This is a genomic window from Gemmatimonadota bacterium (assembly GCA_039715185.1).
Classification (GTDB): domain Bacteria; phylum Gemmatimonadota; class Gemmatimonadetes; order Longimicrobiales; family RSA9; genus DATHRK01.
In genome coordinates this window covers 1-47,269 of the sequence record JBDLIA010000016.1, presented here as the reverse complement: position 1 = coordinate 47,269, position 47,269 = coordinate 1, and the positions used below count along the sequence as shown (strand labels likewise).

At 67.5% G+C, this 47,269-nt stretch carries 49 protein-coding genes; 30 read left to right on the top strand and 19 right to left on the bottom strand.

The genetic code is table 11. From position 1 onward, the window contains the following. Positions 1-418 precede the first annotated feature (418 nt). The 3 genes from ABFS34_04950 to ABFS34_04940 all read left to right on the top strand — a co-directional run bounded on the left by ABFS34_04950 (position 419) and on the right by ABFS34_04940 (position 3,106). On the top strand, positions 419-1,339 hold the full coding sequence (locus tag ABFS34_04950; GenBank protein ID MEN8374776.1) for an alpha/beta hydrolase-fold protein: 921 nt from the start codon (positions 419-421) through the stop codon (positions 1,337-1,339). Positions 1,340-1,363: 24 nt separating this feature from the next. Beyond that, the gene (locus tag ABFS34_04945; protein ID MEN8374775.1) at positions 1,364-2,800 is read left to right on the top strand and encodes an amidohydrolase family protein; all 1,437 of its coding nucleotides are present in this window, start codon (positions 1,364-1,366) and stop codon (positions 2,798-2,800) included. An 84-nt stretch (positions 2,801-2,884) separates the two neighbouring features. After that, the gene (locus ABFS34_04940) at positions 2,885-3,106 is read left to right on the top strand and encodes a hypothetical protein (GenBank protein ID MEN8374774.1); all 222 of its coding nucleotides are present in this window, start codon (positions 2,885-2,887) and stop codon (positions 3,104-3,106) included. 71 nt (positions 3,107-3,177) lie between these two features. Here ABFS34_04940 and ABFS34_04935 read toward each other — a convergent pair whose 3' ends face one another. Next, on the bottom strand, positions 3,178-5,556 hold the full coding sequence (locus ABFS34_04935) for a tetratricopeptide repeat protein (protein MEN8374773.1): 2,379 nt from the start codon (positions 5,554-5,556) through the stop codon (positions 3,178-3,180). A gap of 142 nt (positions 5,557-5,698) precedes the next feature. Here ABFS34_04935 and ABFS34_04930 point away from each other — a divergent pair, with 142 nt between their 5' ends. Then, the gene (locus tag ABFS34_04930; protein MEN8374772.1) at positions 5,699-7,483 is read left to right on the top strand and encodes a tetratricopeptide repeat protein; all 1,785 of its coding nucleotides are present in this window, start codon (positions 5,699-5,701) and stop codon (positions 7,481-7,483) included. Beyond that, complete coding sequence (locus ABFS34_04925) at positions 7,480-7,902, top strand: DUF120 domain-containing protein (protein MEN8374771.1); 423 nt, start codon at positions 7,480-7,482, stop codon at positions 7,900-7,902. The genes ABFS34_04930 and ABFS34_04925 overlap by 4 nt, the downstream gene beginning before the upstream one ends. Here ABFS34_04925 and ABFS34_04920 read toward each other — a convergent pair. Both ABFS34_04920 and ABFS34_04915 read right to left on the bottom strand, forming a co-directional pair. Next, the gene (locus tag ABFS34_04920; protein ID MEN8374770.1) at positions 7,895-8,683 is read right to left on the bottom strand and encodes a DUF4105 domain-containing protein; all 789 of its coding nucleotides are present in this window, start codon (positions 8,681-8,683) and stop codon (positions 7,895-7,897) included. The genes ABFS34_04925 and ABFS34_04920 overlap by 8 nt on opposite strands. A 138-nt stretch (positions 8,684-8,821) precedes the next feature. Beyond that, positions 8,822-9,664, bottom strand: coding sequence for a GNAT family N-acetyltransferase (locus tag ABFS34_04915; GenBank protein MEN8374769.1), 843 nt, complete (start codon positions 9,662-9,664; stop codon positions 8,822-8,824). A gap of 250 nt (positions 9,665-9,914) precedes the next feature. On the opposite strand from ABFS34_04915, the gene ABFS34_04910 reads away from it, so the two are divergent. Then, positions 9,915-10,067, top strand: a complete 153-nt coding sequence (locus ABFS34_04910; GenBank protein ID MEN8374768.1) for a hypothetical protein — start codon at positions 9,915-9,917, stop codon at positions 10,065-10,067. Between the two features lie 64 nt (positions 10,068-10,131). Then, positions 10,132-10,701: a hypothetical protein gene (locus ABFS34_04905; protein MEN8374767.1), complete on the top strand. Its 570-nt coding sequence runs from the start codon at positions 10,132-10,134 to the stop codon at positions 10,699-10,701. A gap of 67 nt (positions 10,702-10,768) precedes the next feature. Here the strand turns inward: ABFS34_04905 and ABFS34_04900 are convergent, their stop codons facing one another. Next, positions 10,769-11,527 (bottom strand): hypothetical protein, encoded by a 759-nt coding sequence (locus ABFS34_04900; protein MEN8374766.1) that lies wholly within the window; start codon positions 11,525-11,527, stop codon positions 10,769-10,771. Positions 11,528-11,699: 172 nt separating this feature from the next. Here ABFS34_04900 and ABFS34_04895 point away from each other — a divergent pair, with 172 nt between their 5' ends. From ABFS34_04895 to ABFS34_04880, 4 genes are all read left to right on the top strand, one after another. Next, positions 11,700-12,440, top strand: coding sequence for a hypothetical protein (locus ABFS34_04895; protein MEN8374765.1), 741 nt, complete (start codon positions 11,700-11,702; stop codon positions 12,438-12,440). Next, on the top strand, positions 12,437-13,057 hold the full coding sequence (locus ABFS34_04890; protein ID MEN8374764.1) for a hypothetical protein: 621 nt from the start codon (positions 12,437-12,439) through the stop codon (positions 13,055-13,057). The genes ABFS34_04895 and ABFS34_04890 overlap by 4 nt, the downstream gene beginning before the upstream one ends. A gap of 171 nt (positions 13,058-13,228) precedes the next feature. Further along, the gene (locus ABFS34_04885) at positions 13,229-13,459 is read left to right on the top strand and encodes a type II toxin-antitoxin system Phd/YefM family antitoxin (GenBank protein MEN8374763.1); all 231 of its coding nucleotides are present in this window, start codon (positions 13,229-13,231) and stop codon (positions 13,457-13,459) included. A gap of 115 nt (positions 13,460-13,574) precedes the next feature. Next, positions 13,575-14,843, top strand: coding sequence for a hypothetical protein (locus ABFS34_04880; GenBank protein ID MEN8374762.1), 1,269 nt, complete (start codon positions 13,575-13,577; stop codon positions 14,841-14,843). 133 nt (positions 14,844-14,976) lie between these two features. Here ABFS34_04880 and ABFS34_04875 read toward each other — a convergent pair whose 3' ends face one another. The 3 genes from ABFS34_04875 to ABFS34_04865 all read right to left on the bottom strand — a co-directional run bounded on the left by ABFS34_04875 (position 14,977) and on the right by ABFS34_04865 (position 18,216). After that, positions 14,977-15,738, bottom strand: a complete 762-nt coding sequence (locus ABFS34_04875; GenBank protein ID MEN8374761.1) for an SDR family oxidoreductase — start codon at positions 15,736-15,738, stop codon at positions 14,977-14,979. 50 nt (positions 15,739-15,788) lie between these two features. After that, positions 15,789-16,370 (bottom strand): TetR/AcrR family transcriptional regulator, encoded by a 582-nt coding sequence (locus ABFS34_04870; protein MEN8374760.1) that lies wholly within the window; start codon positions 16,368-16,370, stop codon positions 15,789-15,791. Between the two features lie 139 nt (positions 16,371-16,509). Further along, positions 16,510-18,216: a hypothetical protein gene (locus ABFS34_04865; GenBank protein ID MEN8374759.1), complete on the bottom strand. Its 1,707-nt coding sequence runs from the start codon at positions 18,214-18,216 to the stop codon at positions 16,510-16,512. Between the two features lie 267 nt (positions 18,217-18,483). On the opposite strand from ABFS34_04865, the gene ABFS34_04860 reads away from it, so the two are divergent. Both ABFS34_04860 and ABFS34_04855 read left to right on the top strand, forming a co-directional pair. Next, positions 18,484-18,915 carry a GNAT family N-acetyltransferase gene (locus ABFS34_04860; protein ID MEN8374758.1) on the top strand — a complete coding sequence of 144 codons (432 nt, stop codon included), beginning with the start codon at positions 18,484-18,486 and terminating at the stop codon, positions 18,913-18,915. A gap of 34 nt (positions 18,916-18,949) precedes the next feature. Further along, complete coding sequence (locus ABFS34_04855) at positions 18,950-19,393, top strand: cupin domain-containing protein (GenBank protein ID MEN8374757.1); 444 nt, start codon at positions 18,950-18,952, stop codon at positions 19,391-19,393. A gap of 220 nt (positions 19,394-19,613) precedes the next feature. Here ABFS34_04855 and ABFS34_04850 read toward each other — a convergent pair whose 3' ends face one another. Both ABFS34_04850 and ABFS34_04845 read right to left on the bottom strand, forming a co-directional pair. Further along, positions 19,614-20,345: a hypothetical protein gene (locus tag ABFS34_04850; protein MEN8374756.1), complete on the bottom strand. Its 732-nt coding sequence runs from the start codon at positions 20,343-20,345 to the stop codon at positions 19,614-19,616. Positions 20,346-20,472: 127 nt separating this feature from the next. Further along, positions 20,473-21,399, bottom strand: coding sequence for a peptidoglycan DD-metalloendopeptidase family protein (locus tag ABFS34_04845; protein MEN8374755.1), 927 nt, complete (start codon positions 21,397-21,399; stop codon positions 20,473-20,475). A gap of 432 nt (positions 21,400-21,831) precedes the next feature. Between ABFS34_04845 and ABFS34_04840 the strand changes: the two genes are divergently transcribed. From ABFS34_04840 to ABFS34_04820, 5 genes are all read left to right on the top strand, one after another. Continuing rightward, positions 21,832-22,185 carry a c-type cytochrome gene (locus ABFS34_04840; protein ID MEN8374754.1) on the top strand — a complete coding sequence of 118 codons (354 nt, stop codon included), beginning with the start codon at positions 21,832-21,834 and terminating at the stop codon, positions 22,183-22,185. A 31-nt stretch (positions 22,186-22,216) separates the two neighbouring features. Next, on the top strand, positions 22,217-23,332 hold the full coding sequence (locus ABFS34_04835) for a ScyD/ScyE family protein (protein ID MEN8374753.1): 1,116 nt from the start codon (positions 22,217-22,219) through the stop codon (positions 23,330-23,332). Positions 23,333-23,426: 94 nt separating this feature from the next. After that, complete coding sequence (locus ABFS34_04830; GenBank protein ID MEN8374752.1) at positions 23,427-25,394, top strand: TonB-dependent receptor; 1,968 nt, start codon at positions 23,427-23,429, stop codon at positions 25,392-25,394. Positions 25,395-25,875: 481 nt separating this feature from the next. Next, positions 25,876-26,106, top strand: a complete 231-nt coding sequence (locus tag ABFS34_04825; GenBank protein MEN8374751.1) for an Arc family DNA-binding protein — start codon at positions 25,876-25,878, stop codon at positions 26,104-26,106. Then, positions 26,097-26,534, top strand: coding sequence for a PIN domain-containing protein (locus ABFS34_04820; protein MEN8374750.1), 438 nt, complete (start codon positions 26,097-26,099; stop codon positions 26,532-26,534). Before ABFS34_04825 ends, ABFS34_04820 begins: the two co-directional genes overlap by 10 nt. Positions 26,535-26,593: 59 nt before the next feature. Here ABFS34_04820 and ABFS34_04815 read toward each other — a convergent pair whose 3' ends face one another. Together ABFS34_04815 and ABFS34_04810 are read right to left on the bottom strand one after the other, a co-directional pair. Next, positions 26,594-27,124 carry a hypothetical protein gene (locus ABFS34_04815; GenBank protein MEN8374749.1) on the bottom strand — a complete coding sequence of 177 codons (531 nt, stop codon included), beginning with the start codon at positions 27,122-27,124 and terminating at the stop codon, positions 26,594-26,596. Between the two features lie 88 nt (positions 27,125-27,212). After that, on the bottom strand, positions 27,213-27,593 hold the full coding sequence (locus ABFS34_04810; GenBank protein ID MEN8374748.1) for a hypothetical protein: 381 nt from the start codon (positions 27,591-27,593) through the stop codon (positions 27,213-27,215). Positions 27,594-27,802: 209 nt separating this feature from the next. On the opposite strand from ABFS34_04810, the gene ABFS34_04805 reads away from it, so the two are divergent. After that, a complete protein-coding gene (locus ABFS34_04805; GenBank protein ID MEN8374747.1) occupies positions 27,803-29,044 on the top strand; it encodes an ATP-binding protein in 1,242 nt (413 codons plus the stop codon). A 145-nt stretch (positions 29,045-29,189) separates the two neighbouring features. Beyond that, positions 29,190-30,764 (top strand): tetratricopeptide repeat protein, encoded by a 1,575-nt coding sequence (locus ABFS34_04800; GenBank protein MEN8374746.1) that lies wholly within the window; start codon positions 29,190-29,192, stop codon positions 30,762-30,764. Between the two features lie 88 nt (positions 30,765-30,852). Here the strand turns inward: ABFS34_04800 and ABFS34_04795 are convergent, their stop codons facing one another. Both ABFS34_04795 and ABFS34_04790 read right to left on the bottom strand, forming a co-directional pair. Next, complete coding sequence (locus tag ABFS34_04795; GenBank protein MEN8374745.1) at positions 30,853-31,227, bottom strand: type II toxin-antitoxin system death-on-curing family toxin; 375 nt, start codon at positions 31,225-31,227, stop codon at positions 30,853-30,855. Between the two features lie 32 nt (positions 31,228-31,259). Further along, entirely contained in the window at positions 31,260-31,493 is a 234-nt protein-coding gene (locus ABFS34_04790; GenBank protein ID MEN8374744.1) for a hypothetical protein, read from the bottom strand. A 380-nt stretch (positions 31,494-31,873) separates the two neighbouring features. Here ABFS34_04790 and ABFS34_04785 point away from each other — a divergent pair, with 380 nt between their 5' ends. From ABFS34_04785 to ABFS34_04775, 3 genes are all read left to right on the top strand, one after another. Continuing rightward, a complete protein-coding gene (locus ABFS34_04785) occupies positions 31,874-32,347 on the top strand; it encodes a hypothetical protein (GenBank protein ID MEN8374743.1) in 474 nt (157 codons plus the stop codon). A gap of 235 nt (positions 32,348-32,582) precedes the next feature. Further along, positions 32,583-34,103, top strand: coding sequence for a hypothetical protein (locus ABFS34_04780; protein ID MEN8374742.1), 1,521 nt, complete (start codon positions 32,583-32,585; stop codon positions 34,101-34,103). A 28-nt stretch (positions 34,104-34,131) separates the two neighbouring features. Continuing rightward, positions 34,132-36,045, top strand: coding sequence for a SuhR protein (locus ABFS34_04775; protein MEN8374741.1), 1,914 nt, complete (start codon positions 34,132-34,134; stop codon positions 36,043-36,045). Positions 36,046-36,073: 28 nt separating this feature from the next. On the opposite strand, the gene ABFS34_04770 is transcribed toward ABFS34_04775, so the two are convergent. Genes ABFS34_04770 through ABFS34_04755 form a run of 4 tightly spaced genes read right to left on the bottom strand, consistent with a single transcriptional unit; the run spans position 36,074 to position 38,813 of the window. Further along, entirely contained in the window at positions 36,074-36,988 is a 915-nt protein-coding gene (locus tag ABFS34_04770; protein MEN8374740.1) for a hypothetical protein, read from the bottom strand. Further along, positions 36,985-37,371 (bottom strand): hypothetical protein, encoded by a 387-nt coding sequence (locus tag ABFS34_04765; GenBank protein MEN8374739.1) that lies wholly within the window; start codon positions 37,369-37,371, stop codon positions 36,985-36,987. Before ABFS34_04765 ends, ABFS34_04770 begins: the two co-directional genes overlap by 4 nt. A gap of 24 nt (positions 37,372-37,395) precedes the next feature. Continuing rightward, positions 37,396-38,451: a hypothetical protein gene (locus ABFS34_04760; protein MEN8374738.1), complete on the bottom strand. Its 1,056-nt coding sequence runs from the start codon at positions 38,449-38,451 to the stop codon at positions 37,396-37,398. After that, the gene (locus tag ABFS34_04755) at positions 38,448-38,813 is read right to left on the bottom strand and encodes a hypothetical protein (GenBank protein MEN8374737.1); all 366 of its coding nucleotides are present in this window, start codon (positions 38,811-38,813) and stop codon (positions 38,448-38,450) included. The genes ABFS34_04760 and ABFS34_04755 overlap by 4 nt, the downstream gene beginning before the upstream one ends. 456 nt (positions 38,814-39,269) lie before the next feature. Between ABFS34_04755 and ABFS34_04750 the strand changes: the two genes are divergently transcribed. Together ABFS34_04750 and ABFS34_04745 are read left to right on the top strand one after the other, a co-directional pair. Next, positions 39,270-40,448, top strand: coding sequence for a c-type cytochrome (locus tag ABFS34_04750; GenBank protein MEN8374736.1), 1,179 nt, complete (start codon positions 39,270-39,272; stop codon positions 40,446-40,448). After that, positions 40,438-42,093 carry a hypothetical protein gene (locus ABFS34_04745; GenBank protein MEN8374735.1) on the top strand — a complete coding sequence of 552 codons (1,656 nt, stop codon included), beginning with the start codon at positions 40,438-40,440 and terminating at the stop codon, positions 42,091-42,093. Before ABFS34_04750 ends, ABFS34_04745 begins: the two co-directional genes overlap by 11 nt. A gap of 70 nt (positions 42,094-42,163) precedes the next feature. On the opposite strand, the gene ABFS34_04740 is transcribed toward ABFS34_04745, so the two are convergent. Next, positions 42,164-42,481 (bottom strand): hypothetical protein, encoded by a 318-nt coding sequence (locus ABFS34_04740; protein MEN8374734.1) that lies wholly within the window; start codon positions 42,479-42,481, stop codon positions 42,164-42,166. A 251-nt stretch (positions 42,482-42,732) separates the two neighbouring features. Here ABFS34_04740 and ABFS34_04735 point away from each other — a divergent pair, with 251 nt between their 5' ends. The 4 genes from ABFS34_04735 (at position 42,733) to ABFS34_04720 (ending at position 45,193) form a co-directional block, all read left to right on the top strand. Next, positions 42,733-42,939 (top strand): hypothetical protein, encoded by a 207-nt coding sequence (locus ABFS34_04735; protein ID MEN8374733.1) that lies wholly within the window; start codon positions 42,733-42,735, stop codon positions 42,937-42,939. A gap of 120 nt (positions 42,940-43,059) precedes the next feature. Continuing rightward, complete coding sequence (locus ABFS34_04730) at positions 43,060-43,647, top strand: TetR family transcriptional regulator C-terminal domain-containing protein (protein MEN8374732.1); 588 nt, start codon at positions 43,060-43,062, stop codon at positions 43,645-43,647. An 81-nt stretch (positions 43,648-43,728) separates the two neighbouring features. Then, positions 43,729-44,760 (top strand): zinc-binding dehydrogenase, encoded by a 1,032-nt coding sequence (locus ABFS34_04725; GenBank protein ID MEN8374731.1) that lies wholly within the window; start codon positions 43,729-43,731, stop codon positions 44,758-44,760. Between the two features lie 112 nt (positions 44,761-44,872). After that, entirely contained in the window at positions 44,873-45,193 is a 321-nt protein-coding gene (locus tag ABFS34_04720) for a DUF1330 domain-containing protein (protein MEN8374730.1), read from the top strand. 3 nt (positions 45,194-45,196) lie between these two features. Here ABFS34_04720 and ABFS34_04715 read toward each other — a convergent pair whose 3' ends face one another. Then, positions 45,197-46,726, bottom strand: coding sequence for a serine hydrolase (locus tag ABFS34_04715; protein MEN8374729.1), 1,530 nt, complete (start codon positions 46,724-46,726; stop codon positions 45,197-45,199). Positions 46,727-46,995: 269 nt separating this feature from the next. Here ABFS34_04715 and ABFS34_04710 point away from each other — a divergent pair. Further along, positions 46,996-47,269, top strand: a 274-nt coding sequence (locus ABFS34_04710) for an SDR family NAD(P)-dependent oxidoreductase (GenBank protein MEN8374728.1), incomplete at its 3' end; no start/stop codon positions are given.

Sequence of the window (47,269 nt, the reverse complement as noted above, 5' to 3'; positions counted from 1 at the left end):
TTGGGACGACTTTGTCACGGGTGGGCTGCTGATCGGGAAAGGCTTGGCCTCGCCCAATGGCTGGTTGGGACGTTTCCGCGGAAACGCCTGCCCGCCGTCCATGCGCCTCAGGCACGTGTATGGCGGGGGGAAGACGGCGGCTGATTGAGACAGATTCGCCTCCGGGAGCGCATCGCGGACGGAAGACGGCGGCTGGCACGGCACCGGCGGGCGCGGCGGCGGAAGAGGCAGCCTGGTCGACCCGAGGATCGTCCCTGGAAACAGCTGATCGGGACAGATTCGAGCCGGGGGGCACGCTCGCTTTCGCGCAGCCCGAAGGGCAGATTGGCAACGCAGTGGAATCGTGCGGGGCGGGTCGCGCCAGGCGGACCGGCGCGCTGGGGGGGGCGGTTGGTGCGTCTCTCGGCGGAGGTTCCCAATGAGATTTGTTGCCCTGCTGCTGCTTGCCTCGTGTGTCTCGTTCGCCTGCGCGGCCGAGCCCGAGCCCGAGCCCGCCCTCGACGCCTGGCGCCCCTACGCCGGGGCGCTGGCCGACTCCCGTAGCCGCACCATCACCTCGGAAATCACCGGCCGGACCTACGAGATCTCGGTGGCCTTGCCGCTCGGATACGAGACGACCGAAGCTACGTATCCCGTTCTATACGCGGTGGACGCCAACGGCGAGCTCGGCACCGTGGTCGAAGCCGCCAGGCTCATGCGGTTCGACGGGATCGTCCCCGATCTGCTTATTGTCGGCATAGGCTACCCAGTGGGTCGATTCTTCGACGCCACTCCGCTCCGAGCCGTGGACCTGACCCCGACCGAGGATCCGGAGTTTCTCCGTTGGTGGTCGGAGGAACTCCCCGACTTTCCACCACTCGAGGGAACGGGCGGGGCGCCCGGCTTCCTGGACTTCATTCGCCAGGAGCTGATCCCCCTCGTTGAATCGGAGTACCGAGCGGAATCGTCCGGTCGCGCGCTCTTCGGTCACTCATTCGGAGGACTCTTCGCGCTCTACGCCCTGTTCCAGGGAGAGGGGACATTCGAGCGCTTCATAGTCGGGAGCCCGTCTCTGTTCTGGGATGATCGGGCCACGTTCGACTTCGAGGCCGCGTACGCCGAGACACACGCCACGCTCGAGGCAGACCTGTTTCTGGCCGTCGGCCTACTGGAAGCGCTCGACGGGGAGGAATACGCGATGGTGTCGAACGTGGAAGACCTGGCCACAATCCTCGAGGCTCGCAACTACGAGGGCCTGCGCCTGGAGACCATGTTTTTCGAGGACGAGACTCATACCTCGGTCATCCCGCCAACGGTGAGTCGAGGCCTGCGGGTGATATCCCAGGCGTGGGAGCGGTAATTCGGAGGAAGCCGGGAGCCGACAATGACGGCAGCCAAGACATCGGGCTCGTTGAGCGTAGCGAATCGGACATCCTATCAACCGGGGCCTATGCCGGTCATTGTGGGCAACGCCGTATTGCTCACCGCCCTGGCGGCCGCGGCGTGCGACCCGGCCGAGCCCTCCACCACCACCGCGTTCGTCGGCGCGACCGTGGTGGTCGGTCAGGACCTCGAGCCAATCGAGGGCGCCAACATCGTCGTCGACGACGGTCGCATCGTTTGCGTCGACACCCCGGAGCGCTGTCCTGCGGAGGGCGCGGGCCAAACGATCGACGCTCGCGGCAAGTGGATCATCCCCGGCCTCTTCGACAACCACACCCACGTGGCCGAGTACTCCTATATGCCGTGGGCGCCCCTGTTCCTGGCCCACGGCATCACTTCGCTACGGGACGTGGGCGCACGCACGGACTCCTCGCTCGCCCTGCGCGGGCGTTGGCAGGAGGAGCCGCTCGGTCCGAACCTCTTCATCGCAGGCCACCCGATCGACGGAGACCCGCCGAACTGGCCCGATGCTTTCCCGGACGTACCGCTGATCGTCCGGACGCCCGAGGAGGCAAGAGACGCGGTCCGCAGGGCGAAAGCCGAGGGCGTCGACTTCATCAAGCTGTACAACGCGCTCACACCCGAGGCGCTGGTTGCCGCAACCGAGGAGGCGCACGCCCTCGGCCTCAAGGTCACCGCCGACCTCTGGGGCTGGAACGCGCCCACGTCGGTCGCGTTGGAGGCGGGCATCGACGGGCTCGAGCACTACGTCGGAGAGCAACTCGACTTCGACCTGGGGACCGACGACAGACCCAGGCTCCTCTGGGGCGTCGAGGACGAGAAGCTGGGCGCGCTGCTCGACGAGCTGGTCGAAGGGCAGGTTGTGCTGACGGCCACGTGGGAGACCCTGCAGTACGAAGGCGGTTCGTTCCCCGACCACAAACCGACCTATCGGGCCCTCCCCGCGACGCTGCAGGAGATCAGCCGGGGCTGGTGGGACGATTGGCAGAAAAGCCCGGACAATTCTGAGGCCCAAATCGCCTTCTGGCGAACAGGGTTCATGGAGCAGGGCTGCCGCACCGTCTTGGAGCTGCAACGACGCGGAGGCAAGGTGGCGGTCGGCACGGACGCGTTCTGGTACGTCGCCTATCCCGGCGACATTCACGACGAGATGAGCCGACTGCAGGATTGCGGGCTGACGCCGCGCGAGGCGCTGGCAACAGCCACGACCACTCCTGCCGCCTGGCTCGAGGTCGACAGCCTCGGCGTCATCCAGGCCGGTGCCGTCGCGGATTTTGTCGTCCTTCTGGCGGATCCGCTGGATAACATCGACAACACGCGGCGCATCGACTTGGTGGTCCGGCGTGGCGTGACGCTTGGTCCCGACTCACTTCTGGTCGAGGCGAAGCGCTACGAACCCCCTCCGGCGGACCAATGACCCGGTTCGAGGTCGTCCCGATCTCACCCTCGCGGACCGATCCCGCCAGGCTGGATGCGCTTTCCTTTCCGACCGGAGACGACCGTGGCAATACGGCAGACGAGATTGGGTGAAGCGCTCGCTTCCCTCGGCGTAATCGGGTCGCTGATCTTCGTGGGCTTGGAGATTCGCCAAAATACCAAGGCCCTCGAAGCCGCGGCGATTCAGAGCATGACCGACGTGTTCCGCGATCAGGCTTACCTGTTCATCAACGACTCCTCACTGAATTCCCTGGTCATGAGGCCTCGCGGGGTGACCCGTCGATAGCAGCCTGGGCCACGTTTCCGCGGAAACGTGCGCGTCGCGTGCTGGACAACTAGCAGGGCGCGGCAATCCCCCTAGGCCGCGGGTCGCCCCTCCCCTTCGATCCGCTCCAGGAGGTCCTGTGCCTCCCTGACCCAGGGCTGAAGCTCGGGATCGGCGTCTTTCCAACGCGCGATGAAGTCGCGGTATAGATCGGCGGCCCGGTCGGTTGCTCCCAGCTGCTCGTAAGCGCTACCCAGCAAAGGAGCGACGTGAGGCCAATAAGGGCCGTCGCCCCCGATTATCCCTGTCAACCAGCGCGCTGCGTCGGCGGGGCGGCCGAGCTCCGCATAGATACGGCCGAGCCACCATTTGTGCTCTTGCCACTGTGTGGGCCTCAAGGACTCGAGAGTTTTGGCCGCTTCCTCACGTCTTCCCTCCGCCCAGTGGGCATACGCCTGCAAGGAGCCCAACTGGAATTCCCACTCGTCGGCCCGAACGGAGTCGGCTCGGGACCGAGCGGCCTCCAGGCGTTCGCGGAGTTCGGCCCTAAGGTCCTCGTACTGCGGCCAGCGTCCCCGATCGACGTAGTACGCCCCCAACTGATACGCTCCCAGCCGCAGCGTCTCTTCGCGGTTTTGCGCGAGAGCGGACCGGGTCACCTCCTCGAGCATCGCTTCGGGGACGGGCAAGCCGCTCTGCACGGCCCCGTGCAGACAAAGAAAGCGTGACTGGAAGGGCATGCGTTCATCCGCCGCGTACGAAATCAGGCTCTTCCAGCGTCCAGCGCGTAGGGGGACCGAGTTGCATAGCTCGAACGGCAGTTCGCCGAGACCATCGCTCTGGCGCAGGAGGTACGCTTCGCCGAGCTCGAAGGAACGGCTCGCGAAGGCCAGCATGCCTCCCCATTGGCCGAGACTCACAAGTGTGGCCACGGCCGAGTCCGGAGGCATGGCGGGAAGCGCGCTCCCGAACTCGTATCGCCAGATCAGCCGATGCCCCAGGTCCATTGGAGAGCCCGCGTGTACGGCGCCGAAACGCTCGATCAAATACGCGGCGTGGGCGCTGTCCCCTCTGGCAAAGGCCTGGTGCAGCGGGTGGAACAAGTAGAGGCCGCTCCCCGGCTCCAGCTCGACCGCGCGCTCCAGCGCCGTGGTCGCCTCGTCCAACCAGTCCGGACTGTCAAGAAGAACGCCCTCGTGGAAGAGTACCTCGCCGAGCGCATTCCAGGCTTCCGCGTCCTCGGGATGCTGGCGCACGAACGCCCCGAGGTCGTCGAGCGGCTCAGTGGATCGACCCCGCGTCGTCGCAGTCGTCATCCGGGAGAACAGCACCTGTCTGTCGGGCAGCGAACCGGTTCGCGCTTTCTCCAGGTGCGCGGAAGATCGGTCCCCTAGCCCGAACCAGGAAAGCGCCTGTCCGAGGCGATAGTGCGCAAGTGCGAACGTCGAGTCCTCCTCGACCGCCGCCTCCAGGGATGTTACCGCGCGTTCGAAGTCTCCCCGCCGGTAGTGCGCTTCGCCTTCCAAATACGCGGCGAGCGCCGCCGGCGAACGAGTGGTTACCCCCGCGAGATTGAAAACGTCCGCGCCGTCGCCGCCGACCGTAGTGAGGGTCTTCACCACTTCGACCGCGAGCCCGTCCACGAGCGTCCACACGCTGTCGCGCGCTCCTTCCACCCGTACCCGTCCGAGCGGCTCCCCGGAGGTCGTCTCGAACAGCTCGCCTGCAAGCCGGATATCGCCCCCCAGCGCGACCGCAGAGCCGGTCAGCGCGTAGCTGCCGCCGCTAGCCCGCGCGATCTCCAGCGCCAGGGCCAGGTCGGCGCGCTCGCCCGCGGCGACTCCTCGATCCCAGTGCGCAAGGACCGTATTGGCCGCGATCGGTCGCACCCCGGCGGCGGAGTGAAGCGTCGTCGCGAGGAGAAGCGGCACTCCTTCTCGGAGGTCGTCGAGGGCAGCATCGTTGACGTCGAACGGGAGGATTGCTATGCCCGGCTCAGCGTCCCCCGAGGCCAGTTCCTCCGGCGCGAGGCTCCGACCGCGGTCCTGGATCAGCACGTAGAGGCCCGCGAAGCCGAACAACAAAGAGAAGGCGAAAACACCACCGAGCAGGGCTCTCGCCCACGTGAGGTGGGGCACGCGACCCCGTAGGATGGATTCCTTGAGCTCGCCCAGGCTCAGGTCCCACGAGCCGGGGAGCTCCCCCGTCGCTTGACGCTGCTCCAGGTGCGACTGCACCCACGCCGTCGCCAGCGTGACGGCCAGGCCCACGCCCAGCAGAAGCAGCGTGATCGGGCCGATCGATGCGGGCAGATTCAGCGACTCGCGGAGCTCACCCACCACCTGCAGGATCACCCACGAAAAGCCGAGGTAGACGACCAGTATCTGGCCGAACCGGCCCTGGCGCATTCGGGTCCAGAAGCCGGGGTCGGCTCCCGAGCCGTCTTCCTCCGGGTGCTGCGATCGGGTCATCGGCGGCCTCATGGTGCGGTAGCCGTTCAAAGCTCCAATGTGAGGGCATGACGAGCAAGCCCACGGTGGGCCGCCACGTTTCCGCGGAAACGTCCATGCCATCTTGCCGCTGCCCTCGCCCTTTCCTACGCTCCACCCCGACATGTCCAGCCTTTTCAACGAACTCAAGCGCCGGAACGTCGTCCGGGTGGGCGTCGCCTACCTGGTAATCGGCTGGGTGCTGGCGCAGGTGGTCGACGTCATCGCCGAGCCGCTGTCGCTGCCCGACTGGTTCCCGACCGCCGTCATCGTCCTGCTGGGCGTCGGCTTCCCCATCGCGCTGATCCTGGCCTGGGCCTTCGAGCTCACCCCGGAGGGCCTGAAGCGGAGCGACGAGGTCGATCCCACCCAGTCGATCACGCCGCGGACCGGCCGCAAGCTGAACTACGTAACCGCCGGCGCGCTGGTAGTGGCGCTGGGCTACATCGCCTGGGATGCCACGCACGAAGCGGCCGCGGCGCTCGATCCCAGCGTCGAGCGCTCGATCGCCGTGCTGCCTTTCACGGACATGAGCCCCGCGGGTGACCAGGCCTGGTTCGGCGACGGGGTAGCCGACGCGATCCTCCACGACCTCGCTCAGTCGGACGACCTGAAGGTCATCTCCCGGTCGTCCTCTTTCACCTTCCGGGACACCGTCGACATCCCCACCGTCGCCCAGGCGCTTGGCGCCCGCTTCGTGCTGGAGGGATCGGTCATGCGCGCCGAGGACCGGGTGCGCGTGATCGCCCAGCTCATCGACTCCCAGACCGACAGCCACGTCTGGTCGGAGACGTTCAACCTGGACCTGGACGACATCTTCGCGGTCCAGGACGAGATCGCGGGCGAAATCGCAGAGGCGCTGAGCGTGAGCCTCGGCGCGGGGGAGCGAGGTGGGCAGCCGCCCCCCAGCCTGGATACCTACGACCTGATCCTCCAGGCCCGCGCGGCGCAGACCGATCGCACGGGCGAGGGCATCCTGCGGTCGGTCGCGCTGCTTGAGGAGGCGGTTCGCTCCGCCCCGAATTCGGCGGACGCGCTGGGCGAGCTGGCCATGGCGCGCCTTCTGCCCGTGTACTGGGCCAGGGATACATTGCCACAGCAGGACTACGATGCCTTTCACGCAGGCGCCGATTCGGCCGCGTCAGCGGCGCTGGCGATCAATCCGACGGACGTAGAGGCGCTCCTCGCCGCCGGGAGCATTCTCACCCTGGACTACGAGTTCGAGCGTGCGGAAGAGCTCTATCTGCGTGCGCTCGAGGTGTCGCCCGGCTCCGCCGTGGTGTTCAACTGGTACGGAGACCTGCTCCAGTTCTGGGATCGGCTGGAAGAGGCCATGACGGTTGAAACGCGCGCCGCCGAACTCGATCCGCTGCAGCCCGCGAACCACATGAACCTGGGCAACGTGTACGAGGAGATCGGAGACGATGCCGCTGCAGCAGAGGCATATCGGAGATCGCTGGAGCTGTCCCCGACTCTGCTCTTTCCACGGGCAGGTCTGATGGTCTCTTTGTACAGGCAGGGTGCGCTGGACGAGATGGTGGAGGTCGCGAGGGGGGACCCCGATCCTGGTCTTTGGCCATCCCACCTTCGGGGGGCGCGCATCCTCCGAGGCCTGGCCGGCGAGGACAATTCCGACGCGCGCGCGGACCTGGTCGCGTGGGCCGGTGAGGTCGACAGCTCCGACCCGGTACGCACGCACTGGGTCGGTCGCCTGCTTCTGCTGGCTGGTGAGCGCGATCTGTGGGCGTCGCTCGATAGTCAGTGGAACGGACAACCGGAGCCGTGGGGTGGCTGGCAGATCGATACCCACCCCGACACCCTGGCCGCGCACCCCGGCTACGCCGCCTACATGAGGTCGCCGCCGCGCGACAAGCTGATCAAGGCGCGGGGGCACTGGGAGGAGGAGTGAGGTCTGGAGCTCGGATCGAAGGCATCGTACAGTCCGGGCACGGCGACGCAGCGCACTGGCTCACGGTGTTCTCCGAGGCCTACGAAGCGAAGCTCGGGACGCGGATGTTTCCCGGCTCGCTCAATCTCCTGTTGGCTGCTCCATTCGACTGGTTCTCGGCGGAACTGCAGGACGGCATCATCCCGTTCGGGCGGGATGAGATGGGCGGCGAGCGCGACGTCCTTCTTTATCCCGCATGGCTTCCCGAGCTCGATGCCACGCTCGGTTTCATTTGGACGACGACGATCGGCGCATCGGACCGACCCGACGTCAGGGTCGTCGAGTTCATCTCGGAGGAGGGCCTGCGGGATCGCTTTGGACTGCAGGACGGCGATGTGGTGGTGCTCCAGCTTGGCAGAACCGGAGGTGAGTCTACCTGAGCTCGTTCGCCGCCAGATAATCCCGCGTAATCGCCAGCGCCGACTCCGCGTCCAGGTAGCCCAGGCGTTCCAGGTAGTCGTCCACGGTTCCCGTGAGCACGTAGCTGTAGTGCAGCGGAATGGCGCCGGGCTCGCTCTCGTTCACGTACTTGATCAGCGAGCTGGTGCAGTTGTTGGTCGCGGTGTTGTACCAGCGGGGCGTGATGGCTAGATCGCCCGTTTCCTGCGCCAGCTTGACGAAGATGCGGGCGCGGTATTCCTCGGGGATCTCCAGCCTGTAGCGCGTTAGCGGGTAGTCCAGATACTGGACCCGGCGCGTCACGAGGTCCCTCTCGGTCGCCCACACGTGGGTCACCTCGAAGGCCCGCAGCATCCCGCCGATCAGCGAATACTCCTCTCCCGACTCGCGCCGCGTCTCGACGGACAGCCCCAGGTAGCGAGCGGGCCCATAGCTCGCATCGAACTCGAAGACCAGGAAGGTGTGGGCGATCAGGCCGGCGTCGTCGAGCTGCTGCTCGTACATCCAGATGTCGACGATATCCGCGGGATCGAAGGCAGCGTCGAGATAGGACTGCGACACGATCGAGTCCTCCGCGTAGCGCCAGTTGCGGACCCTGCTCAGCGCCACCGGTCCGTCGTCCGCCATTTCGACTCCGGCAAGAATGCGAACGTCTTCGTCCCAGTCCCGGCTCAGGGACGGCCGCCGCAGCGCCAGGAACACCACGAGCGCTATCGTGCCGAGAAGCACGAGCAAAGACGCCAGCTTGAAGAGTTTCCGCATTCGATACGCCCGAGACCTCGACCCACGACCGCGGCGCGGCGCCGCCGTGCCGCCCGCCGCAGATCCATGATCACATGGGACATCCTCGCGGGCAACGACGCGAGCCCTTCGAGCGAGCCAGCGCCGAGGATTCGTCGATCACTCGACTCCGCGTGCCTCCAGCATCAGGACCGCGCGCGTATACAGCAGCTCGAAGCCGTTCCGCTGGACGTTCCTCTGCGACAGCGACCCGGGCTGTGTGGTCACGACCGCCACGTCGCAGCCCGCCCGGGCCGCGACGGCGAGGCGATGAGCCAGCAGGGCCGCCTGGACTCCCCGACGTCTGTGCGCAGGGACGGTCGCGGCGCCACACAACTGGGCTACCCCCTCGCCGAGGCGCATGCTCGCGCCGCCCGCGGGGTTGCCATCCCGCCGGGCCAGGTAGCGCAGGAAGCCCTCGGCCCCGGCCATGTCGCCGATGGCCTGCTCCAGTGCCTCCCGGGCGAACGATTCGTGTGCTGGCAGACCCTCGTCGTTCGGGCTGAGGAAGCCGGTGACCACGGCGTCCAGCCAGACGTCGAAGTCGGCCTCGTCGCTCGCGCGGATGTCCAGACCCGGGCTGTCTCCGGCCGGTCCATCCGACAGCTCTCGACCGAGCACGTTCTCGAAGCCGACGAGCCGGTAGCCGCGGCCCGTGAGCAGCGCACCGATCGACGGGTCGGCCAGGCAGGATAGCTCCACGTGCACGGGCGACCCTCGCTCGGCGTAGAGTCGCTCCACTTCCTCGAGCTCCGCCACGGACACCGGCCCTTCGAAGCCCAGACCCGCAACCTTGTTCAGCGGCGAGCCCTCCCCGGCGTAGGTGGCCACTCCGCCGGCCAGGGACAGCACCATCGCACTCGCAGCGGGCCGCGACCGCTCGACTGCACGCCCCGAATCGGCCATGAGGCCGGCTTCGACCCGCTCGATCCGGGCGGCCAGCTCGGTGGTGGCGAAGAGCATGAGAGCGATCCTCGGGTTTTCAGTGTCGATTCGCGGGCCCATGACGCGCCTCAAGATAGCGCGCTGGCTCGCCCCGCGTCTCCGCGGAGACGTCCCATCCAGGTATCGGCGCAGCCGTCCCTTCGCTTGCCGCGGATCGAGCCGTGCCCTCAGCTTACCCGCCCACACATCAGGAGGGGAGGCCAGCCGTTGACGCCGACGACACCATCCGCAGTCGCGCTTCGATCTGCAGGGTTGATCGGCCGCTGCGATGCGCTCCGAGCTCCTTACCCCCGACGTGCAGAAGCTGATTACGTATCAGACCCAGCGCGTCGGCGGGACCGTGGAGATCGCGGGGATAGTCAGGGTCATCGCCGAGGACTTGAAGCAGACTCTCACGGACGAGCTCGAGGCGACGCGATGAGGCTGCTGAAGCCGCCCCGAGCGGTTATCGCCGCGATCGAGGCCCCGGTGGGGCTGGTCGACTAATGGAGATCTTCGAGTACGTCAGCGTCCTCACCTCGATCATCATCGGGCTGGGCCTCGCCCACCTGCTGCGCGGCGTGGCCCACATCATCCAACACCCCGGCAGGGAACGGGTCTACTGGATCCACCTCCTTTGGGTCGCCTTCACGTTCTTCTCCCTCATCTTCTGGTGGTGGTGGGAATTCAGGTTGGGGGAGGTGGAGGTCTGGCGGTTCGAGATCTACGCCTTCGTGGTCCTGTACGCGGTCGTGATGTACATGTTGTGCGCGATGCTCTTCCCGTCCGACCTTTCCGACCACGACGGATTCAAGGGTTATTTCCACTCCGTGCAGGGTTGGTTCTTCGGACTGCTGATCGCCTCGCTGTTGATCGATCTGGTCGACACTCTGATCAAGGGCACCGACTACTTCAGGAGTCAGGGCATCGAGTACCCCGTGACCACGGCGGTCTTCTTCGCCCTGTTCTTGGCAGCCGCGTTCAGCCGCAGCGAGCGGTACCACGCCGTAGTGGTCGTCCTTGCTTTTTTCTACCGGGCGTCGCTTGCGGTCAGGCTGTTCGGAACGATGGGCTGAGGGGCACCAGGGCCCCCCTCGGCCGGCCGGGTGCCCCGCCTACGCCCGGCCGGCCGAGGACGCCTCGTCAGGGCACCGAGATGGCGATGTCGTACAGGTTGTCCTGGTGACCGTTGCAGATGCGGCTGAACGCCGCGCTCAGTCCGGGGTTCTCGTTGAACGCGTCGATGATCCCGTTCCGAGCCTCCAGCAAACTCGCGTGAGTCGGGCCGTCCAGCGCGAGTAGCCTTCGGTACTTCCCTCCCAGGAAGTGCTCGTTCCAGGACCAGCTGTTGACGAGGCCGGCCTCTACCTGCGCTTCCAGAGCCGGCATCATCATCTCCTCGAAGATCAAGTCGGCGGCGGCCTCGACGCCTTCGTCACACACCCAGTAGATCGAGAGCGCCGCCTCGGCGCGCTCCTGAGCGACTTCCTCCACGGGTGCAGAGCTCATGGCACTGATCCACACGTAGTCCTCGTGGGAGGGGCAGGCGTTGCCCAGGGTCTCGAACGTCTCAGGGTTCTCCTCGGCCAGTTGCTGGCCACTCGATTGAAGCGCCGAGGTGATGGCCTCGTAATCGGAGCCCACGTAATAGAGCAACAGATCCCAACTGTTCCCGGTCTTGTGGGTGGCCGCACCCCACGCGGTAATCGCGCCGCCGTCCATGTGGGTCTGCATGAGCGGGCCCCAGTCCTGGGCGATCAGATCGACCACGTTGGCCAGGGTGCCGCAGTCCCAGTAGCTGGCGTAGACAACCGGGCGTTCTTCGTCCTGCGCGTTGAGGGATCCTGCCGCGGCTCCCGCCGCGATGAAGGCCAACCAGACAAGCAGCGTCACGCGTCTCATGGCGTCCCTCCTTCTGGGGTGTGTGGCGGGGGAGCCAACTTATGGGAGCGGCTACTCGACTACCAGCAACGGCCCGGCAGGGGTGGACCCTCGGGTTGCTCCCGATCGGGCCCCTCCGCATCATGGAATGGCGTGAGTTCGGCTCTTCCGACCCCGGGAGCTCTCGTGGATAATGGGCGCTGAGCCTCCAGGATCGGCGACGATCCCGTGGCCGCGGATCCTGATCGAAGGAGCCGTAGTCGTACTCAGCATCCTTCTGGCCTTCGGTATCGACGCGGCCTGGGACGACCGGCAACTCGCCGCAAAGGAGGCCGAGTACCTGACGGCGCTCCGAGTCGAGATGGCGCTGGCCTCCGAAGAGTTGGCCGAGGATCACGGGCGTCGCGATGCGTGGATCGCCGATGCGGATTCGATCCTGGGTCAGATCCCGGTGCGGATCGCGCCCGACTCGGCGGTGAACGTGTGGATGCAGGACGTCAGCATGTTCATGTCGCGCTTCTTTCCTCCGTCCTCGGTACTCGGCGACCTCGTGTCGTCCGGCAACCTCTCGACCCTGTCCTCCCAGGAGCTGCGCTTCGCGCTCCTCACCTACGAGCGCGGCCGGGAACGGGTCAATTTCCTGGAAGACTGGGCCCGGGAGGTGGACGAGGATGGGCTGCGCCCCTACCTGACCCGCAACTTCCGCTGGACATCCGAGAGGCCGCTGCCCCTGGTCGATGGCAGGAGTCTGCCCCGGGACCCGCTGGAGCCCGTTCCGCTCCCGCCGGGGGCGTTGGACCGGATTCTCGCCGACCCGGAGTTCGAGAACCTGATCCTCATCAAACGGCAGAGGCTGGCGATCCTCCAGCGACGGTCGGCGCAGCTGGGGGAGCTGATCGCCGATGTGATCGAGTTGAGCGGGAGCGACCCATGAAGCAGCTCCAGAGCGCTCTGTCCGGCCTGGTCGTGATCGTCATCGGCGTGCTCCTCGCGCTTGCGGGCGAGGCCGCGTGGGCGGAGCGAGGGGAAAGGGCTCGGGAGCAGGAGATCCTCGCGGACCTGCTCGAGGAATTCCGCGAAAACGAGGCGCGTCTTCTCACCGACATGGAGACCAACCGGCAGGCGCGCGCGGCGGCCGACATCTGGGTCCAGGTCGTATTCGGCGAGACCTCGGTCCCGCCCGACTCGCTGTTCGCGCTCGCCGACGCGGCGCAGGGCGACGCGCGCTTCGATCCCGTGACCGGGGCGCTGCGCAGCCTGGTGGACGGAGGCGAGCTGGGGGTCATCCGCAACGACGAGCTGCGGCGGGCCCTGGCGGGCTGGAGCGACCGCGTGGAAGAGGCGCGCATGACCGCTGCCTCCTACGACAACCTGCGCTCCAACCTCTCCCCGCTCATCTACTCGCTGAATCCCGGCGAGCCGATAGGCCCGGGTCCGGGCACGGCCGTCGAAATGGCCGCGGCGGCGTCGGGCAGGCACAACTTCCAACTCACGGCTCTGGCCGAGCGCATCGGGGAGATCATCGCGTTGGTCGAGAGCGAGATGGAGTAGAGTCGATGACCTCCAGGGAGGGCCGGAGGTCCGGGTCACATAGCGCCATGGCGGCGCCCCGCGTGGCGGCGATCTTCGATGCCGCGAGGCCCGCGCGACCGAGCGCCTGATTGCTGACACACGCCGGGATCACAATTACGTTCTCGAGTCCACACACGTACGGTATGATCTATGGCAAATATCTTCTCCGTCTCCAGGCTCCGCGCCAATCTCTACCGAGTGCTGGATCGCGTGCTCGAGACCGGTGTCCCGGCAGAAGTCGAGCGGAAGGGGCGTCGGCTTCGGATCGTCCCCGCGGAGACGGGCAGCCGCCTGGCGAGGCTCAAGCCGCACGCCGGGTACCTCGCCACCGACCCCGAGGAGCTGGTGCACCTCGACTGGTCGGGCGAGTGGCGTCCGTGATCTTTCTGGACACCCACGTAGCGGCTCGGCTTGCGCCGACCACACCGACCCAGCACCCTCGGTCCGGGGCACCGGACGCGGGCCCCGCCATCCCTCGATATCGATCGGAGTGACGATGCGCTCGATCAACGCGGCTTCATCGCTCGCGCTTCTCGCGCTCATCCTGGCAGCCGCGGGCGCGTGTAGCCCGGCCGCCAACGACGACGCCAACGATGCCGCCGAGTCCGCCGCCGCCGCTACCGCCGCCTCCTACCTCTACGTCTGGACGGCCGCCGAGGTGGAAGGCGAGAGCGACTTCCTGGCCGTGATCGACGCCGACCCGGCGTCCGGGCGCTACGGCGAGGTCGTCTCGAGCGTGCCGGCCGGCGTGCGCGGCGACGCCCACCACTCCGAGCACGTCATGCCGGAAGGCGACCACCTCTTCGTCAATTCGTTCGACGCCGGCGCGAGCTTCGTCATCGACCTGTCCGACCCGCTGGACCCCAGGGTGGCGGCCGCGTTCGAGGAGATGGGCGATTACAACTACCCGCACACGTTCGAGCGGCTGCCCAGCGGCAACGTGCTGGCGACCTTCCAAACCAAGGGCGCCGAGCACGACGTGGCCGGTGGCCTGGTGGAGCTCGACCCGATGGGCGGCTTCGTGCGCGCCGCCGACGCCGCCGACCCGGTCGACCCCGAGCTGCGCGCCTACAGCGTCACGCCCATCCCCAAGCTCGACCGCGCGGTCAGCACCACCACCGACATGCGCGGGGAGGTGGACGGCCGCTCGTTCCAGGTCTGGCGGCTCTCCGACCTGACGCTGTTGAAGACCGTCATGCTGCCGCCCGGCCCCGGCGGCTACGAGCACGGCTACCCGGCCGAGGTGCGGCTCCTGCCCGACAGCGTCACCGCGATGATGACGACGTTCGCGTGCGGGCTGTATCGGCTGCGCGGCCTCGAGACGGACCAGCCGAGCGCCGAGTTCGTGAGCGCGCTGCCCTGGACCTCGGGAGGACAGAACCACTGCGGCATCCCCGCCACGACCGACGACATCTGGCTCCAGACCTACGCCAACACGGAGGGCTCGTCGCTGATCTCCATGGACATATCCGACCCGTCGAACCCGACGGTGCTCGATGAGCTGGACTGGGACGGCGACTGGACCCCCCACTGGATCTCGATCGAGCCGGGCGGGGAGCGCGTGGTGCTGACGTCGGGGGAGGGGGAGACCAAGTACCGGGTCCTGATCGTGAGCCTGGATCCGGCAACGGGAGCGCTCGCGTTCGACGAGACGTTCAGGGACCCCGGCTCCGAGCAGATCGGGGTGAGCTTCGAGCGGATGTCGTGGCCGCACGGCGAGGCGGGGACGGGGAAGCCGCACGGGGCGGTGTTTTCGCGGCGTTAGCGGGGGCGCGGAGCGGGTGGCGAGCGGCCACATTTCCGCGGAAACGCGTCATCGGGTCGAAGCGCAGTACGCACGCTCGACCGCCGCGGAGGCCTACATCGACTCCGCGGCCGGTCGAGTCGCGTAGTGGAACTCAGGCGGCGATCTCCTCCACCATGGCGGCGATGTTGGCCTCCAGGCTCTTGGGGTCACTGGCGTACTGCGTCCCGAACTGCCGCGCCATCGAATCCGTAAAGATCTCCTCCGTCCCCGCTTCGATCCCGGCCAGGATCACGTCGGCCACCGACCGCGGCGACGCCTTGTCCCAATCCAAAGGTTCGGCCATGTCCGTGTCGACCGGACCCGGGTAGACACCGAACGTTCGCGTGCCCTGGTCGGCCAGCAACAGGCGCGTCGCCTGCGTCAACGAATGCAGCGCGGCCTTGGACAGGCTGTAGCTGAGGAACAGCGGGAAGTTCACCAGACCCGCCACCGAGATGACGTTCACCACGGCGCCCCCGCCGTTGGCCGCCAGCACCGGCGCGAACGCCCGCGTGACGTCGAACGTGCCCAGCACGTTCACGTCGTACTCCCGGCGGCCCGCGTCGAACCACGCCTCATCGACGAAATCCCCGCCCATGAACTCGGCGACGCCCGCGTTGTTGAACAGCAGATCCACGTCCGTGGCCGACGCCACCGCGGCGCGCACCTGGTCTCGGTCGGTCACGTCGATCAAGACGGGCTCGACGCGGTCGCCATACCGCTCGACCAGGTCGGTGACGGCCTCGAGCCGACGCGCCCCCACGTAGACCTTGCCGGCCCCGTGATCCAGGAGCGACTCCACGAGCGCGCGTCCGATCCCGCGATTGGCTCCCGTCACCAGAGCCACGCTACCATCGATCTTCAAGCTAGACATCGATCCCTCCTCTGATTTTTGTTCAAACGGTCAAAAACTACGGAAAAAAATCAATCGAGCCGGCTCAGGAGTTGGTTGACCACGCTCGCCAACTCATCCAGCGTCATTCCGGACTTCGAGAGCACCGCGAGCCCATAGGTCTGCGACAGCAGCATGCGCGCGGTGGCCGGCACGTCGAGTGAAGCCGGCAGGTCCCCGTCCGCGACCGCGTTTCTCAACGCGTGCTCGAACGCCCCGATCACCCCGTCCTGATTCGCCCGACAAACGCGGGCGATCGGAGCGTCGCTCTCCCCGACCTCCAGGATAGAGTTGGCGATCATACACCCGCGCCGCTCCTCGACGGGAGCGACGAAGTCGAGCACCCGCCTGAAGTAGGCCCGAATCGCCTCGAGCCCCGCGCCCGGCGCGAGCAGCAGGGAAAGAAACTCGCCCCGGTTCTGCTCCGCGTACCACTGCAGCGACCTGAGGAACAGCGCGTGCTTGTCGCCGAACGCGTTGTAGATGCTCTGGCGACCCATGCCCATGCCGGCCTCCAGCTCGGCCACCGACGTCCCGTCGTAGCCGTAACTCCAAAAGAGCTGGGCCGCGGCCTCGAGGGCCGTGTCCTCATCGAACGCCTTGGGACGTGCCATGGCGCCAACGTAGTAGTTTTATAACGATTGGTCAAGAATGGTTTTGGGCTGCAGCGAATGGTGCGACGGCCAGCCGGCGCGGGTGGGCCCGGAGCGCGTCCGCGACCCACCCGCGACCCACCCGCGACGCCGAAGCGCCCTACGGCGAGACCGTCACCTCCATGAAGAATTGGTCGTTCGCCGCATTCGGATCCGTCGGGCTTCCCGGGAAGACCGTGGCGAACACCTCGGCGGTGCCGGCCGCTCCGAACGCAACGTCCACGAGGACCGGCGCCGTGGCACCCGGGAGGATGTCCGACAGGACACAGCGCACTGACAGCACGGCCGGGTCCATCGACTCGTCAGCGCAACCGCCCGGAAGCCCGTTCGGGAGGGACGGGTCTCCGCCCTGCACGAAGAACTCGACTTCGGCTCCCGTCGCGGTGTTGAACTGCGACAGGTTGTGCACCTGCACCTCGTAGGGCGTGGGCGCGCCGACGGCCACATCGGTCGGCCCGGCGACGAAGACCCCCAGGTCCGCTTCCGCCGCCGAGGCATCCGCGACCTCCAGTTGCATCATCAATTCGTTGTCAGCGGGGTCGAGCTCTTCCACCGACGCCGCCGGCGTCACTCTCACCAGGGCCTGCAGCATCTCGCCCGCGGTGCCAGCGACGATGCTCACGCCCCTTCCTCTCCCGGTGAGCTCGGCGAGCGCCGTGATCGGGCACTCGACGGCGATGTCGGCCGCCGAGCTCCCCGATATGTCGAGGCAGGGGAGCACCACGGGGAACTCCAGGGTCACGTCGCCGGTGAGCTCGAAGAGCAGCGTGCCGTCGACCGCGGCCGTGGACATCGCGTTGCGCATGATGAAGGTGAAATTCCCCCCGACACCAACGACGGGCGGGTTGGGGTTCACCGTCAGGTCCGCCACCAGGTCCGCCTGCTCCACCACGGCGAGCCCGAACGCGCTGAAGTGGGGGACGTCGACGATGACGACGTCGTTCGCGGCGTCGAGCGATCCTCCATCGCCCAGGATCTCGAAGCCCCCGTTCATCAGCTGCACGGCCCGGATTCGCGCCTCCTCCCCAGGCGTGAGCCCGGCGCCAACGTAGGTCAGCGCGAGCGACGCGGGCGGATCGAACGTCAGGCCGTCTGGGCCGAAGTCGTACGCGGTCAGGACGGACGGATCAGGGCTCGTGGTGGGGGTCGCGGTGATGACGACGTCCTCCTCCAGAGAGCCCGCCGGGACGATCAACTCGTCGTCGCCGCCGTTCAGGTCCACCGTGCCTCCCGAGGCCGCCATCACCTCCTGCTCAACGCTGCACGGCGCGAGGGTGTGGACGACGTACGTCGCCCAGCCCTTGCCGGGCGCTATGGCCACGCCGCTGCCGCCCGGACCGGCCCCGGCCCACGCACCCTCCGGCTCCGCCCCGACCTCCGCGAACGCGGCGACCACGACGTCGCCGGAAAGGCCGGTTGCATCGATCTGCCAGATCACCTCGAGCAGCCCCTGGTGATTGGCCTTGTATGGGAACTTCCCGATCAACGGGTTGCCGGCCGGATTCGTCGGGATCTGCTGCGCGGCACCGACGTACAGAGCCGTCTTGTAGATCGGCCAGCCCGGGTCGGCTCGATACACCACGTAGAGGTCGTCCTCCCCGTTGAGGATCTCCACGCTCCCTACGGGGATCGATCCGTCGGCGACCAGCGTCGCGACGGTCGGGTCGCCGCAGGTAGCGCCCACGGTCGACACGATGCCGAGGTCCAGCGGCAGGCCGAGGTCGGCGGGCCCGACCGGGCCTTCGGAGTCGCAACTGAACAGGACGGCCACGAACGAGAGTGCGGCCAGCGGCAGGTAGCGGCGCATTGTGTTCTCCATCGACCAGGGGGGAGCCTCGCGGAAGGCCGGCGCGGACGAGAGCGGCGATCGGCGTACCGGCGTCTCATGTGGGAGAACGGAAGAACGGGGTGGGGGCCGCCACGGGGGTGGTGGGCGGCGTGAGTCGGGAGTGATCCAGCGAGCCGCGTTTCCGCGGAAACGCGCGACCGGCGCGCGGACCCTGGCGGGCCTCGGGGCGGGCGACCCGTTCGCGGTGGGCCCGGCGGAATTGTAAGGTCAGGTATGGGCGAGATCATGATCCGACCCCGTACCGAAGCGGACGACGACGCGATCGTCGAGGTCTGGACCGCCGCCAGCCTGATCGCGACGCCCTTCCTGTCCCCGCAGTTCATGGCGGACGAAGCGGAGCGGATACGGACGATGTGGCTGCCCAAGGCCGAAACATGGGTCTACGAGGTCGAGGGGGCGGTGGGCGGTTTCATGTCGCTGATCGGCAACGAGGTCGGCGCGATCTTCGTCCACCCCGACCGCCAGGGCCTCGGCATCGGCCGGGCGCTGATGGACCACGCCGTGGAGCTACGCGGCTCGCTCGTTCTGGACGTCTTCCAGGACAACGCCATCGGCCGGCGCTTCTACGACCGCTACGGATTCAGATTCGACCGCGAGCACGTGCACGAGGAGACCGGGCGGACGCAGCTGCGGCTGACGTACGAGCCGGGCGACTGATCCTGTGACGCGACCTTCTGGAGGAGCCAACCCCATGTCCAAGATCCTGGCCCGCGGCGCGCTCGCGCTGTCCCTGTGCCTTCTCGCGTCGCCCGCGGCGGCGCAGGATGCCCCTGCCGTCTTCGATGCCGTATTCCCCGAGGGCCGACTGACCGCCGCGCTCGACAGCCTCATGGACGCCGTCGAGCTCGCCCCGGACGAGAACATCCGCGTGGTCGATCTGGGCCGGGGCGAGATGTCGAGCCACCACCTCGTCTTCATCCGCGGCGATGAGACGCCGCACACCCACGACGACCGTGACCTGTTCGCCATCGTCCTGCGCGGCTCCGGCGCCATGCTGCAAGGGGAGGACGAGCGCCCCGTCGGCGAGGGGTCGATCGTGTTCGTCCCGCGTGGGACCGTGCACGCCTTCCTCAACCGCGGCGACGAGCCGGCGGTGGCGTTCGTCATCTTCGGGGCCGCGCCCGAACAGGGATAGATCGGCGAGCCAACACGTGTCGTCGGTCTTGCCGTCTTTCGCGGAAGCGGTCGAGAACTGCGATTCCGTGGCGGCGCGATGAGCGGCCGCCCGCCAGGTAGTGAGGCCTCGCGGGGTGACCCGTCGATAGCACTCTGGGCCACGTTTCCGCGGAAACGTGCGCGTCGCCTGCTGGACAACTGGCAGGGCGCAGCCATCGCCCTAGGCTGCGGGTCGCTTCCTACGTTCCTGCCCCGATCGCCTCCCGCAGGTCGTTGAGCCGGCCCTCCACGTCGCGCAGCTCGTCCAGCACGCTGGTGATGGACAGCGCCTGGGCCGCGACCCGCTGGCGCATCACCGGGTCGACCAACGCGGCGGTCGCGAGCGAGCGCGTCACGCGCTCGTTGTCCGGATCCAGAGACGACCGAAGTCGCAGGCCGTTGAGCTCGGCATCGACGGACGCGTCCGAGATCTTCTCCCAGCGCTCCACCATCACCGCCTGATCCACCTCGATCTCGCGCATCATGCCGGGCCAGGCGGCGATCCTCGACCGGATCTCGACGTCGGTCACGAGGTCGAGGCCGCCGGCGATGATGGCTTCGGTGGCGCCCAGGCTCGGGTCGAAGGTCATGCCTCCGCCGAGCGCCCCGAGCGCGAACGCCAGCGAGTCGGTGGGGACCGCGTCCGCAGCGCCCGGCTCGATGGACAGGAAGTAACGCGCCGCCTCGACCCGCCCCTCGTTGAAGGCGATCACCGAGTCGAGCTCGACCGACGCGTTGCGCAGCTCCTCGGCGAGCGCCGCGAGCGCCTCGCGCTCCCGCCCGGCGTCGCCACGGCTGTCCCACCACGCTTCGAGCGAGAACGCGATCAGGATGGACCCGACGATCAGCAGGACGTCACGGAAGGCCGATCCCCAGGATCCGCCGATGCGGTCCATGAGGGAGGAGTGGTCGCCTGGGTTGGCTTGGGTCACGCGCGTCTCTCCGGTTCCCGATGCCCACGCCACGAGATGACCGGCAATCTACCCGCGGGACGCCATGGCGCCATCGGCCGAGATTGTCTGGGGACCTGCCGCGCAGTCTCGCGACCCGGGAGCGGCGCTAACTCCCGCCCACCGCCTGGTACGTCTCCCCCGCGATGAGCGCCCCGCGCGCGTCGTGGTTGCCCACCGCGTTGCTGAAGTTCAAGGGCAGCGACCACTGGCGGTCGAAGCCGGTACGCTGCGCGGCGAAGAGCGCCACGTGCACGTGCGGCCCAGCGGAGCAGCCGCTGTCGCCGCTGAGCGCGATGACTTCGCCCTGAGCCACCTGATCGCCGACATCCACGAGGGCGCCGTTCGTGGTCAGGTGGATGTACGCCATGATGGTGCCGTCGTCGTGCCGGATGAAGACCAGGTTCTCCTGCATCTCGCCGCAGATGCGGGTGCCGTCGGCGAACTGCTCGCGCACGGCGACGACCTCACCCCCGCGCGACGCGACGAGGGTGTCTCCGATCGCCGTGTCGAGGTCGTAGGCGAACCAGTTCACGTGCCCGCCCGAAGTGTTGCAGTTGCCCTGCTGCAGCAGTTGGCTGCGCCCGTTGAGGTACGGGAGGATGTACAAGGACTCGATCGGGTCTCCGAACGACTGCGTGCAGTCGATTTCGCCCGGCGCCACGCTGAGCGTGAAGTCCTGCCGGGTCTCGGCCTGTCCGTCGGTGGCGCGCAGCGTGACCGCGTGGTCCCCGAGGTTGTTGAAGCCGGCCAGGCCGCTCAACCGGTTCTGACCACCGTCGAACGTGATCCACGACGGAAGGCCGGCGGCCGACAGCGTGACCGGGTCTCCGTCGGGATCCGAGGCGGCGACGACGTAGGACCACTCCCGGTTGTGGTCGGCGACGGTGGGCGGAGAGGATGAGAAGGTTGGCGCCCTGTTCTGGTCGTCAGGTCCGGGGTCGACCACGTCCGATCCACAGGCGGCAACAGCGAAGACGATGGCCAGGGCGATGGCGATGCCCCGCTCCGAACCCCGATGAGTGACTCCGATCATGACTTCCTCCAACCGACCCGATTCCATCCAGGCTCGACGAGATCGAGCGCAAGCCGAGCGTACCGTTCGAAGCATCGGCGCGGGCCGCGTCCCGCGGAAGGGCGCGCGATAACCGGTCAGGTATGTTACCGGCCAAGTCTCTACTCGAAGGAGGGATACGGGATCGTGTGAAGTAGATGACGACGCAATCGTCGTCGGTCAGAGCGTGGGTGCATGGTGGCGTGCGGGTCGCGACCCGCCGTACGTTCATTCGCATACTCATCGAAGGAGAGGGCAGAGGCTGTGCTTACGAGCTCGCCCTACAGCCGTGCCTCGAGGCCTCCGCTCCGGCTCGTATCACTCGTGCTCGTCGGAGTGAGCGGCGCTTGCGCTTCGGCGGGTCGACCTGCCGAAGAACCGCTCGAGACGGCGCCCACGGAGGACGCCGCCGCGATGCCTGCCGCCTCGGACGATAGCACGAAACTCGCCGAACAGGTTGCGGCCGGGCTGAGGGTCTTCCGAGGGCAGTACTGTGGCGTCTGTCACGTGCTCGATACGGCCGGCACGGCCGGAACATTCGGTCCAACCCACAACGGCATGGGTGCGACCGCCGAGGAACGCATCAAGCAAGCGGCGTTCACGGGCCAGGCGGCAACGGCCGGAGAGTATATCCTGGAGAGCCTCGTCGATCCGAACATCTACATCGCACCGGGATTCGAGCGGACGCGCTTCCCGATGCCGGCCTATACGCACCTCAGCGAAGAGGAACTGAACGCCCTCGTGCAGATGCTGCTGAAGGAAAAGTAGGACCGCTTGCCACCCTCAGGAGGAAAGCAAGATGAGAAACGGAGTCGCCGTGGTGGGCATTGTGCTGGCGCTCGCGCTGGCGGCCATGCCGCTCGATGTCGATGCCGTCGCCGCTCAGGAGGCGGCCACGACGGTGATGGGCGAGTTGAATGGCCCCATGGGCGTGTTCGTGACCTCGGACGGCAGCGTTTGGGTGATCGACACGGGCGTTGGGGGCGACGAGGTACTCACGATCCCCAATCCCGGTACGGGAGTGGTGGGCGACTACGGATTCGGTGAGTCCTCGCGCATTCTCAGGCTCGCTCCCGACGGCGAGCATACCGAGGTCGCTCGCCTTCCCTCGCTTTACCTGGCACCGGGAGATGGTGCCGGCGGCTCCCGCGTGGCGGTTCTCGACGGTACGGTTTACGCCACCGTGGGAGCGTACTCCGTGGACCCTCCACCCGGCATGGCATCGGTCGTCAGGATCGACGACGGCCGGGCCATACAGCTCGTGAATATCTGGGATTTCGAGAGCAGCAATAATCCCGATGGTCTGTTGCCCGGGTCCAACCCCTATGGCCTCGCGGTCGGACCCGACGGCGACCTCTGGATGACCGACGCCGCGGGCAACGCTCTTTATCGAATAGATCCGGCAACGGGCGAAACCGAGGTGGTCGCGGTTTTCGAGGGGGTTCCCAGCCCGATACCGCACGCCGATCGGGGCGGCGTCATGGAAACCGACCCGGTGCCCACGGGCGTGACGTTCGATGAAGAGGGCAACGCGTACGTGTCGCTGTTGCCCGGGTTCCCTTTCGCTCCCGGGTCCTCGAAGGTCGTGAAGGTGACCTCCGATGGGGTGGTCACCGACTACGCGACCGACCTCACCATGCTCACCGATGTGCGCATGGCGCCCGACGGTCACCTGTACGCCGTCTCTATCGGCCTGTTCACGGATCAGGGACCCGTGCCCAACTCCGGCGCGATCATCCGCCTGCAGGAGGGTACGGCTTCGGAGGCGGTCGTGAGCGACCTCCTGTTCCCGACGTCGATCGACTTCAACGAGGCCGGCGATGCCTTCCTGACGATCAACGGCATCGGCGCGCCGGGCACCGGGGAGGTCGTAAAGTTCGAGGGGTTGGCGTCGGGATCGAGCTCGCGCCGCTGACGTGGCGCCCGCTCGAGGCGCGCAAGGATTCGCACTTCTCCTGGCCGTCGCCGCGCTCGCAGCGGCCCACGCCTCGGCCCAAGCGCCCGATAGCGTGCGCCCGATCTACGAGCTGGATGAAGTAGCCGTCGTCGCGCACAGGACGGCGACGGCGAGGCGGGAATCGGTCGCGGCGACCACGATCCTGACGCGATCGGTCATCGAGGGGCTACCCGCGCGCAAACTGCCCGACGTGCTCCGTTACGTGCCGGGACTGGTGTTCGTCGATCGTGACGGCGCCGGCGAGCTGTCGATGGCGATCGCTCGCGGGTTCTTCGGCGGTGGCGAGACCGAATATGTCATCGTGACCGTCGACGACGTGCCGATCAACGATTTGCGCACCGGCGCCGTGGAGTGGACGCAGATCCCGGTCGCCGCGATCGAGCGAATCGAGGTGCTTCGCGGAGCCGGCTCGACGGTCTACGGCGACGCCGCCATGGGAGCCGTCGTCAACATCGTAACGGAGAGCCCTGCGACTTCGGCCGCCCTGGCCGGGCGAGTGAGGGGCGGAGCCTGGGAGGACGTAGCGCTCGCCGCCAGGACCCGGCAGCGTATCGGCGACGCTTCCCTGGCGTTGGGAGCGGCGGTGGACCGCGGCTCCGGCTATCGGTCTCATTCGGAGTCCAATCACGTCTCCTCCTCCGCGCGCTATACCCGCAACTGGAATCGCACCGTAGCGTACGTTACCGGCTACTTTCAGCGAATCCAAAAGGAGGACCCCGGCCCGCTCCCTTCCGAGCTGGCGAAACGGGATCCGTTGCTAAGCAATCCGCTCTACGACTCGGATCGGCGTCGCACCAACGACGCGCGCCTGGGCTTGGGTCTTCGGCGAGAATTGAAGCCCGGCCACCAACTCAGCGGAGACCTGCGTCTGCAAGCCGTCCGCATAGACGAGACGAGCACGCTGCTGCTCGCGCCCTCCTTCGGCGACACTCAGCTCAACGAAGAGGATGATCTCGCCCTCTGGACCCGCCTCCAGTACAACGGGCGCATGGGATCGTCGGCCATCGTGGCCGGTACGGAGCTCGAGCGCGCGGGCTACGACAGCCGGTACTCCGATCCGGCCGACCAGACCAGCCCCCTGACCGCCGACTCGGGCGACCGCACCAAGATCGGCCTGTACTCCGAGGCTCAACGGCTCGTCGCCGGCCGCTGGCGCCTCTACGCAGGACTGCGCTTCGACGCCATCGCCGCGAGACACGACGCGCTCGGGGCGAGCACATGGTTCGATCAGTGGTCTCCGCGCGTCGGACTCAACCTCTCCTATCTGGCGGAAGAGCGGCGCGCGGGGAACTTCTATGCCGCGTGGACCCGCGCTTTCAAGGCGCCGACGCTGAGCCAGCTCTACGACGAACGCCAGATCCCGACCGGGCAGCCGGACGTGACCATCAATATCTCCAACTCGGACCTGCTACCCCAGCGATCGACCGGATTGGAGGTCGGCGTCCTCCAGAGGCTACCGATCGGGAGCGACCTGTTCCAAGTGGAACTTGCCCTTACGGCCTACCGGCTCGACCTCGAGGATGAGATAGACTTCGACCTGAGCACGTTCCGGTTCGGGAATATCCTGGAGAGTCGGCACGACGGCATCGAGCTGTCGCTCACCGCGTACCTGCTGCCGAGACTCGCCCTGACTCACTCGTCGACCTTCATGGACGTCACGTTTCGAGGCGCTGAGTATGAAGGGAACCGACTGAAGAACATCCCGAGTACGGCCATGTCGAACAGCGCCCGGCTTCTCGTCGGCGAAAGCGGGTGGGTGACGCTCGCGCATTACTTCGCGGGGCGTGTGTATCTCGACGACGCCAATACTCGGTCGCTGCCGGGGGGAAGCACGTTCGACGCTTCGCTACGCTGGAGCTTGGGCCGGGCTCAGGTCGACCTCACCGCCAGAAATCTCGCCGACGCCGGCATCGATCGTGTCGGCTTTCTGCTGTTCGATCCCGTAACGTCCGATGACGTCGAGTTCGTCTATCCGGCGGGCGGCAGATACCTGCAGGCAGCTATTTCGTTTGGTTACTGAGGTCGGGAAGGGCACCTTGATGACTGGCCGACACCTCGTCGTTCACGCTGCCCGCGAGGGGCTCAGGCGGGATTTGCCGGACTGAAGAGGCGGATTCGTAGCTAGCCGCCGCCTTCACCGCATGGCCCTGGAAAAGCCAAAGCAAGAAGGTCGCTTCCTTCGTCGCCCTCCGTTGGCGCCTCATCGTGGTTCTCCCAGCTCACGGGGCCGTGCGCTTCCTCACCCGCAAGGTGGCCGAACCAGGGACCGAGGTCGGGCGGCCGAAGTACGTAGGGGCGTGCGCTGGACTACGTAGGCGAGGCGCTCATCAGCACCGTTGAGTCTCCGGCCCGCGTCTCCGCGGAAACGCGTGGCGACGTGCGGGCGTCCCGATCGGCTATTCCTGAGCGCGTTCCAGTCCGTACCATACGGGGTAACCGGGCGATGAGAGTCTTGCCTGCTACAACAGTGTCCTCCAATATTCCTCCATATAGGAGGATACATGGCGACGCTGAACATCAAGAACTTCCCGGCGGCTCTGTACCGGAAGCTCAAGGCACGTGCCAGGGGTCAGCATCGCTCCATGGCTCAGGAGGTCACTCACATCCTCGAAAGGGCGTTGAAGGACGAGGAGCACCTGTCGATTCTAGACCTCGAGGGGCTCGGACGAGAGGTGTGGGAAGACACCGACGCGGCGGAGCACGTGGAGCGCGAGCGGCGGGCGTGGGACTAGTCGACGACCTGGCGGCGCCGATAGCGATCGACACCGCGATCATCATCTACCTGATCGAGCAGAACGAGGGATTCCTCCCCGCGATCCGTCCCCTGTTCAAGGCCGCGGACCGCGGAGACATCGAGCTCGTCACCTCCGAGGTCACCCTCCTGGAAGTCTTGGTCGGGCCGTACCGGGCCGGGGACGCGGACCTGGCGGCACGCTACGAGGCATTGCTGACGCGGAGCCGCGGCCTCACCCTCGTCGCGCTGAGTCGTCCGGTGATCCGAGCCGCCGCACAACTGCGCGCGACCCGGGCGATTCGGACCCCTGACGCCCTGCAGCTCGCGGCCGCGCTGAGCCGCCGGTGCGGATCGTTCCTGACCAACGATCGCAGGATCCCGTCGCTGCCGGGGCTGCCGGTGGTGCAGGTGAGCGACCGGGTCTGAGGGTCGTGCTCCGCGTTTCCGCGGAAACGCCCTACCTGTGGCCGGTCCCTTGGCGAGAATCAGATCACGATGTCCATGCACCGACAGGAGATCACGCCGCCCCAGCGAGGCCCCACGATCAACGGCATGCACGTGCCGCAGTCGGGGCTCCGGCAGACAAAGCGGATGCCACCTTCGCCAAGTGCGATGCCCACCCGGCACGGAGCCGGTGGCTCCGGGATGAGCTTGAAGTCTTCGTTTTCCGGCGTGTCGAGCGGCGGCCGCGGAATCTCCTCCTTGGGAGGCATGTAGAAGAGGTGGCCGTCCTCCAGTCTGGGCTCCTGCAACGCGAACACCGCATCGTCGCCGAACGGCCCCGCCCCCGCCGCCCAGAGCAGGACGTCGCCGTACGTGCCGCGCAGGCGCCGGAACTCGATCGCCCCTCCGAGCTGGGCGGGGTCGAACTCGACGCTCTTCACTCGTAGAGCCGGCACGTCGGCGATGACACCGCGCCACTGCTCGGCGGTGAGGTGGACGAAGGTCGCGCGGGTGTCCGCGTCGAAGTCTGCGATGTTGACGATCCTGGGGGTGTTGTAGCCGGGGTCGGTCATGGGGCTCTCCTCCTGTGGGTCGCTCTCAACGGGTGCGCGACGTTTCCGCGGAAACGTGCCACTTCGCCCCCGATGCCGCATCAGCCGCCTACTGCACGAGCCACTTCCCGAGGTTGAAGTGGAAGGTGTAGTGCCCTCCGTCCCACTTGTAATCGAGGACATGTCGGCTCGGAGTCGTGGCGACGTTGGTCGCCGCGGGCCATGCGTCCGGCGTGAAGGCCGGTCCGATGTCGTCGGCGCTGACGTCGTCGCCCTCGACGGGGCGGATCTGCGCGCTCTCCAGATAGCGAATGACTCCGATCTCGCTGTTCCAGTTTCGGAAGTGCTCCTTGTCGTTGCAGTCGAACTCCGCGTGCCCCCGCGTGTGCCAGCCCATGCCGTCGACGTTGACGTCCAGGTCGATGTCGTCCGAGCCCGACTCCGGGTTGGTTTCGTCTTCGCAGACGAGCTTGGCGGGCAGCGGACCCACGGTCGATCCACCCAGCAGCGTGAGGTTCGTGCGCCACCCTGCGAACAGTGTGTGGCGTCACACCCCACAGCACGTTTCCGCCGAAACGCGGGTCGTATCGGTGCTGGTGCGTGAAGAAGAAGTCGTAGGGGGATTCCCTTGACCTCCCGATCGACTTGATGTAAAATCCACCACGACATGAACGATATTCCGCCACGCCATGGTGATTTATGCACAAGCCGGTTCAGCCAGTACTGCCCCGGCTCGCTACGTTCGCCCTGGAAGCCACACTGCGGGCGATGCCCGTCGCGGTCCTCATGGGGGCGCGGCAGACGGGCAAGAGCACGCTCGTGCGAGCGGACCCGGTGGCCGGAGACCGTCCGTACCTGACGCTGGACGACTTCGACATCCTCGCGCAGGCCCGCACATCTCCGGACGACCTCGTGCGTCGTGCCCCGGTCATCACGCTCGATGAGGTGCAGCGGGCCCCCGAGATCTTGACCGCGGTGAAGCGCGCGGTGGACGAATCGCGGCCGCGAGGGCAGGGTCGCTTCCTTCTGACCGGCTCCGCCAACCTCCTTCTCATGAGGGGCGTCTCGGAAACGCTGGCCGGCCGGGCCGGGTACGTGCGTCTTTGGCCACTCTCCAGGCGCGAGCGCCTCGGGCTGGGAGAGGCGGGCATCTGGAGCGGGCTGCTCGACACGCCGGTCCGCGACTGGTACGACCTCGTCCAGGCGCAGACCGCACCCCGCGCAGACTGGGCCGACCTCGCGCGCGCCGGCGGCTATCCGACTCCGTCCCTGGAGCTCGGCACCTCCGAGGACAGGGGCACCTGGTTCCGCGGTTACACGCAGACCTACCTGGAGCGCGACCTGCAGGATCTGTCGGCGATCGACAATCTCGTCGACTTCCGCCGCCTGATGAGGATCGCCGCCCTGCGCGTCGGCGGGCTGGTCAATCGCGCCGACATGGCGCGCGACGCGGGCATCCCACAGTCGACGATCCGGCGCTACCTGAACCTGCTCGAGGCGTCGTTCCAGGTCGTGCACATCGAACCCTACTCGGTCAACCGCACGAAGCGCCTGGTCAAGTCGCCCAAGCTGTACTGGAGCGACACCGGACTCGCCATGCACCTGGCGGGCGAGGACGAGCCACGAGGGGAGCATCTCGAGAACCTGGTTCTCTCAGATCTTCTGGCCTGGCGGGATGCCCGGGTGCCGGACGCCCAGATCCTGTTCTGGCGGACACACACGGGCGAGGAGGTCGACCTGGTGGTCGAGTCCTCGGGCCGGCTCCTGCCCGTCGAAGTAAAAGCCTCGCCCAGGGTGCGGGCCGGGGACGACCGGCACCTGCAGACATTCCGGGCGCAGTACGGCGACGCCGCCCCGGGCGGGCTTCTACTGCACTCGGGTGAGGAGGTCTTCTGGGCCGCCGATGGGATCCTGGCGGCCCCGTGGTGGCGCGTGGTGTGAAGAGTCTCCCTACATCATTGAGGGAATACCCCCTGGCACATTGTGGGTCGATCGACTGACTTTCGGGAGCCAATCGGCCAAGGCGCCGGATCGCGGAATTTCATTCCCGCGCTTTCGCCTTTGATACGTCCTCCTCGGAGGGCTCTTGAAGAAATCGCCGCGCTCGTCCCTGTCGAATCTTTCCGGCGAACTCAAGCGCCGCGGGGTCTACCCGGTCATCGCCGCCTACGCAGTGGCAGCGTGGGTCCTGCTCCAGATCGGCGAAGTGACGCTCGCTCCCCTCGGCTTCCCCGACTGGGCGATGACCGCGCTGATCGTGGCCACCATCGTCGGTTTCCCGGTAGCGGTTGTATTGGCCTGGGTATTCGACCTGAAGCCTCCGCGCCGGAGCAGGGTCGCCCACCAAGGGAACGGCGCGGGCGCGGGCAGACCTTCGGTCGCCGTGCTGCCGTTCGCCGACATGAGCCCCGACCACGATCAGGCTTTCTTCTGCGACGGCATCGCCGAGGAGATCCTCAATGCGCTGACCACGATCCCGCAACTGCACGTGGCCGCGCGCATGTCTTCCTTCCAGTTCAGGGGCGGGGCCGGCGACATCCGCGCGATCGGCCGGGAGCTTGGGGTCGGGGCCGTGCTCGAGGGAAGCGTGCGCAAGGCCGGAGATCAACTGAGGGTGACGGTCCAGTTGGTCAAGGCGTCCGACGGCTACCAACTGTGGTCGAGAAGCTTCGATGAGGAGCTCGAGGACGTCTTCGCCATCCAGAACGAGATCGCGACCGGTGTCGCGCGGGCCATGCTCGAAACCCTGGCACCGGTGAGGCCGACCGCGAACCGGGATGTGTCAGCTTACGAATATTATCTGCGAGGTCGGTACTTCTTTCATCGCTTCAATAAGCTGGATATTCAAAACGCCCGGCGGATGTTCCACCACGCCATCGACCTCGATCCCGACTTCGCCCAGGCCTGGGCCGGCTACGCGGACTGCCACTCCTTCATGGTGATGTACGTCGACCCCCAGGACAGTTATCGCGAAGAGGCAACCCAGGCGAGCGTCAAGGCGGTCGAGCTGGATCCCTCTCTCGCCGAAGCACATGCGTCCAGGGGGCTCGCCCATCTCGTCAGGGAGGAGTTCGAGGACGCGGAGGCGGAGTTCGAGGCGGCGTTGGATCTGAACCCGACGCTGTTCGAGGCCTACTACTACTTCGGTCGCACCCGTTTTCACCAGGGGGACATGCGGGCGGCGGCCGACCTGTTCAAGAAGGCGGCGGAGGTCAATCCCGCGGACTACCAGTCGAGGCTGCTGCGGGTTCAGATACTACGAGGCATGGGGCATTACGAGGAGGCGCTCGCCGAAGCCAGGCGCGGCGTTGCGGTCGTCGAAAAACACCTGGAGTGGAATCCCGACGATGCCCGTGCACTGCACCTGGGCGCCGCGTCGCTGATACTGACCGGGGAAATAGAGCGTGCCGACCGTTGGCTGCAGCGTGCCATCGAGATCGATCCGAACGACTCCGTGGTGCTCTACAACGTGGCTTGCAACTATGCGACTCTGGGGCGAACTCAAGCTGCGCTGGACTACCTCGAGCAGGCCATCGAGCATGGCACGGTCAGCGCGAGCTGGATGAGAAACGACGAGGACCTGGCCAGCCTGCACGGGCACCCGAGATACGCGCAGATGCTGTCGAGCCTGGAGAAGAAGGACGCATCCGGCGGCGGGTGATCGCGGGGGGCCCAACCCCGTCTTCCATCCGGGTCGACCAGCGCGAGACAAGGATACTCTACCCCGCTTACCTGCCTCCACCGAACCGCTACCGACGCGGCGTCATTCGCTCGCGAAGATAGGCCGCGACGACCTGGTCCTCGACCTGACGCGTCGCCGCTTGAATCGTCAGTGCGTAGAGCTCCTTCGCGGGAACATGGATGTCCTGGCCGTTCAACTTCAGGAATACCAGGGCGCAAGCAAGGCCGGATCGTTTGTTACCGTCCTTGAACCCCTGCGATCGAGCGAAGCCAACCAGGTAGGCGCCCGCGAGGTCGGCGAGATCGGAGTCGGCGTCGTACGCCCAGCGCTGCTTCGGTCTTGCGAGCGCGGAGAGTACGACCTTCTCGTCGAGAATCCCGTGAGCGCCGCCGTACCGCTCGATCTGTTGAGCGTGGATGGCCAGCACCATCGTCTCGGTCAACCACCGTGGTTCGTCCGTGGTTTCGGACCCGCTCACTTGGCCAGTTCGCGAAATACGCCGTCATACTCTGCCATGATCGCCTCATGCGCCTCGAGGGCTTCGGTCAGCTCCGGCGTGTGAGGAACGACCCGGAACCCGCCCAGTCCATCCTCGATCCAGTCCAACTCCTGGCCAGCCGGGATGCCGAGGCGACGCACGACCTCTGCCGGCAGGGTGGTCACCACGGAAGCACCCTGCGCTCGCGTCCTGCTCCTCAACGTGTCCATGGGCTCGGCCTCCTCCACGTAGGTTCCACTAAAGTTACACATCACAAGATAGCGGGGTTCCCTCGTTTTCGTCAACGGCGCCGTGCTCGCTGAGGTGGACGCTTGGGTCGGGATTACGCACGATAAGGCGCCATCGCGGGTCGCCCGGAAACTCGCGCGTTTCCGCGGAAACGTCTCCGCGAGTGGCAGGAAGTCACGCTATCGCGAGTGAGACACACACGTCTCACTACGTATGACATTTCTGTCTCGGTTCGGGATCCCTGAGACAATCCTCCGCATGATTCCGCGACATTGAAGCTGGTGTGCTATTTGCCAACGGTATCAGCGCTGGGGCGCGGCGACGAATCTGCGCCGGACATCAATGTACCGAGGAGGAACCCATGGGGATGCTCGACGATCTGCTGGCAGCGATCAACACCTACCCAAGCGACTCCGTAACGGTCGATGTCGTCGACTTCGAGGAACCAGGAGCGCACATCAACGTTAAAGAGATCTGCAGGTTCCGCGTCCGCGTCCGCAACAACGGGCAACTCGACATGAGGAACGTACGACTTCACGTCGAGGGATCTCGCTTCGCTTCCGTGTCAGTCACTGATTTCTTGGGCATTCCTACGAATTTTGGCTCGTCCGTCATCTCGGGCGGACGAAACATCGACGCCCACGCGAGCGCTACGTTTGGCGACTTCCATATGCGGGCTGACGCTGCGACCGGAGATGGGGGGACGGAAGATGAAGACCTCTTCACGATCCATGTCTCGAGTTACGATGCCAACTTGGAGCACATCCTAAGGGACCATTCGCACCATGCGGGCAACCCGGAAGAGGCCTATCATCGGCATATCCACCCTGAGTAGGCGATTGACCTGCCTGGGAACGAGTCGCCCATCTTGACGCCCCGCCGGAGGCGGTGAACAACTGATTCAATAGCTTGCTCGCAGGCTTGCCCAGGACGCCGCGGAGTCTAACGGCGCCAACCCCGGGTCGCGCGACCTCGGAGCTTCCCGTGGACACCCCCTCGCGTACTCCTTCGCGACCGCATCGGGTTGTTCTCGCACCCCGCCGGAGCTCCTCATTCAGGAGGGCTTCCCCATGTACGGATCATTGCAACGGCTGCTCGCCCAACAAACGACCCCCCTGGAGCTGATCTACTTCATCATCACGGTGTGCGCCCTCGCGATCGTGGGCGCCGCGCTCATCTACGCCCTCGTGATGTCGGTCTTGTGGGTCGTCCGCTTGCGTGCGACCGTCCGCTACCACCGTGTCTTCCTGCCCACGCGGGCTCACCTCATGGCGTTTCTGCCCGAGTACCTGCTCGCGTTCGTGACCACCGCGGTGCTCACCCTCACCATCGCCGTCAAGGGCGACATCGTCGACCAGGTGCTCGCCTACGATGTCAGCGACATTCCGGAGGGAGAAGTCGGGCGCATGTTGCCGCTCGGGGCGGCGCCGGTGGCGGGGGAGTTGGGGGGATTCGCGGACAGGGCCGCGCGGATCAACGGCCTGCTCCGCGGGGAAGCCCAGACATCGACGCGGGTGAGCGCCGCGGCGGTCCTGAAGCCGTTCCTCGAAGCGGGGCGCGCGGGCGAGGTGCGTCGCGTGTTGGGCGTGATCGTCGATGACGTAACAAGGTCCACGCGCGTTGAACGGGCCCTCCTGCGCGGACTCCTCATCGCGTCGCTGGTCATGATTCTGGCGTATCTGGGTTGGCTCGCCCGGGGCCGCTTCAAGAGCCTGCGTGCTTCTCCGGACGCGCCTGTCATCTACGAGGAGACGCTCCGCCGTGTCGCCATGATGGGCATCGCGTTGGCGCTCATCCTGGCGTCGAGTGGCATGGTGGACGAGGAGCTCGTCGCCGACAGCGCGCTGGGCGCACTTCGCCACGAGGCGCCCGCGGAGCCGGATACGGTCCTGGCGGAGGCGATCCGCGTCGCCGTCGACTACCAACACGCGCTGCATCGGCCGCTGCGAGCCTTCGACGGAATCGGGGACGTCGATTCCGTCGGGGTGCTGCTGGCGGGGCTCGGGACGCGGCTGCGGACGACGGAAAGTGGGCTTTCAGCGGCGCAGTCTCGCCTCGTGATTACGGCGGATTCGCTGGGGTTTGTGGGCACGAAGTTGAGCGCGCACGAAGACCTGGTCGCAGATCACCTCAACGAATTCGAAGGGTTGCTCAACGAGCTCGCGAGCCAGAGCGAGCGGGTAGCCGGTCTCGAGCGGGAGGTCGAGGCGCTGAGGCGAGAGTCCGCGCGCCAGGCACAACTGGTCGAGGACCGGTTCGGTCCAGTGCTCGAGGAGCTGCGGAGCTCGGTGGCGGTCAACGAGCGTGGTATCGCCCGCCTCAACGACCTCAACGAGCGGCTGAACGGCGCGCTCCGCGAGGTGCTCGCGAGGCAGGACGGTCGGGAGCTCCTGCTGGTCTCCACCAACGGCGATTACACCATCTCCGGTGGGGGCGCTCAACCGGCTGCCGGGGCAAGGATGGGCCTGCACTGGCTCCCGACGGGGGTCCGGCACGTCGTCAGGGCCTCCGCCGGCAGTCGCCCGGTGACGCTCCGTCCGGGCGAGCCGCAGGCGGTGATGATCTTCCGGGCGGATGTCGTGCAGCCCTGACGCCAACCTCTCGAGAGAAAGGGCCATCATGGTCACCGTTCAGGCACAGCATCGACGGCAACAGGGACGGACGCGGAGCGCCGGCGCACAGGAGTCCGCCGACCCCCTGCGGGATTCCGCCACCTATGACGATCCGAAGCTCCAGTGTGACATCGTCATGAAGGGCGGCATCACCAGCGGAGTGGTCTATCCGCGTGGCGTGTGCGAGGTCGCGCGGGACTACCGGTTCCGGAGCATCGGCGGTACGTCGGCGGGCGCGGTCGCCGCGGCGGCCGCCGCCGCGGCGGAATTGGGACGCAGCCGCGGGACGCCTGGGTTTCCCGAACTCGCCGCGTTGCCCGAGTGGTGCGGGGCGGCGTCCCCCACCCGGGGCCGCTCCAACCTGTTCGCGCTGTTCCAGCCGCAGAGGTCCACGGAGCCGCTGTTCCGCGCGCTGGTCGCGGCCGCCGGCCGCGGCAGTTGGTATGGGCGGGCGCTGCGGTTCCTGCTCGCGGCAGGGAGGAGCTTCCCGGTGTCCGCTCTGGTCGGTGCGCTACCGGGGGCCGGTCTGGTGGCGCTGGCGCTGTGGGCGGCGGACGGCTGGGTGGCGGCAGCGTTCACGGTGGTGGGCCTGGTCGTCGCGTGTGCCGGAGCGGGGCTCTGCGTCGCGGTCGCGCTTGCGAGCCGGATGGGGCGGACGCTGCCCGCCAACTACTACGGCATGTGCCTCGGGCTGGCCAACGGGCGGACCGACGCCGCGGCGCTGACGCCCTGGCTGTCGTCCTTGCTGGACCGGCTCGCCGGGCAGCAGCCCGGGCAGCCGCTCACCTTCGGCGACCTCTGGCGCGGCCCAGAGCCGGACCCCGACCACGGCATCGACCTGCGCTTGATGACCACGAGCCTGACCCATGGGCGCCCCTACCGTGTCCCCTTCGACGGCGAGGAGCTGTTCTTCGATCCCGACGAGTTCCGCAGGCTCTTTCCGGAGTACGTGGTACGGTGGATGGTCGACCACTCGAAGCCGCGGGTCGGGCCCACCGGACCAGGCGGCGTGCCGGCCGACCTGCGCACCGTGCCGCAGGCCGCGGACCTTCCGGTCGTGGTCGGCGCGCGCCTGTCGCTCAGCTTCCCGCTGCTCGTCAGCGCGGTGCCGCTGTGGGCGGTCGACAAGATGCGCGATGGTGAGAACGCCGGGGTGCCGGAGCGCGCGTGGTTCTCCGACGGCGGTATCAGCTCGAACTTCCCGGTGCACTTCTTCGACTCCCCGCTCCCCGGACGGCCCACCTTCGCGATCAACCTGCGGCCCTTTCACGTGGACCGGCCGCGCTCGGAGGAGGAGGAAGAGAACAGCTGGGTGATCCCCGACATCCACGGCGGCGCTGACGACTGGTGGTACCGCTTCGATGCGAAAGGGGGGCTGCGCTCGTTCCTCGGCTTCGTGGGGGCGATCGGCGGCGCGATGCAGAACTGGGTGGACAACGGCCAGCTCAAAGTCCCGGGCTACCGCGACCGCGTCGTGCACGTGTTCCTCGAGACCGACGAAGGCGGGCTGAACCTGGACATGCCCGTCGACTTGATCAAAAAGCTCGCGGAGCGCGGGCGGCACGCCGCCGGGAAGCTGGCGCGGCGCTACGGGCCCGATGGCGACGGTAGCAACCTCACCTGGGACAACCACCGCTGGGTCCGTTACCGATCCACGATGGCTGTGCTCGAAGACATCCTGCGCCGCATGCGGAGCCGCTACACCGGCGGTTCCGCCGGCCGCCTGTCGTATCCCGACATGATCCGCCGCGGCGACGCCGACCCACCGGACAGCTACCGGTGGGAGAGCGCCATGCGCGAACGCGCGGAGCGTCTCACCGAGGAGCTCATGAGACTCGAGTTGCTCGCCGACGGCGATCCCGTCTTCCACAGCGGGGCCCCCGAACCCGTTCCGGAGCTGCGCATCGTGCCGAAGATCTGAGGTCCGGTTTGGACAGGGTCGTCCCCGTTCAAGGCCCTACTTGGGCAGGTGTGGCAGGCGGTTGCGGAGGCGGCGTGGCCCGGCCGCTCGGCCGCGAGGGCCGGCTCGGCACCCTCGCTGCCGCGACCTTTCTAGTCGGTGCGACTTCCTCCGTCGCCTCGCCGGCCTGGGCGGCGCCGCCTGCCGTATCGGGTTTGGTCGCTGGCTGTCGAGCAAGCGCGGATCCCCGGTGGGAGGTCGCAGTGAACACAGGCTCCAACCGCTGCAAGGCCCACTCCCAACTGAAGCCAGCGACGAACGCCAGAGCCTTGAGGGCCCATTCTCCCGATTGGGGGTTGCCCCCCTCGGCGAGTGCAACGAGTCCCCCTCGGAAGACCAGATAGACCAGCAGCGCGAAGAGCGCGCCGATCACCGGCGCGGCAAGGTGCCCGACGGTAAACTGGGCCCGGAACGTCTCCGTCTGGACCTTCCTGTATAGCCAGAACGACCCCCGCAGCGTGGCACCCAAAGCACCCAGGAGCAGGATATCTACCGGGACGCCGAACAAGACCGTGCTGAGGTTGCCGAAAATCCACCACCGCGTCGAGATGTTCAGGAGGATCACGGCGACCGCGACGTGAAAGATGAGCAGGTGCACTTGGTGCACGTGCACCGCACGCCAGCCCCAAGACTGCTCGTCGCTGGCCTGGCTCAGCACGGCCTCCGCCAAGCCGATTTGTTCACGGGCCAACGGGATCTGGCCTTCCTGAAGGTACTCCCGAGCCTCGCGGAGTCGCGCCAGAATCGTCTCAAGGTACCCCGACAAGTCCTTGAAGAGGCCCATTTCCATCATTACGCGGGTGTTGTCCTCGACCTCGGTCGCCCAGCGGCGGATAATGGCGACCTCCTTTGGCAGGACCTCCGGCGCCGAGCCGACCGCACTCGCCTCGACCGCGACGTTCACCGTTCCATCCCTCCCAAGTCCCCCGACCCGAGCCCCACGATGTGGTCAATTTGGTCACCGGTCAGCGCGATGCTCTCCGCGAGGATGCGTCGCGCCACTTCGGAGCAATCGCCATAGGTCTGGGAGCAGAGATAGAGCACTACCGCGCGAATGTCGGCGCCGCCAAGTCGCTCGCGACCGCCTCTGCGCGCGACTTGCTCGGCGATCTGTCCGATTCCCGTGACGACTCGCTCGAGCGAGTCGTCGTCCAGATCCTGCACGCCTCTGTGGCGCGCGTAATTCGCCAGCTCGACCATCGCCGAGTCATCCACCTGACAGACCGTACTTTCGACGACGCCTTCTACTGCTATGCGAACAGCGTCGCGCTCATCGGAAAGGTCCATGTCCGCTCCCTCGTTCGATGAAGATCAATTCCCGAGCCTGCTGATCCGGGCGCTACTGGTCACGGCCCACCGAATGTCCGCGAAAACGACGGCCGTGTTGTCGTCGGACAGAGCGTCGAACCGCGTACCGAAGCCAGTGGTGATCCAGGTGTTGTCGATAATCCGGAACTCCAGCCCCGCCGACCACGCGCTGGACGACTCGTCGAGCGCGACGGTGGCATCTACCGCGGCCCCACCCGAGCGGCTGGCGCCGATCACTTCGGCGAAGGCATTGAACGTGCCGGAGCCGAAGAAGACGCGGGCTCCGTAGTTCCACTCCGTGTGCTCGGGCACGGTGTCCTGGGCGGGGCGGTCGCGGAAACGGAATTGGCCCGCGAGCTGCCCTCGAGAAGTCAGGGGCAGTCCCCCCACCACCCACGCGTCGACGCCGGCGTACTCGGAGTCGTCGAAACGCGAATGCACGAGGCGCCGCCCGGTGGCGAACGCCAGCGACAGGCGGGCGTCGTTCCAGTGGTCCTTCGTGTAGCTCGAGAACGCGGCGGCTGTGACCGAATCCACGCACGCCGCGCTCTGGCCGGCTCCGGGAGCGGCAGGCGTGCAGTCGGCAAAAATGGATGCCCCCAGACCCCGGGTGAAGTCCTGGTCGCGCATGGGGTCGCCGCGGTCGATCAGCGTGGTTCGGAGCCCGAGCGCCACGGAAGTGTCGGTCGAGTCGCCCGAGGTGCGCGCGGATCCGAGGGACAACTGCGTGTTGGCCAGCGCGTAGAGAAAGGGGTTGTCGCGGTATCGCTCCAGGGAGATGGAAAGCCCCGGAATGAGGGTCCAAAGCGAGGCGTCTATCGCAAAGCCCTGCTGGAGACCCCCATCGGCGCCCACGCCGGAGAGGATTGCGACGCCCAGGTCGCGAATGCTGCTCGGCCGTTCCACCTGGGCGGGCGATCCAGACAGAAACGTGGAAACGGGGGTCTCGGGTATGGCGGTCAGGAACTCGACCGGCTGCTGGCCTTGCGCAACCACCGGATCGAGCAGCAGAGCCGTCGCGGCGACGATCGTCAGGACGGGGCGACCGTGATTCCTCATATCAGAATCGCCTCCTTCTCGGCCACTCCGCCGCCCAGATCCGACGTGCGCCCCAGGACGACGTCCAGGCCCCCGACGATGATCCTGTCCTGTTGGGAGAACGTGACGGCAAGCCTGAAGTCCGAGTTTCTTTTTCCTCCTACGCCGGTCCAGTAGGCGATGCGAGTACCGTCCGGGTGGGGCCCCGTTAGGAAGGAGTCGGGCACTTCGTCTTCCGTCTGGCCGTCGCCGATTACGGTCCAGTCGGCCGCCCCGGGTTCCTTCGCCCAGAATCTGTAGGCGAAGACGTGCGGCGATTGGCCTACGACGTTGACGGCTAGCGGCAGGGACGTGTCGTTCTGCATGGATCGGACGTTTGGCATTCTGGTCTCGCGATCGTGTCCGACATAGGCGGGCCTCGTTCACTCCTAGTCAAAGCAATGCGCGAGCCATGACGCCGCTCGGAGGAGTCAGCCGCCTAATCGCAACGGCTTGAACGATTTACAGACGAAGCTGCAGGAGAATCCGGTGGGCCGGCTGGGACAGGGATGTCACATTGGGTGCGACATACCCGTCCCGCATCGAGTTGAGGTGGAGGCGTGGCTACGCCGCATCGATGCCCATGGAGGGCAGGGCTTCCTGTGAACTCCGCGGCGGGGAGGCGGAGGTCTTCTGGGCATCGGAGGGCGTTCTCGCGGCGCCGTGGTGGCGGGTCAAGTAGGTTCGAGACGATCGCTTGCTGCACCGCGGGCTACCCGACCACATTGCGACCCATGTCCCGTCCCCTCCCCCTTCCGACGCCGGCGCCCGCTCTTCTCGCCGCGCCTCCCACGGCCACCGTGCCCGCCACCGTCCGAGCGCTCGCGCTCGCGGCTGTCACCACGCTCTCCGGTCTCGCCCTCGCGATCGCGCTACCCGCCCCGGCCGCCGCCCAGGAGAACCCCGCAGCCGCCCAGGCCGCCTACGCCGACATGTCGGGCGAAGCCCTCTACCGCGCCGCGTGCGCCGCCTGCCACGGCGCGGACGGCACGGGCGCCTCGGCCGCGGACGTTGGCTTCGACATCGCGCTGCCCGACTTCAGCGAGTGCGCCTTCGCCTCGCGGGAGCCCGACGCCGACTGGGTCGCGGTCGGCCACGAGGGCGGCCCGACGCGCGGCTTCGACCCCATGATGCCGGCCTTCGGCGACGCCCTGACGGAGGCCGAGATCAGGCGCATCGTCCAATACATCCGGGGCTTTTGCGGGGACGCCGACTGGCCGCGCGGCGAGCTGAACCTGCCGCGCGCGCTCGTGACCGAGAAAGCGTATCCGGAAGACGAGGCGGTCTACACCGTCGGCGTTTCGGTCGATGACCCGCAGGCTGTCAGCCACGAGTTCGTCTACGAGCGACGCTTCGGCTCCCGCAACCAGGTCGAGGTGGTGGTCCCGTTCGGCTTCCAGGAGCGGGCGGTGCTGGCCGGCGACGGCACCGAGATCTCGCGCGACTGGGTGGGCGGCATCGAGGACATCGTGATCGGCCTCAAGCGCGACGTCTTCCACTCCTTCGAGCGCCGGTCGATCGTGAGCGTCGCCGGCGAGATCAAGCTGCCCACGGGCGATGAGGACGACGGCTTCGGCACCGGCACCACGGTCTTCGAGTCGTTCCTGGCCTACGGGCAGATCTTCAGGAACGACGTCTTCCTGCAGGCGCAGGGTCTCGTCGAGCTGCCCTTCGACCAGGACGCAGCCGACAACGAGGGCGCTTTGCGGCTGGTGCTCGGTCGCACCTTCCGGGAGGGGCGCTGGGGCCGCGCCTGGTCGCCCATGCTCGAGGTGCTCGCGGGCCGCGAGCTGGAAGGCGGCGGCTCGACCGACTGGGACCTGGTGCCGCAAGTGCAGGTCACGCTGAACACGCGCCAGCACGTTATGGCGAACGCCGGCGTCCGCATCCCGCTGACCGACTCGGACACCAGGAGCACGCAGCTCCTGGTATACGTGCTCTGGGACTGGTTCGACGGAGGGTTCTTCGATGGGTGGTAGGACGGCCGTTGCCTTACTCGCCGCGTGGCTCGCCGCGTCGTGCGCCCCCGCGGGCGTGGCCAGGGCCCCGGGGGACGCCGCGCCCGCCGACCCCGCGGCGACCCAAGCCGCCGCGCACGCCAACGGCCCGCTGTTCCGCACCTCCGACGCCTGTATCGCCTGCCACAACCGCGTGGTTGGCCCGGCCGGCGAGGACGTGTCGATCGGCTCGGACTGGCGCGCGTCGATGATGGCCAACTCGGCGCGCGACCCGTACTGGCACGCGGCGGTGCGCCGCGAGATCATGGAGCACCCCGACGCGCGCGCCGCGATCGAGGACAAGTGCGCCACTTGCCACATGCCCATGGCGCGCTACAGCGCGCATACGGAGGGCGGCTCCGGTTCGGTATTCGAGAACCTGCCGGTGGGTGCGGCCCCGGGCGCGCGGGCGATCCTCGCGGCCGATGGGGTGTCCTGCTCGGTGTGCCACCAGATCAGCCCCGAGGGCCTGGGCGACCCGTCGAGCTTCTCGGGCGGCTTCACGATCGGCGCGGCGCCGGGCGGCGCGGTCTTCGGGCCGTTCGGGGTCGATGCCGGCCGCCGGCGAATCATGGCGTCGGCCACCGGCCTCCAGCCCGACAGCTCGGCGCACATCCAGAGCTCGGAGCTGTGCGGCTCCTGCCACACCCTGCACACGCACCCGCTCGCGGGCGACGAGGCGGGCGAGTTCCCCGAGCAGATGCCCTACCAGGAGTGGCTGCACAGCGATTACGCCGGCGAGCGGAGCTGCCAGTCTTGCCACATGCCAGAGGTCGAGGGCGAGGTTGCGGTGACCGGCGTGCTCGGCAGGCCGCGCGCCGGGGTGAACCGCCACGCCTTCCGCGGCGGCAACTTCTTCATGCTGCGCATGCTCAACCGCTACCGCGACGAGCTCGGCGTCCAGGCCCCCTCGCCCGAGCTCGAGGCCGCGGCGCGGCGCACCGTCGAGCACCTGCAGACCCGCACCGCGAGGCTCGAGATCCGCGCGCTGGAGCGATCCGGCGGCCGGCTGCGTTTCGACGTAGCGGTGGAGAACCTGGCCGGCCACAAGCTGCCCTCGGCCTACCCGTCGCGCAGGGCGTGGCTGCACGTGACGGTGACCGATGAAGCCGGCGCCGTCCTCTTCGAGTCCGGCCGCTTCCGCCCCGACGGCTCGATCGAGGGCAACGACAGTGACGAAGACGCGACCCGGTACGAGCGGCACCACCGCACCATCGAGCGCGCCGACCAAGTCCAGATCTACGAAGCCATCATGGAGCACGGCGACGGCGGCGGTCCCACGACCGGGCTCCTCAACGCCGTCGCCTACCTGAAGGACAACCGCCTGCTGCCGCGCGGCTTCGAGCCGGTGACCGCCCACCCCGACGTGGCCGTGCTGGGCGCCGCCGCGGCCGATCAGGATTTCCACGGCGGCTCCGACGTCGTCAGCTTCGACCTGGCGATCGACGGCGCCGCAGGTCCGATGGACGTGGCCGTCGCGCTACGCTACCAGCCGATCGCGTATCGCTGGGCGCTGAACCTGGCCGACTTCCCGGCGTTCGAGACCGACAGGTTCGTACGGTATTACCAGTCGATGGCGTCGGGGTCGAGTCTGGTGGTGGCGGAGGTGGAGGGGCGGGTGGAGTAGGGGGGCGCCCAGCCTGGCGGGTGAGGTCGCCGGTCCATCGCCATGGGCTACGCGTGGACAGTATCCAGGCCTACAGATCGAACTCCACGTCGCCGAAATCGGCTGAGTCGCGAAGCCGCTTCACCCGGTGGCCCCACCGCTTCCCGTCCGATGCGATGACCATCATGTCGAGCATCACGTCGCGGTCGGGCACCATGATCACGAATGGGTCATCGTCCGATCGCTGACGCTCGATCCAACAAAGCCCAGCGTGCGTGTTCGGACCCCATGATCCGTCCACCTCCATGCCGGGAACGGCTGCCTGGAGCTGCCGAAGGTCGGTGAACCCGTATGAGTCGAGCGCGAACTGAAGGGTCTCTTCATCCCCGTCCTCGATCGGCCCGACCACATCCATAATCCACCGTCTGGCTCCGCCGCGGCCCAGTTGGATGGCCCGGTCGAACACGATTGCGAGCGCCCGATCTGTCGAAAGACCAAGCCAGTTGCAGAAGGGCAACATCGGATCAAGATATAGCTCCGCCGCCACGTCCAGTTGCTCCTCCTGAAACGGCCGGTGCTCTCCGGCTGCTCGGAATCTCTCGACCCGAGATTCAGGCCTGCGTTCGGCTGAACGGCGGGCACCATCTCCTTCTTCCCGGCGTGCCGTTCAAGCCCGACCCGGACGCCCCCTTCGCGGACGAGGTGGAGCTGTTCGTCCGCAAGCTGGAGGCTGGGGACTGCCGGCCGAAGGGCGACGAGGACCTCAGCGAGGGTCCGGCTGGCGGGGGCAACAAGCCACCGGCGGAGTGGAAGAAGAAGGACGATCCACCGGCCGAGCGGAAGCCGGGCGACGCGGACTTGACCTAGAGCTTCACCGGTCTACCGTCGCTACGAGTGGTGCTCGGGCACGGTTCGCGATCTGGCACCAGCAAACGGAGAATAGAACGACTCTTGACACAAGACGACCGGTCGTATTAAAGTCGAAGCATGCCGAAGCAAGAGCGCAGCATCCGGACACGCGATCTCCTCTTGGAGGAGGGGCTCAGCGCCCTGATTCGCCGTGGTTACAACGGCACGGGCATCAAGGAGGTGCTCGAGGAGGCGGGCGTGCCCAAGGGGTCGTTCTACAACTACTTCGAGTCGAAGGAGGATTTCGCGTCGCAGGTGATCGACCTCTACGCCGATCGGTTCCACGCGGAGCTCGGCGAGGCTTTCGCTGATGGGCCGGGCGCGCTGGACCGCGTGCGTGACTACTTCGACGAGGAGATCCCGCGCCAGCTCGAGGCAGGGGCGGGGTGCCTGCTGGGCAACCTGGGCGCCGAGGTCGGCGCGACCAATCCCGGGCTGCGGCAGGCAATGGCGCGGGGCATGGGCGGTACCCGCGAACGGTTCGCCGGCGCGATCGAGCAGGGGCAAGCGGACGGCACGGTACGCACCGACCGCACGGCCGAGGAGCTCGCCGGCGTCCTGTTCGCCGCGTGGGAGGGGGCGCTGCTGCGCATGCAGGTGGAGGCGAGTCGCGAGCCGCTGGACGAGTTCAGCCGGCTAATGATCGACGACTTCCTGAGGCCATGAGAAGGCGTCCCCTTTTTTTTTGACCGGAACTCAAGACGACCGGTCGTATTCTAAGCGAAGTGCGTAGACAAGGAGAACATCATGAAGGCAGCGACGATTCACGCATTCGGAGACTTCGACGTGCTCACCTACGAAGATGTCGAGACGCCTCGACCCGGACCGGGGGAGGTTCTGATCAAGGTCCTGGCCAGCGGGGTCAACAGGTTCGACCACTACATCCGCGCGGGCGAGGTCGCGCCCGAGTTGCCGTTCCCGCACATACTCGGCGCGGACGCGGCGGGGGAGGTGGCGGCGCTCGGCGACGGTGTCGAAGGGTTCAGGATCGGCGAGCGGGTGATCCCGCTGTCGGGCTTCCCGACGGACGCCGACGAGCAGGACGTCGTCCCGGCGACGTCGGCCCCGAGCTTCACGGTGCAAGGGCTTGGCGTCCCGGGCACCTACGCCCAGTACATCACGGTGCCCGTGCGGTTCGTGCTCAGGGACGAGACGGGGCTTTCGCCGGAGGAGGCCGCCGCGCTGCCGATGGGGCTCGCGACAGGCGTGCGCGCGGTGAAGGTCGTGGGCGGAGTGAAGGCTGGTGATCGCGTGCTGGTCCAGGCGGGCGCTGGGTCGGCCGGGAGCATGATGATCCAGGTCGCGAAGGCACTGGGCGCGCGGGTTGCTACGACCGTCCGCAAGGAGGCGAAGCGGGCCCAGCTCGAGGAGCTGGGAGCCGACCTGGTCATCAACTCCGGCACCCAGGACGTGGTCGCCGAGGTCAAGGAGTGGACCGGCGGCGCGGGCGCCGACGTCGTGATCGACACGCTCGGCGGCGACGTGCTGCAGCACAGCATCGACGCAGCGCGGCCGTTCGGCGTTATCGTCGCGTACGGCTTCGTCGCCGGCGTGGAAAGCACCATCAACGTGCAGAGCTTTTTCTTCACCCAGAAGCAGCTGCGCGGCTCTATGTCGGCCGACCTGAGCGACCTGGAGTGGGGGCTCGAGCAGGTGCGCGCCGGCCGCATCAGACCGGTGCTAGACTCGGCCTACCCGCTCAGCGAAGCGGCGGAGGCGCAGCGCAAGGTCGCCGAGAACCGCGTGACCGGGAGCGTAGTCCTGCGGCCGTGGGCGTGAGGCAGGCTAGGTTCTTTTCGACGGGGCGTCCGCGCAGGAGCCCGCCGCTCGATGCGCGGGCGCCCACCGGCTACCGACGCGCTACGGCGAGCGCGAGAATGAAAGATGAGCTATGAGTGAGAACGCAGGCCGCCACGACACGCTCGTGGCCCTCAACGTGGTGGACGACGACCTGTACGACCGATACCGCGCCGGGATGACGCCGCTGTTGGAGGCCCGCGGCGGCTTTTTCGGCCACGACTTCCGGGTGGGTGAAGTGCTGCGGTCAGCAGTGGATCATCCGGTCAACCGCGTTTTCGTCATCTCCTTTCCCGACGAAGCCACGCGCGAGTCGTACTTCGCCTCCGAGGACTATCTGGCGGTGCGCCGCGAGTTCTTCGACCCCGCGGTCGAGGGGGCGACGGTGTTGGCTCAGTGGGTGGTGGGGGAGTAGCCCCTACCGCACAGCCTCCAGCACCGCCTCGAAGATCTCGAACCCGCGCGTGGTGCCGTCGGGGTTCCAGGAGTTGGTCGACACGACGAGGTCGAGCGCGGGCACGATGAACACGTGCTGGCCGCCGTAGCCCCAGCCGAAGATGACCTCGCCCGAGGCCACGCCGGCGGTGGGGCTGGGCAGGGACATGCGCCACCACTGCCAGCCGTAGCCGTGGCCGGTGGGCACGCTGGTGCGGAAGCGGGTGCTCTGGGCGATCCACTCCTCGGAGACGACGCGGCGCCCGTTCCATTCGCCGCGATCGAGCACGAGCTGGCCCATCTTGGCGAGGTCGCGCGAGCGCAGGCGCAGGCCGCCGCCCACGTGGGGCAGCGAGTCCGGGTGCTCGGTGTTGCGGAACCAGGTCACGTCCTCGGGCGCGATGTCGAGCGGGCCGAACAGGTGCTCGTGCGCGAACTCGACGGGATCGCGGCCCGTGCGGCTCTTCACGATCGCCCCCAGCAGGTTGCTGCCGCCCGAGTTGTAGACGAAGCGGGTGCCGGGCGTCTCCACGACGGGCTGGTCCAGCACGTAGCCGATCCAGTCGGCCGAGTTGTTCATCTGCCGGTTGCTGTTGCAGGTCTCGTTCTGGTAGGAGCAGGTCCACTCGTCCCAGCGCAGACCCACGCGCATGCTGAGCACGTCGCTCAGCCGGATGCCGTTCTTGGCGGGGTCGGCGGCGTAGGCGGCGGCGCGCTCGGGCAGGAGGACGGGCAGCGCGTCGTCGGGCGATAGAGCCCCCTGGTCCGCGGCGATCCCCACCAGCAGCGAGCCGACGCTCTTGGTGACCGACTGGAGGCTGTGCGTCCGCGCGGGCGTGTGCTCGTGGAAGTACGCGTCGTAGGCCAGTCGCCCGGCGCGCGCGATCTGGAGCGCGTGGACGTGCAGGAACTCGCCCGCCTCGATGCGCCGGGCCAGCGTGGCGAGGGTGGCGGCGTCCAGTTCCGCGTCCGCGGGGGCGGCCAGCGGCCAGGCGTCGCCCAGGTCGACGGGCGCGGGCGCTGGCAGGGCGCGCAGCGATGCCGAATGCCCCGGAGCGGTGCCGTCGTTGTCGGCGGGGTTCGGATCGGGCGAGGAGGACGATGCGGCGGCCGTCAGGACCGACTCGCCCGACCCGGTCGCGATGAGAGTAGCCTCGACGGTCCGTGTGACGCCCGAAGCTATGCTCGTGATCGACCAGCCGACCGACTCCGTCCAGATGCGCGCCGCGTTCGAGCCGCTTAGCGCCGTGGCCGTCGCGGGGACCGTTGCCGAGATGCGCACACGCTCGGCGGCCGCTGGACCGGAATTCTGGACCTGTACGGTGACGGTGACCAGATCGCCCACCGTGACCTCGGTGGCGTCGATCTCGACCGCGACCGACAGGTCGGCGGCGGCCGACGGGTCGGGCGGGCTCGAGGCGGGCGGCGCGACCGGGCCCTCGCCGCATGCGGTGAGGAGGGCAAGGATGCTCGCGGCGCGGAGGCCTGCGGGCAGAGCTGTGCGAAGGCGCATACGGGGGCTCGCGGTGTCATGCGGGTCGCTCCGCGAAGGGAACGTGGGTGAGGGTGGGAAGGTGACGGGGGTTGGGCTAGAGGTGGCCCAACTCCGAATCACCGTGCGCGTTTCCGCGGAAACGCGGCCGGCGCCTGAGTCGGACCGGTTCGTGCGGTGCTACCGGGCGTTGGCGTCGGCCTCGAGCCTGGTGGTGGCGGAGGTGGAGAGGAGGACTTCGGTGGCCGCGTAGGAGTTCACGATCCACAGGAAGCACGAGGAGGCGATCGATGGATCTCGGACTGGACGGGAAGCGCGCGATCATCACCGGGGGCAGCAGGGGCATCGGCCGAGCCACGGCCGAGGTCCTCGCCGCTGAGGGCTGCGCGGTGGCGATCTGTGCACGTACTGAAGGAGGCGTCGACGAGGCGCTCGAGAGCCTCCGGGCGCGCGCAGCGACCGCGGTCGGGAGCGCGGTCGACGTCGCCGACGGGCCGAGCCTCGAGCGGTGGGTGGCCGACTCGGCCGAGGCGCTCGGCGGGGTCGACATCGTCGTGGCCAACG

Bases quoted from the DNA above. Each gene is read 5' to 3' on its own strand.
- ABFS34_04720 (MEN8374730.1), top strand. From the start codon at position 44,873: ATGAGTGAGAACGCAGGCCGCCACGACACGCTCGTGGCCCTCAACGTG.
- ABFS34_04845 (MEN8374755.1), bottom strand. From the start codon at position 21,399: ATGATCGGAGTCACTCATCGGGGTTCGGAGCGGGGCATCGCCATCGCC.
- ABFS34_04935 (MEN8374773.1), bottom strand. From the start codon at position 5,556: ATGACCCGATCGCAGCACCCGGAGGAAGACGGCTCGGGAGCCGACCCC.
- ABFS34_04825 (MEN8374751.1), top strand. From the start codon at position 25,876: ATGGCGACGCTGAACATCAAGAACTTCCCGGCGGCTCTGTACCGGAAG.
- ABFS34_04895 (MEN8374765.1), top strand. From the start codon at position 11,700: ATGGGCGCTGAGCCTCCAGGATCGGCGACGATCCCGTGGCCGCGGATC.
- ABFS34_04920 (MEN8374770.1), bottom strand. From the start codon at position 8,683: ATGCGGAAACTCTTCAAGCTGGCGTCTTTGCTCGTGCTTCTCGGCACG.
- ABFS34_04760 (MEN8374738.1), bottom strand. From the start codon at position 38,451: ATGAGGAATCACGGTCGCCCCGTCCTGACGATCGTCGCCGCGACGGCT.
- ABFS34_04880 (MEN8374762.1), top strand. From the start codon at position 13,575: ATGCGCTCGATCAACGCGGCTTCATCGCTCGCGCTTCTCGCGCTCATC.
- ABFS34_04950 (MEN8374776.1), top strand. From the start codon at position 419: ATGAGATTTGTTGCCCTGCTGCTGCTTGCCTCGTGTGTCTCGTTCGCC.
- ABFS34_04835 (MEN8374753.1), top strand. From the start codon at position 22,217: ATGAGAAACGGAGTCGCCGTGGTGGGCATTGTGCTGGCGCTCGCGCTG.
- ABFS34_04905 (MEN8374767.1), top strand. From the start codon at position 10,132: ATGGAGATCTTCGAGTACGTCAGCGTCCTCACCTCGATCATCATCGGG.
- ABFS34_04855 (MEN8374757.1), top strand. From the start codon at position 18,950: ATGTCCAAGATCCTGGCCCGCGGCGCGCTCGCGCTGTCCCTGTGCCTT.
- ABFS34_04945 (MEN8374775.1), top strand. From the start codon at position 1,364: ATGACGGCAGCCAAGACATCGGGCTCGTTGAGCGTAGCGAATCGGACA.
- ABFS34_04910 (MEN8374768.1), top strand. From the start codon at position 9,915: ATGCGCTCCGAGCTCCTTACCCCCGACGTGCAGAAGCTGATTACGTAT.
- ABFS34_04745 (MEN8374735.1), top strand. From the start codon at position 40,438: ATGGGTGGTAGGACGGCCGTTGCCTTACTCGCCGCGTGGCTCGCCGCG.
- ABFS34_04840 (MEN8374754.1), top strand. From the start codon at position 21,832: ATGCCTGCCGCCTCGGACGATAGCACGAAACTCGCCGAACAGGTTGCG.
- ABFS34_04885 (MEN8374763.1), top strand. From the start codon at position 13,229: ATGGCAAATATCTTCTCCGTCTCCAGGCTCCGCGCCAATCTCTACCGA.
- ABFS34_04875 (MEN8374761.1), bottom strand. From the start codon at position 15,738: ATGTCTAGCTTGAAGATCGATGGTAGCGTGGCTCTGGTGACGGGAGCC.
- ABFS34_04780 (MEN8374742.1), top strand. From the start codon at position 32,583: ATGTACGGATCATTGCAACGGCTGCTCGCCCAACAAACGACCCCCCTG.
- ABFS34_04890 (MEN8374764.1), top strand. From the start codon at position 12,437: ATGAAGCAGCTCCAGAGCGCTCTGTCCGGCCTGGTCGTGATCGTCATC.
- ABFS34_04815 (MEN8374749.1), bottom strand. From the start codon at position 27,124: ATGACCGACCCCGGCTACAACACCCCCAGGATCGTCAACATCGCAGAC.
- ABFS34_04730 (MEN8374732.1), top strand. From the start codon at position 43,060: ATGCCGAAGCAAGAGCGCAGCATCCGGACACGCGATCTCCTCTTGGAG.
- ABFS34_04930 (MEN8374772.1), top strand. From the start codon at position 5,699: ATGTCCAGCCTTTTCAACGAACTCAAGCGCCGGAACGTCGTCCGGGTG.
- ABFS34_04785 (MEN8374743.1), top strand. From the start codon at position 31,874: ATGGGGATGCTCGACGATCTGCTGGCAGCGATCAACACCTACCCAAGC.
- ABFS34_04860 (MEN8374758.1), top strand. From the start codon at position 18,484: ATGATCCGACCCCGTACCGAAGCGGACGACGACGCGATCGTCGAGGTC.
- ABFS34_04715 (MEN8374729.1), bottom strand. From the start codon at position 46,726: ATGCGCCTTCGCACAGCTCTGCCCGCAGGCCTCCGCGCCGCGAGCATC.
- ABFS34_04775 (MEN8374741.1), top strand. From the start codon at position 34,132: ATGGTCACCGTTCAGGCACAGCATCGACGGCAACAGGGACGGACGCGG.
- ABFS34_04865 (MEN8374759.1), bottom strand. From the start codon at position 18,216: ATGCGCCGCTACCTGCCGCTGGCCGCACTCTCGTTCGTGGCCGTCCTG.
- ABFS34_04765 (MEN8374739.1), bottom strand. From the start codon at position 37,371: ATGGACCTTTCCGATGAGCGCGACGCTGTTCGCATAGCAGTAGAAGGC.
- ABFS34_04805 (MEN8374747.1), top strand. From the start codon at position 27,803: ATGCACAAGCCGGTTCAGCCAGTACTGCCCCGGCTCGCTACGTTCGCC.
- ABFS34_04755 (MEN8374737.1), bottom strand. From the start codon at position 38,813: ATGCCAAACGTCCGATCCATGCAGAACGACACGTCCCTGCCGCTAGCC.
- ABFS34_04870 (MEN8374760.1), bottom strand. From the start codon at position 16,370: ATGGCACGTCCCAAGGCGTTCGATGAGGACACGGCCCTCGAGGCCGCG.
- ABFS34_04900 (MEN8374766.1), bottom strand. From the start codon at position 11,527: ATGAGACGCGTGACGCTGCTTGTCTGGTTGGCCTTCATCGCGGCGGGA.
- ABFS34_04725 (MEN8374731.1), top strand. From the start codon at position 43,729: ATGAAGGCAGCGACGATTCACGCATTCGGAGACTTCGACGTGCTCACC.
- ABFS34_04915 (MEN8374769.1), bottom strand. From the start codon at position 9,664: ATGCTCTTCGCCACCACCGAGCTGGCCGCCCGGATCGAGCGGGTCGAA.
- ABFS34_04790 (MEN8374744.1), bottom strand. From the start codon at position 31,493: ATGGACACGTTGAGGAGCAGGACGCGAGCGCAGGGTGCTTCCGTGGTG.